This is a genomic window from Kitasatospora sp. NPDC058048 (genome assembly GCF_042885555.1).
Taxonomy (GTDB): Bacteria; Actinomycetota; Actinomycetes; order Streptomycetales; family Streptomycetaceae; genus Kitasatospora; species Kitasatospora lactacystinica.
This window is the reverse complement of record NZ_JBHVRT010000012.1, coordinates 112,387-170,057: the sequence shown is the minus strand read 5'-3', so window position 1 is coordinate 170,057 and position 57,671 is coordinate 112,387. Positions and strand designations below refer to the sequence as shown.

The window sequence follows — 57,671 nt, the reverse complement described above, 5'->3', positions numbered from 1 at the left end:
GCGGGCCGCCGCCGCAGGGCGTCAAAGAAGTGAATCCTGTGAGCCGATAGGAGGCGCCTATCGGAGATTCGACGGATATCCCACTTCGCCGGGTGCCCAGAAAACCTGCCGGACATCCCGAAAGCGCGATCGGGAATTCCGTTCCGATATTCCGCTCCGGCTATTGCATGCCGGCTGTTCCGCCCCGGCTGTTCCGCCCCGGCTCTTGCGTGCCGGCTCTTGCGTGCCGGCTATTGCGTGCCGCCCACCGACAGCACCACCGCGCTGGCCGCGCCGGCCGGCGTCTCGTAGTTCACCGTCTCCCCGGCATGCCGCCCCAGCAGCGCCTTCCCGAGCGGACTGTCGAAGGTCACCAGGGTGAGGTCCCGCTCCTCCGCCAGCTCGGAGATCTCGACCGTCTCCTCCGTGCCGTCGTCGAACCGCACGGTGACCGTCGACCCCACCCCCACCACCCGCGCGGACGGCTCCCCGGCCACCTCGGCCTCCCGCAGCCGCGCCTCCAGCTCGGCGATCCGCCGGTCCAGCCGGGTCACCTCCGACGCCCGCTGCAACTCGTCCGCCGCATCCGCCCGGTCCCCCACCGGCTGCAGCCCGCGCAGCGTCGCGGCCACCTTCCCCCGCTCCTCCCGCAACTGCGCCAGGTCCTCCTGCACCGCACGCAGGCCCTCGGCACTGATCGGTTCCGGCCCACCGCTCATCCCACGCTCCCGGGGCTGCTCGTCACACGCTCGAACACCGGCCGCCTCCCATTACCCCACCGCCCGCGGCCCCGGGCAACTTCCGGGCCGATCGACCACCCGGAGCGATTCGTCGAGGACGCGTCGCCCGGGCGCCGAGGGTCACCGTGCGAGCAGTTGCGCCGGGACGACCGGTTCGAGGAAGACGCTCGGTGTGCCGTGCCAGGACACGCTGAGGGCCTCGCGTGCGCGCGTGCACGCCACGAAGAGCAGGCTCAACTCGCCGCTGAGGTCCTCCTGGTGCTGCAGCGGGTCGGTGTCCACCGGGGTGATCGCGCTGCGCATGGGCACCAGGCCGTCGCTCACGCCCACCACGGCGACGCAGCGGAACTCCAGACCCTTCATCCGGTGCATGGTCCCGACCCGCACACCGGGGGACGGCGCGTTGCCGAGCACGTAGGCGGGCGTCCCGGCCTGCTCCAGGGCCTGGGCGATCTCGCGCCCGAGCTGGGCGGTCCGGGCGGCGACGCCGATGTCCTCCGGGGCGACGCCGGACGCGGTCCACTCCGCGATCCGGGCGGCGAGGTCCTGGATCTCGTCGGCCTTGTCGACGTGGCCGTGCACCTCGGGGTGTGCGCCGTGCAGGGTCGAGTGGTAGCCGACGAGGGAGTCCTCGCCGCCGTCCATGTCGTCGGGCCGCTCGCCGGTGAGCAGGGACGCGGACCAGCTGATGATCTCGTGCGTGGTCCGGTAGTTGACCCGCAGCCGGGAGGACCGTCCGACGACCTGGATCCCGAGCGAGCGCAGCGAGACCTTGTTCCCGTAGATCCGCTGGTGCGGGTCGCCGGCGAGGAACAGGTCGTCCGGTCCGGACGCGACGATCGCGCGGAGGAACCTCCACTGCGCGGGGTGCAGGTCCTGCGCCTCGTCGATCACCACGTGCCGGAACGGGCGGTCGTCCTGTTCGTCGAGCGCCCGCGCGGCCTGCGCGCAGACCTGCAGGAACGTCAACTCCCCGGCCTGTCGCAGCTCGTCCTCGAACGCGGCCACCGCACGCCACACCTGGGCCTTCTGCAGCGGACCGAGGGCGGTACCGCGGCCGGACCGCTGTGCCTTCAGATACTGTTCCGGGCTCTCGATCGCCTGGGCCAGGACGACCTGCCGCCACTCCTGGTCCAGGAAGACGTCGGTGAGGTCGATCCCGAGCCGGCGGACGATCCGGCCCCAGCGGGCGAGGACCGCGCGCTGGTTGAAGACGATCTTCAGTGGGGCGCCGCCCCGCGAGCGGCGGAGCACCTCGTTCGCCAGCGCGTCGACGGTGACCACCCGGACCTTCGCCCTGATCCGCTCGTCCGTGATGAGCAGCGTGAGGCAGCGTTCGAGCTCGCCGGCGAGGTCCTTGGTGAAGGTGGTCAGCAGAATCGATCCGTCAGGTGCGTCCGGCGGCAGCCGGCGCGCCAGGTGATAAGCCCGGTGCAGGGCCACCACCGTCTTCCCGGTCCCGGGGCCGCCGGTCACTCGGGCGGGCCCGTTGTACGACTCCCGGTAGGCGATCCGGTACTGGGCCGGGTGCAGGAAGATCCGCCACACGTCGAACGGGCGCTCCAGGATCTCCCGCAGTTCCTCGGGGCCGGACACCAGGGCGACCCGGCCGCGCGCGTGGGCCATCGCCGAGACCAGCCCGTCCCCGGACTGCGCGGCGTTCACCGGAGCCGCCGCCCGCGCGTACGCCTGGACGATCTCACGGTCGATGTCGGCCGGCTCCATCCCGCTCGCGAGGCCGATCAGAACGTCGAACTGCTGCTCCGGCAGGACCCGGTGGAGCGCCTCCAGATGGGCCTCGTCCGGAAGCAGCCGGATGATCGGCAGGATCTCCTCCTCGATGCCCAGGCTGCGCAGGACCTTGTCGGAGCGGTCGGCGAAGAGCCTCCGGGGCTCGTCGGGGGCCAGGGCCCTCAGCGACTCGGTGGCGCGCTCCAGAGCGACGTCGTTGCGGATCTCGACACCCTGGGTGGCGGCGTTCACCGAAGCCCGGTGCTTGTACGCCCAGTCGTTCGCCTTGTCGTGGGGGAGCACCTTCAGCAGCATGTACCCGTCGCCCCGGTCGGCCTTGAGGACCACCCCGCGCCAGAAGTCGGTGATCCGGATGGTCCGGATCCGGGGGTCCCGCTGGTGGGTGAGCTTCTCCAGATGCGCACCGGTGTGCGTCGCCCCGGTGAACTTCTCGAACACGTCGAAGACCCTGCGCTGCACGGATTTCTCCAGTGCCGCGAACTCCAGCAGAAAGTCCCGGTGCATACCCAGCGTCGCCACCCCGGCCCCCCTCGCGCGCCCCGGCCCGTCCGCGCGGCCGGGCAGTGCGCCTCACTGTACTGGCCCCGGTGATCACTCGCGGCGGGCCGCCCGGCGGCGGGCCGGGTGAGGGTGGCGGTGATCACCTTCGGGGGTGGGGCGGGGGTGAACGTGCAGGTCGGGGGCTCGGGTGGGGAGGGTGGGGGAGGGACCGGCGGTCGGGGCGCGGGCGGGCGAAGCTACCATGTGGGCAACACCCTCAGCTCGAAAGATGGACTTGTGACTGTCAACGACGACGTGTTCACGGACTGGAAGAACCGCGAGGAGATCGCGGAGTCGATGATCCCGATCATCGGGCGGCTGCACCGGGAGAGGGACGTCACCGTTCTGCTCCACAGCCGTTCCCTGGTGAACAAGTCGGTGGTCAGCATCCTCAAGACGCACCGCTTCGCCCGGCAGATAGCCGGCGAGGAGCTCTCGGTCACCGAGACGATGCCGTTCCTGGAGGCACTGACCGCCCTGGACCTCGGCCCCTCGCAGATCGACCTCGGCATGCTCGCCGCGACGTACAAGGCGGACGACCGCGGCCTGTCGGTGGCGGAGTTCACCGCCCAGGCCGTCGTCGGTGCCACCGGCGAGAACAAGCTGGAGCGCCGGTCCGGGCAGGACGTCGTGCTGTACGGGTTCGGCCGCATCGGCCGGCTGGTCGCCCGCCTGCTGGTCGAGAAGGCCTCGGGCAACGGCCTGCGGCTGAAGGCCATCGTCGTGCGCAACAGCGGCGGCGACGACCTGGTCAAGCGCGCCTCGCTGCTGCGCCGTGACTCCATCCACGGCCAGTTCCAGGGCACGATCACCGTCGACGAGGCGAACAACAAGATCATCGCCAACGGCAACGAGATCACGGTGATCTACTCCGACGACCCGACCACGGTCGACTACACGGAGTACGGGATCAAGGACGCGATCCTGATCGACAACACCGGCCGCTGGCGCGACCGCGAGGGCCTGTCGAAGCACCTGCGCCCCGGTATCGCCAAGGTCGTGCTGACTGCGCCGGGCAAGGGCGACGTCCCGAACATCGTGCACGGCGTGAACCACGACACGATCAAGCCGGACGAGCAGATCCTGTCCTGCGCCTCCTGCACCACCAACGCCATCGTCCCGCCGCTGAAGGCGATGGAGGACGAGTACGGCGTGGTCCGCGGCCACGTGGAGACCGTCCACTCGTTCACCAACGACCAGAACCTGCTGGACAACTACCACAAGGCCGACCGCCGCGGCCGCTCGGCGCCGCTGAACATGGTGATCACCGAGACCGGTGCCGCCTCGGCCGTCGCCAAGGCCCTGCCGGACCTCGAGGCGAAGATCACCGGCAGCTCGATCCGCGTCCCGGTGCCGGACGTCTCCATCGCGATCCTCAACCTCCAGCTCAAGCGGGAGACCAACCGCGAGGACGTCCTGGAGTACCTGCGGAACGTCTCGCTGACCTCCCCGCTGAAGCGCCAGATCGACTTCACCGACTCGCCCGACGCCGTCTCCAGCGACTTCATCGGCTCGCGCCACGCGTCGATCGTGGACGCCGGCGCGACCAAGGTCGAGGGCGACAACGCGATCCTCTACCTGTGGTACGACAACGAGTTCGGCTACTCGTGCCAGGTGATCCGGGTCGTCCAGTACATCTCGGGCGTCGAGTACCCGACCTTCCCGGTTCCGGCGGTCTGATCCACCGGTAGGGCAGGACGACGGAGTACGACGGCGGGGCGGTGACCGACAGGTCGCCGCCCCGCCGGGTTCGCCCGACCTGGGTTCAGACGTTCAGCGGTTGAGCATGCACAGGGCCCGGTGGTAGTCGACGTACTTCTCGTCGATCGGGTGGTCAGGGTGCCGGTGAAGTGGGCCCAAGGACCGGTCGCCGTGAGTCTCCCGCACCACACCTTGGACGTCTATGTAGATCTCCAGACCGTCGAAGAGCACGTGGTGATTGGCGCACAGGCACAGCAGGTTGTGCAGTTCGTCGGGGCCGTAATGGGGCTTTCCGAGACCGCGGATGTGGGCTGCCTCGCTGTACGGTTTCCGCTTGTACTGCAGCAAGGTGTCGCAGACCTGGCACCTGTAGCCGTAGAGCTCCTTCACGCGGCTCACGATGGTGGCGTCCCGGACGGGGCGGGAGGAGGTGGTCTCCCGCCGTTGGGTGGCGCCGGCCGCCCGCTCAGGAACGGCGGCCGTCGTCGTGTGCTCGTCCTCCAGGGAGTCCGCGAGGCCGTCCCCCGTGGTGTATCCGGTCATTCCCAGACGGTCGAGCAGCGACTGCAGGTCGATGTCGTGGAGGTAGCGGTTTCGTAGAACCAGCATCGCCTCAAGTCGGGTGACGGGTTCCCGCAGGAGTGCGGCGACCTCAGCGGAAAGGCCGGCCTCCGGCTGCGTGTCGTCGAGGACCCTGACCAGGGGCATGGAACTCGTTTCCTCGTCTAGTCCGCGCACCTCCCAGAGGCCGCTTCCCCGAAGATGCCAGAACGGGTACTCGGGCGTGACCTTGGAACTGGGGAGTCCGTACTCTGACAGCAGCGGTCCGACCTCGGATTGGAACACCGACCAGGGCGCCAATCGTGGCTCATCTGCCGCGATACGGGCGATTGCCCAGAGGAGGGTGAGTGGTTGGTGTCGACTCGGCTGCCCACTGGCGGTGTTGCGATGGGTCCTGAGCGTTTCGAGTCGGGCAAGCAACTCCACCTGGGTCATCCGAGCGGTGCGGGTCGACGAAGGCGGCGTGGTCCCGTGGGGCAGCTGCGGGTGGCGTCCGGCCGGAAGCTGGTGGGCGATGCGTGCGTAGTCATCGGCCGATCGGAGTGTGAGCCCGCGCAGGGGACGCGGAACCTGGAGGTCGGCCAGGATGTCCAGAGCCGGGATCGGTGGGGCGAATTCCTCGAATTCGTCGAGTGCCATGATGTGTGACCAGGTCTTACCGTCCTCATCGCTTCCCCAGACGGCACCGGCTATCACCGGGCTGGTGACGAGCCGAATGACCTTCGCGCGGGCGATGAAGCAGTTTCCCGTGTAGAAGAGGACATGGTCACCGACCCGGCGGTCGCGCAGAGCCCGGGCCTTCTCGTTGTTGACCTGTGAGGTCGGCGTCGAACCCCACAACCGGGCGACCCCGCCCGGGTACAGGCCGTTGAGCACGTCAGCCTCGGAACCGACCGAGTTCTGCAGATCGGAAACTCGGATACCCGCTTGCATGGACTTGGCGAAATTCTGTGGGCCCCCGTCCCTGGTGCCTCGAGGCTGGAGGATCAGCTGTGGCCTCCCGGAGGCATGGACGGCCTCCGCAGCAGCCGGATCGAGGAGGCTGGGTTGGGCAGCCGGACGTGTTCCTGCATGCGTCAGATCGGCAAGGCTCATGCCGAGAGAATAGTGGGAAGATCCGACAATGGCTTGTGAGTTAATCGGTCAAAGGGGGTCAACCTGTGACGAAGCGCTTCAGGCCTGGATGACGTGCAGTCGTACGGATTCGGCGAGCGTCGCAGACGCACCCGGAAAGTCGGCCAGGCGCGCGGCGACCGTGGCCATCGCGAGCCGTTCGGGCAGTGCTGTCGAGAATTTCAACCCCTTGACAGCGCGTCGGTCGACGTCCGGGAAGACGAGGAGGTCGCCCGTACCGGAACGAGCGCTTTGCCACATTGGGGCCGTCAAGTCTTCACGAAGCCGCACGTAGCAGTCCGTTGGGCGTTGAACCGGGTCTGCAATGGACGACAATGTGGCGGCGAGTGTGGCGTTGGCCCGGTAGCCGGCCCACGTCCACCACCGTACATCGTTGCCGGAGCGCGTGATCAGTGTCCCGGCAGGGTGCACGCTGTCGGGGGCCTCCTCCTCGCGTAGTTGCTGGAGACGGGCCTGTGCCCGTCGGGTGAGCGAGACCGGCGGATCGGTGCCCAGCAGGACGTCGCGCATGGAGCGGGTCAGTTCGAAGGACAGCCCGGCGATGCCGTTTCCTGACCACTTGGCGATGCCACCACCGTCAGCGGGTTCGACGAAGGCCCGTCGCCTGGACCAGTCGATGAAGGTGACCTGCCAGCTTCGCCCGCCGAGGAGGAGTCGGCGTGGGCCCGGCCGTTCCTCGGTGAGGACGGAGGGATCGGTTTGTCCGATCTCTGTACGCCCCGACAGCACCGTGAACTGCGGCGGGGCCGTGAACGACGCGGTCAGTTCGATGAAGTGACGGCGGCCGAACCGTTGTTCCGCCTCCGGGCCGATGAAGAGCAGGCCGTTGTCGTCGTCGAGGAAGCCCTCGCTCACCAGGTGCCGCAGGATCGATTCACCGGAGCGGTCGAAGGGCGCCAGGCCGTTCCACTTCTGGCTCCACAGGTGAGTGCCCAGGGTGTGCTCCTGGAGGGTCATGGCAAGAAGCTGTTGGGCGACCAGGTGCCGAGGCTCGGGTGGCGGCGTGACGGCTTCGACCCAGCCGCGCCCCCACAACAGCAGCAAGCCGGCGGCCTGGAGCAGGGTTTCCTCTTCGGTGGCCAGGAACAGGCAGTTGCGCACGCTGCCGGCCCGCCGACCGGTTCGGCCGATCCGCTGGAGGAAGGAGGCGACTGTACGGGGCGCGTCGATCTGGATGACACGGTCCAGATCTCCGACGTCGATGCCGAGCTCGAGGGTGGAGGTGGAGACGATCACGCAGTCGCGGGCCTCGGCGAAGGCCTGCTCGGAGCGAGCCCGCTCCTCGGCCGACAGCGAGGCATGGGAGAGGAAGGTGGTGACCTCACGGGCCCGTAGAGCGGCACCGAGCTGTTCCACCTGCCGGCGGGAGTCGCAGAAGACGAGCCGCTTCTCGCCCCGATGGAGCGACGCGATGAGCTTCGCCGCGTTCTCGAGCGAGCCGACGTAGTCGAGTTCCACCTCGCCGGCCGGCCGGGTATCGGGGGAGATGGTCGTGAGGTCGGGCGCGACGACCTGGCCGGCGCGGCTGTTCGCGCCCGAACCCTGCAGCCAGGTCAGAAGCTGCTGCGGATTGCCCACCGTCGCCGAGAGACCGATGCGCTGGATGGGCCGGCCGGTGATGCGTTCGAGCCTCTCGAGGACGGCGAGGAGGTGCCAGCCGCGATCGTCCCCGGCGAAGGCGTGGACCTCGTCCACTACGACTGCGCGGATGGACGAGAGCAGTTGAGCGTGGTCGGTCTTGACCCCGATGAGCATGGCCTCGAGGGATTCCGGCGTCGTGAGGAGAATGTCGGGCGGATCGGTCCGGATCCGTTTGCGCTGCGACTCGGTGGTGTCGCCGTGCCACAATGCCGCCCGCCGCCCGAGCCACTGTGCGTAGGAATCGACGCGGGTGACCAGGTTGTTGAGCAACGCCTTGAGCGGGCACAGATAGAGCACGGAGATGCCGCTCCACCGGTACTGGGCCATCGCGGAGAGCATGGGGAAACAGGCAGCCTCGGTCTTGCCACCGGCGGTCGGTGCGAGCAGGACTGCGTCGTTGCCGTCCATCAGCGGTGCGATTGCTGCGCGCTGCAGAGGACGGAGGTCGGGCCAGCCCAGGGTGTTCACGATGTGGTGCAGGACCACCGGGTCGAGCCGGTCGAGTGGGTTCGTGGGCTCTGTGGTGCTCGAGTCGGGTTTCTCGGAGCCGGTCATCACAGCTCCAGGTCGATGTCGTCCGCCGATCCGGCGGCGGCCAGGTTTCGCTCCGTGGCGGTGAGTTCCTGGGAAGAGACGGTCAGCCGGTAGTGCTGCCGCGGATCGAAGTCCTCGAACTGGTCGATCCTGTCGAGGACATCGCCTACGAGCTTCTTCAGGAAGAGCCGCGGGGCGACGCCCACCTTGCCGCCCAGTGCGCCGCCGACGGCGTCGGCCAAGTCGGCGATGTAGGCGTCGTCCGCCAGCTTCATGATCCGATCGGAGGAATCGGCACCGTCGGCATAGAGGTCACGGATCGTGGCCCCGAGGTCGACGAGCGAGTCCCGGGTGAACCCGGGAAGCCGGAGTTGTACGGCACGAGGGTTGTCGAACCTCGGGTCGGTGGTGAAGTCGGTTGCGAGGCGCTGGGCGAGCGGGGCGAGTCGCTGAACTCCCTGCTGGCCGTCGTAGAAGGCGGGCGTGCCGGTGATCATCAGGTACAGGCCGGGGAAGCGGCCGGAGTGGACCTCGTCGATCAGCTGGCGCAGCGCGTTGAGCGCCTTGTCCCGCGCGTCCGAGCGGACCCGCTGCAGCGTCTCGACCTCGTCGAGCACGAGCAAGAGCCCGGCATGCCCGGAGTCCCGCAGCACCGTGAGCAGCCCCTGGAGAAAACCCAGCGCGCCGAAGTGGTCGAGGTCGCCTCGCACGCCGGCGGACCGCCGGGCTGCGGCGGCGACATTCGGCTGCCCGCCGAGCCAGGCGAGTACGGCCGCAGCAGTGGTCTCGTCGCCCGCAGCGAGGGCGGCCCGGTAGCCGCGCAGGGCCGCGGCGAACGAGGGAGCGTGCCGGGACACCTCGCTGAGCCGGGCGGCGAGCAGCCGCTCCACCTCCTCGGGAAGTTGATCCTCGGAACACCCGGCGGCCAGGGCGTCCTCCTCCAGCGCGTAGAACCAGGCGTCCACCACGGGACGCAGCGCGCTCGGAGGGAAACTGGCAGTGCCAAGGCGCTCGGTCAGGCGTCGGTAGACGGTCTCCAGCTTGTGGAGCGGCGTCTCGGTCTCGGAGACCTGGATCTCGGCGACGGCGAAGTTCCTGCGCTTGGCGCGCTCACCGAGCCACCTGGTGAAGAACGTCTTGCCCGATCCGTACTCACCACGCACGGCCTTGAACACCGATGCCCCGGAGACGACCGCATTCAGCTCATCGTCAAGGGCGCTTTCGAACCGGCCGAGCCCCGTGGCGAGCAGGTCGAGCCCGTTCTCGGGCACCGCACCGCGGCGCAGCGCGTCGATGACGTCGCGACGGCGGGACGCACTGACGGTCGGGGGACGGGAGGTTCCTTCGGCACTCACGCGGGCCAGTCTCCCATCACCGGGCGACCGTGATCACGTTCGTGCTCGTCCCGCCGCCGGGCCGTGATCTGCCGGTGCTCGATCGAGTCCGTCGTACGGAGGCGCGCCGAGGAGGGAGCACCGCCTCGGCGCGCCGGTTCACCGCAGGTCGAACTGGGCGCGCAGCAGCCCGGTGTCGAGCCGTAGGGTGCGGCCGTCGGGCAGCGTTTCCAGGACCTGGATGCTGTCGTAGTTGAGCAGCTGCCGCAGCACGGCGGAGAAACCGTCCGCGCGGACGGCCAGCAGGCCGATCCGTTGCGCGAGCGCGGTGACCGGCAGCGTGCCGCCGGCGTCCAGCAGCGCCCGCAGGGCCTTCTCGACCTTGGCCAGATCGGGCTTGGTCCTGAGCAGATCCACCTGGTCCTGGAAGATCTGGGAGCCCAGCAGGTTCCCGACCAAGGTGTCCTGAGGGGAGACCAGAGTGGGCGCCAGCAGCGCGTCGCCGTCGTCGACCGTCGGTTTGAGCACGACCTCGAAGAGGGCGTCGTGACCAGGTGCCGCAGGTTTGGCCGGCCGCGGTGCCTTGGCAGGCTTCTTCGGAGGCCCCGCCGGGACCGATCGGGGTTGGGCAGTGCCTGGCAGGAGGTTCCACCAAGCGGGCTCCGGGTTGCCCAGCTCGCGCCATCCCTTCGGCGGGGTTGCCCCGAATGGTAGGAGTGCGAGAACGGGGATGGCCACCTCGGCGAGTGAAGCCCCGCCGTGGTAGCCGGCCTTGAGAGCGGTGTAGCGGGAGTCGGCGTCCCACAGCGCGACGATCTCGCCGTCGGTCTGGGGGGAGACCACCCGTGACCCCGAGAGGGCGATCTCGGCGTCGCCGAGCTCACCCCCGGGGGCACGGTGCCGGGCGGAGACGGCGCCGTCGCGTTCCACCTTGATTCCGCGCCGGTCGACCACGTGTCCGTGGTCGCTGGTGATGATGACCGCCCGCCCCTGCGCGGCGGCGAGTCGCAGGAGATCCTGCAGGCCTCCTATGTCGGAGAGCCGCCACGAGCCGTCGCCGTGCTTCTGCTCCTTGGCGAGCCGGTCGTCGACGGTGTTGAGCACCACGACGACGTGCGTGTCACCGGCCAGCGCCTCGGTGAGCGCGGGACCGAAGATCGCGCCGCCCGTCTCGCTGCGGAGGTCGTCCTTGTGGAAGACCGCCACCTTCTCCCCGCCCCAGAACCGGTGGGTGGGGAGAATCCGCTTCTCGTCGGCCTGCGTGCCCGCCATCAGCCGGGCGGCGAAGAGGGAGGTGCGGGAGACCGCGGTCACGGTCGGCAGGGCGGCCGCCACGGCCCGGCGCTGTGGGGCGCTCGACGGAACCTCGGAGGCCGCGCTCCCCACCGCCCGGGGCGTCACGTCGTACTCGGCCCAGTGCTCGCGCAGCTCTGCGCCGAGTTCGGTCGCTATGGCAGCGCTCATCCCGTCGACGACCACGAGCAGCACGCGGCGCTCGCCGGCCTTCACCACCGGGCCCATAATTCTCGGGAGGAAGGTCTCCACGGTGAGCATGGTGCCGGGATCGGTCCCGGCCGCTGTCCACGTGGCCAGGACCTTGGCGAATCGGTGGTCGATTTCACGGCGTCGGGCCCGGATCGAGGAACAGAGCCGGTCGTAGGCGGTCTTCAGGACGTCGTCGCGGTCGCCGCCCGCCTCGATGTGTTCGAGTGCCAGATCGACCCAGCCGGTCTCGGCGACATGGCGGCTGACACCGGCGGCCACCGTCGGGACCTCGGTCGACGGGTCGGTGGCCAGCCACTGGGCGAGCCGCTGCGCCATGCGGGCCCGCTCGACCCTGGTCCGGGCCGTGTCGCCTGACGCGAGCCGGTGCTCGCCGACCGTCAGCACCGCCCGCGCGAGGCGCGGCAAGTCGCTCGTGCCCAGGGCCCGGCCAACCTCGGCGAAGCGGGCCTCGAGACCGGCCGCCAGGACCGGACTGGCCTCGGCGGCCGGATGCGCACCGAACTGTTCGACCAGCGCGTCCGCCCGGTCCAGCACGGCTCCGGTCAACCGTCGGGCGGAGGCAGCCTCATCGCCGGAACCCGTTCGGCCGGTCAGCAGGAGAACGGAGACGAACTCCTCGCAGCTGCGCCCGAAGGCGGCCACCAACGCGTCCAGGGCCTCGCCGTGGGCCGGCGGCTCCTCGCCGAACCATCGCTCGGCGCGCCCGCGCGCCCGGTAGTCCTCGGCCGTTGCCGAGCCCGCGTCCGCGTGCACCCACAGGGCCGCGCAGACCAGACCGAAGGCGACCGCGTCCGGGCCGTGTTCGGCGGTGACCAGGGCCAGGAGGGCCTTGCCGGTGAGACCGGCCTGATCCTCCTCGGACAGGAACGCGGTCAGCCCTGCCCGCTCGGGCGCGCGCAGGGCCAGGAAGCGGTCCGAACCGCCGGGCGTCAGCGACCAGCGCAGCAGGGCGGGAACGTCGAGGCCGGTGTCCGACGCGGCCTGCTCCGTCCGGTCCGGATCGAAGCGGCCGATGCCGAGTCGCCGCAGCGCGAGGGAGGCAAGGGCCCCGGGGCGGGCCAGCACACCGCCGCCCAGCTGCGGCCAGCCTGCAGGCGGGGTCGCGTCCAGAAGCGACTCGGCGGCCCAGTTGTCCTTGAGCAGCCGGTTGTCGGCGCTGGCGGCACCGAAGGCCTGCCGGACCACGTCCCAGGTGTCGACGGCGTTGACCCGCTGCCGGTACACCCGGGCCAGCAGGTCGGGGCCCAGCTCCGACTCCTCCCGATCCGTCAGGACGACCAGGACCTCGGGGCCCGACGCGTCGGCGGAAAGGTGGGCCAGGACCAGCTCGTACACGGCGAGCGGGGAGGGCGCGGCCGCGACCCGGGCCCGTCGCCCCTCGCCCCAGCCGAGTTCGGGGGCACCGTCCCACTCGGGTGCGGCGCGCAGTAGGACGGCCTTGCGCCGGTTGCTGGTGAATCCTGGTTGCGAGGCCAGGTACTGGGCGACGGTGCCGGCGTTCAGCCGGACCGCGCTGGTGGTGACGACCGGGGTGCTCATTCGACCACCTTCCAGCTGATCTCGACAGTGGTGTTCGGCTCCCTGGCCGCCAGCTCCTCCAGATCGGCACGGAGCTCGGCGATGGCGCGGGCTGCGGTGGTCCGGCTGCCGCCGGAGCGGCGGAGGGGGCGGCGGGTGGTGGGCTCGGTGGGCACGCGGGGATCGCTGGTGCGGGTGTCGAGGTCCGTGTCGTCGGCCCCGGGGACGGGTTCCGGCGGGGTCACCGGGGTGACGGGCGGCTGCGGGGGCTTCGCGGCGGCCTGGCTACGGTCGATGACCTCGACGATGGCGCGCCGGGCGTCCTTGAGGGCCTGAGGCAGGTCGGTCGTAACCTCCCGGGCGAGCCCCCGCAGTTCCTCCAAAACGGCCTGGCCGGCCGGGCCGTAGTTGGGCGCGAGCTTGAGCATGTCCCAGGCGGCGCCGGCCAGCGCGGAGGCGACGGCCTCGGCCTGCTTGATCGACCTGCCGTAGCGCTCCGCCGAGACTGCACCGAGATCGAAGGCAGCGAAAACACCGATGACCTGCTTGGCTGCGCCGGATCCGGCCGCCGGTCCCTTGTCGGCGGCGATGAGCACGTCGAGCAGGTCGAGCGAGCGCCTGGCCAGGGCGAGCCGGCCAGTGCCGTCCGTGTCGTCCAGACCGAGCAGCGCGGCACGCTTGTCGAGCTGCTGGACGAGGCTGGTCGCGTGCGGCTGGTACCTGCGTGCGGCGGCCACGACGTCGGCGGCGAATCGGCTTGCGATTCGGCTGCGGCGCAGGGTCGGCGGCTTGGCGCCGAGGATGTGCTGGTAGCGGCGACCGGCCTCCTCCCAGGCCGCCTCGTCGGGCAGCGGCTGGGTACGCAGGGCATCGCCCGACTTGATAGCCGCCAGTTCGGGGGCAGGATCGAGCAGACCGCCGCCGCGCACCCACACCCTGTCGTCGAGCTCGGCGAACGAGGCGATGACCAGGTTGGCCAGGAACGGGTTCAGGCCCATCGGCTCGGGCCGGTCCAGCCAGTCGGTGAGACGGACGACGCTCAGGTCACCGGTGACGCCGTCGGTCTTGGCCTCCCGGCGAAAGTGGTCGGGCCAGCGGGTGGAGAGCTCGAAGTACGCCTCCTTCTGCTGCCCCAGGCCGAGCTCCCCGGCGATCCGCTTCATCACCGGGCGGTCCTTGGCAGGGATCTCGACGCGACGGTCGCTGGCCTCGCCGGCGGCGCGGATGTGGGCGAATACGGTCTTGGCATCCGTGGGCTTGACGACGGTGCCGGGCAGGTCCCGGTCGAAGACGGGGTGAGCGGGGTACTGGTGAGTGAGCAGCTTGCCCGCCACGTGCCGGGCGGCGTCGTGCAGCGACTGGCCGATCGACGGACGCAGGTCGGGGACGTCCGGCAGCGGCTCGAAGTGGTCGTCGAAGCCGAGTTCGACGTCGGAGCTCTTCTTCTCGGCCAGTCCGTACGCCTGCTTGAGAGCGGCCTTGACGGTCTTGGTCAGCGACTCGCGCTGGCCCTCCAGCAGTGCCTTGGCACGGGCCCGGTTGTCGGCGTTCAGGTGCCCGGCGTACTGGGTGTCGAAGCGACGCTGGTCGCTGAGCGCGTAGTCGATGGTGACCAGACGGCGGAAGTCCTGGAAGCGCGCGGTCGACAGATGGGTGGGGAGCCACGCGACCGTCCGCGGGCGCTGCTCGCCGGACTGAACACGCAGGTCGCGGATCCGATTGGCGTCGTCGACCGGCCCGTACTCGCTCTCGTCGAAGGGCAGGTCGACGACGAAACGCCAGTTGTTCTCGTAGCTGGGGCTGAACTCGTGGTCGGGCATGGTGTCCCGGTCGGCGACGTTGCCGAAGACGACCTCCACCGAGCGGTTCGAGCCGCGCCAAACGAACTTCAGCTCGTCGGCGTCGAGTCGGCCGTCGTGCGTCTCGACGCCGAGCTCCTCGGCGAGGAGGCGGCGGGCGAGGACGCGGCGGTTGCCGGGGTTGTCGTTGACGTTGGCGTTGGCGATGACGGAGTCGACATCCACCCCGGCGAGTTCCAGCCGGACGCCAGCGTTGGCGTCGGTGCCGGTCTCCTTGATCTCGGCGAACCGAGAGGCCCAGTCGGTGACCTTCTTTCTGATGACGCCGACCTCGGCACCCGGAATCGGCGAGATGACCGATCCGTAGTTGAGCGCGCCAAGGCGGCGAACGGTCAGGTCGCGCAGGGCTGGCACGCTAGGCGCAAGCGCGGACAACAGGAGGGTGCACATCAGCCGGTTGTCGCCGATGAAGTTGAGGCAGCGCTGCCGCAATTGGGCATCGGTGACGGTGTTCGGCTGGGTCCGGAAACGCTCTATGTCCTCCTCAGTGATCAGGCTCTCGCCGAGCAGATAGGGGCGGAGCTTGGTGCGGTAGAGCTTGTCGGCGGCCTGGAACTCGGCCTTCAGGCTGTCGACGAACGGCTTGTCGCCGCCGTCCGCGATCACCGGGTAGAGGTCTCCGAGCGGGATCAGCTGCTCAAGGCGGGCGTCGTTCCGGTGATCGGCCAGGAGCTGGCCCATCAGCTTCAGACCAGTGCGAGAGCGCTGGAGAGCAGAAGAGATGTGGACGAGGGTGTCCATGAAGGCGGGGGAGAAGGGGTAGGTGAGGCGGAAAGAAGCCTCGTCCGCCCCAGTGGTGCCCTCTTCTGAACCGAGCAGCACGTCCCAGACCTGGTGGCCGCCGGTGCGCTTGGCCTTGGCGAACGCTGCGTCTAGCTGCTTGCGGGCCTCGTCATCCTTCGGTGTGAGGAGGCGGGCGTGGGCGATCTGCGGGAGGTTGCGGTCCTCAAGGGTGATCTTGTCGAACCGGCCGGAGGCGAGGTTGAGGCTGTCTTGGATAGCGGTCTCGCCGGCGCCGGACACCTCCTCGCCGACCAGTTCGCGCAGGTCACGCTGGCGGGCGATGAACGACACGACGGGGATGGCGCGGCGGGAGTCGGCGCCCTCCACGAAGTTGGTGATCTTGTCGGCCTCGCGGGAGACGAACTTCTGATCGTGGATACGGTTGGCGAGCCAGAGGATCAGCTCGTCCATGAAGAGGATCAGCCCGTCATAGCCGAGCGACTTGGCGTGGGCCGCAATGACGGAGAGGCCGGCGTCGAGGGAGATGAAGCCGAACTCGTCCTCCTTCGCGTTCTGCGCGAACCCCGGGAACCAGCCTGCGATGGCGTCGTGGACGAGCTTGGCGCGTAGCTCGGCGGGAGTGGTGGGGCTGACGATGTTCAGGTTGGTCTCGGAAGCGTCCTGCTGCTCCGCGGCGAGCGCGGCGTTGAGCAGGGCGGGCGTCCAGGCGAACCCCTCGCCCCAGTCGTCGTCCTCGTCGATGTCGGCGCCGTTGTCGCCGGCCAGGCCCGCGATGAACTGCTCGTCGCCGACCTTGGCACGCAGTCGCTGGACGTCTTCGAAGAGCGCGTCCGTGCGGTAGACCTGCGGGGTCGGGGCCTCCGGGTGCAGGGCCTTGACGTGCGAAACGTAGCCGCCGAGGACGCGCTGCTCGAGGGACTTGGCACCGAGCATGTGGTACGGCACGAGTAGGAACTTCTTGCGCTCGGTGCTCAGCCATTCGTGCTTGGCCAGCACGGCGTCGAACCCGGTGCGCGACAGAGCCGCCTGGTTGCCGCGGAGCAGGGCGTGCAGGACGGCCATGAAGTGCGACTTACCGGAACCGAAGGAGCCGTGGAGGTAAGCGGCCTTGGAGGTGTGCCCGTCGAGGGCAGCCTTGATCAGGCCGAGGGCCTCGTCGAAGTTCTCGAGGAGGCGGTCGGTGAGGACGTAGTCCTTGAGCGCGGCTGCGGCGCCTTCGTCGGTGACCGCCTCGGCGAGCTTCAGGACGAAGTCCGAGGTGGAGATGGACGGCTTGATGTCGATGACATCGCGGAGAAGGGGCGGCTGGGCCGGCGTCGGGGCCATGATCTGCTTTCGTCCGTTCCGTCATCGTCGTCCTGCGGTGCGTCGCCGGCATGGGGCTCTGCCGGCCGTTTGCAGCCGCACGGTGCGGTGGTGAGCGGCGGAAGGTTCCCGCCGATCGCGCCAGCGATGACCAGCAATGCTACGTCGGGAGCGCCGCGCGATGCCACCAGATCGCGCAGAGTGACGGGGGCTGGTGACCGCCTGGCGGCGGGCTGGTTTGGTTGCGTGCGGAGCAACTGCGCTTCCTTGCCACAGCGCCGGCGCGGACGGGCTATTCCTGGTCGGGCGGCGGCTCGGCAGGGCGGATGCATATGGAGTGCAGTCGGTTGTTCGGCCGGAAGCCGACCGTCATGCCTGATCGACTCGGAGGTGGTTCCTGCTCGTGCAACAGCCTCCGGCCGGAGGCTGTTGCACGAGCTCCGCGACTGAGGGCTCAGCCCTTGGCGGTGCGACCGCGACGGGCAGGCGCCGGACGCCACGCCCGCAGGTCGTCGTCGGTCAGGCCGCGCTCACCCTGAATCTGCGCGCGGTAGCCGGCGAAGAAGTCGGCAGGGGAACCGCCGTACATCGCGTCGAACTCACCATGCCACTGGCTCAGCCAGGGCTGGAGCTCCAGCAGACCCGCGAGGTAGGGGGTCAACTCCTCGGTGGTGAAGTCGTTGTTGGTGAAGTACGTGGTCAGCGCCTGCGCCTGCTCGCGGTGGTCCCAGCCAGCCCAGCCGAAGAGATCGGGGGTGCCGGAGGTGGTCGTCGCGTAGGAGATGAACCGCTCCTTGGGCACGTCGAGCTTGCCCCGGGCCTTCCAGTAGGAGGGCTTGAGGAAGTCGGCCGACGTGTACTTCGGCGGCACAGGGATAGAGTCCCGGATCTTCTGCTTGGCAGGCTCGTCCGGGGCTGCATCCTCCTCTCGCTGAAGGTCCCATACGTGCTCCCAGTCAGCGCGCTTCTTCAGCCCGGCGGGCTTGTAGCGAAGGGCGGGGAGGAACGGCACGTGCTCGTCGGTGAGGAGATCGGCGACGACGGTGGCAAGTTCCTTGCGCGGTGCGTAGATCTCGGAGACGGAGACGAAGTCCTGGTTATGGGAGAGCGCGTCGGCGAGCTGGGTGAGGGTAAGGATGGTGGGTTGACCGTCCTGGAACCAGTGCTCGTGGCTCTCGATGCGGTTGAGCAGCCAGGCACGGAGAGCCTTTTCCTGGAGGGTGTCCCATCCTTCGGTAGCCCAGCGGCGCTTGTACTCAGGTCGCTCGATCATGCCGATGGCACGGGAGGTTGAGACGGCTTCAATGCGTTTTTGGACGACAGCCTTGTATGCGTCGGGCCAGTGGGCAGGTAGCTCGGTAATTGGGGTAGAGCCATGACGCTTGAACCACTCGTCAGAGGAGTTGCCCTTCTCGATCTGGCGTGCCAGGTCGATTTCAAAAGCTCTCTCACCCAAGGCGAGTTCAGGCAGATCAGTCTCTGGAATGCTCAAGTCTTCTGGGTGCAACTTGTAGAGCGAGTAGACCCGCCAGTCCAACTCCTCCTGCAGGGAAATCATGCGTGCACGGATTGATTCCCAGTCCCCCTTGGCCTTGTTAAATTGATTGGCGGTCGGCAGTGAAGTGCCGGTTGCTGTTAGTGAGGCGGGGCTGGTGGCGGCAAGCTCTTGGGAGAGCGTATCGAGGGCTACTGAGAGGAGAGTCGGGTATGAGGGCGGAAGAGGAAACTCCTGGATTTTTGTTCCAGTGAACTCAAAGAAGCGCTCCCAGTCTTGCGACTTGAAGCCCTCATTTACTCCTTGGCTTCCCTTGTCGTGACTAACCTGCTTAAGCCAGAAGCAGGCAGTGGAACTATTAAGTACCCCAAGAAGTTGAAGGTAATCTTCTTCGCCTGCCCCTTCCTGCAACTTGATTACAGGGGCGTGGCGATTGAAGACCCTGCCGCCGCGGTCTAGCGAGAAGTGGTTATGCGTCGCCACAAACGGGAATGAAATTCCCAGCGGCGTAGCGAAGCGCTCTGGATGCCAACGGCTCCACTCGTACCAGGTCAGTCCGATCTCTGCGTGTGTACCCCCGGGCTCTCGGCGATTCTTGAGTAGTGAATAGGTGAGCCAGAGGCTTGGGGTGACGTCGTCTCCGATTTCTGCTCGCAAGTCATCGCCGTAGGGGAAGATCGACTCAACGTCCGTTGAAATGCTCCAATCGCGCACATTGTCGCCACTGACAAGCGGAACGATGTGTTGCGGCAGGATTCTGCTCCTCTGCCAAGTTCCCGTAGATGCGAAGTAGCTATCATCGGACCCGGTATGCGTGTACCGTCCAATGAGGCGGATCCGAGAGGTCAGCTTGGCGCTGGATGTGTCATTGATAAGGGAGAAAACCTCGGCGCTTCCGCCCCCGGAAAGGCTCCATGGAGACCTGGCTAGACGAGTTCGTGGAATATCTTCGACGCTAATCCACGGAGAATTGGAGCCGGGATTATCAATCTGGCTGATAATTGCCTGCCAGACTAGCCCGTCGGCTGCCCGCAGAGGGGCCTTCGGCTCGCCCTGGATGCCAAGCGCAGATCGGACAGTCTGTGAACGCGCCAATCCAGACCGGTTCCTCCCGATCAGAATCACGGTGGGCGTTCCGTGCCCCGGAATGTATGCGCCTGCGGTATCGATAACCTCCGTGAGTTCAACCTTCTGGCCGAAGAAGTGTTCGATGAGCGGGCGGCCGAACTCGCGCTTCATGAATGAGTTCGAGGTGATCTGGCCAATGAAGCCGCTCTTCTTGCCGGCGGCGTCGGAAGATTTGGCGAGCTGGAAGAATCGCTCGGCAAAGGGGACTGACAATGCGTATTGCCGGGAGCATGATTCATATAGATCCCGATACAGTGTATTGAGCTGCTTATCCTTGACCGTGATATAGGGCGGATTGCCCACCACCACGTGGTAGCGGCCCTCATTCAGCATGCCCGGGTGATCGTGCACGTCCTCGGTCGCATAGTGGAATTCTGCCAGCTCATCGTCTGACTCCTCACCCAGTAGCGTGAGCTCGAGCTGCCGCGCCTTGATGAGGGAGTCGCCGACAGCCAGGTGAATGGGCCAGTCGTACTTCCCGGCTTCGGTCAGCGTCCGTACCTGTGCCGCTGCCATGGCCGCCACTAGCAAGCGGAAACGCGCGATGGCTACCGCGAACGGGTTGATGTCTACGCCGTGCACCGAATCGAGCGCAGCCCGCACGCGCTCGTACCGGTCGCGCCCAGGCTGGCGCTCGGCCCACAACTTCACCAGGCGCCGGAACGCGCCCAGTACGAAGTGGCCCGACCCGCACGTGGGGTCGATCATCTTCAGACCCTCGTACCCGAACTCCCGTACAGCCGGGTCCATCGCTCGGTCGAGGATGAACTCCTCCACGAACTCCGGGGTCTGCAGCAGCGCGTACGTCTTTCGCGCCGCCTCAGACAGGTCCTGGTACAGATCGCCGAGGAAGCGGGTGTCCCACCCCTCTGTCCCGTCCTCGTTCAGCTTGTCCGTGAAGTCATGGACCAGGACACCGGCCTCGTCTCGCTCGCGCCAGAACTCGACCAGCGTCCGCGCACCATCATGAGAGAGCGGAATTTGGAACAGCGGGTTGTGCCGCCGGTCGAACAGCAGCTTACCGGCCTGCCCCGCTCCCAGCTCAGCGAATGCCCGCTCCAGCCACCCGCGATACGTGGGGTCGGCATCCTCATCGACATACGCCGCGTACCGCTCGAGCGCGAGGTCACGCCGCTCGTCAGACGCCCCGGTCAGATACGGCTCCGGGATCAGTTCGTTGTCCTCGCAGAACCGCACGAACACAGTCCCGAGCACCCACGCCACCGCGACCTGCGTGATGCGCTCGTCCAACCACGAGTTCCACGTCGCCGCCGTACGCCCGAGCTTCCGCGCCAGGTCGTACTCGCCGCGCAGCTTGACCCGTACCTCCTCGACCGCCTTGACCTGGCTGTCGAGGTCGGTTTCGACCGCCTTGACCTGCTTGATCAGATCCGCCAACAGGGCCTTGCGGTCGATCACTTCGTCGCCTCTCCACTCTCGCCGGCTCGGTGGGCGTTGTTGACCCACGAATCCGGAAGCTCGATCCATTCTCCCAGACCCGCCTGGTAGGGCACGGCCGTCGTCCCCAGCCGGGGATCACGCGCCGGGTCGCTCTGTGGGCAGAGCAGCCACAGCCCCCGCCCGCCGTTCCGTGAACGCCCCGCGAGCCGGTCCAGCACTGCCATGGCGTCGTACCGGGCGAACACCCCGCCGTCGACGAGCAGCACAGGCCGCCCTGGCCCCTCCGCCGACACCAGCTCGCCGATCCTCGGCTCGACCGCCCCCCACGCCGTCCGCACGTACTCGCCGAACCGCATCGCGGCCGGCGTGCCCGGCTCCGCGCCGTCGGCGCGCAGGATGGTCTCCCAGGTGGGCTTCGGCCGGGGGTCGACAAGCTCATGCAGGGCAGCGATCAGCAGCTCCGCCACCGACACCGCCTCGGCGCCGAACCTGCTCCCGCCACCGTCCCCGGTCAGCTCACTCGCCGCCTCCCGGGCGAGCCCGGTCCGCACGGTCAACGCCCGGAAGCCGTCGCGCCGTGCCGACGAGAGCAGCCGCTCCTCCGCCTGCATGGCCCCTGCCAGCAGCGGGTCGTCGTCGTACCGGGTGATAGCCGAGATACGCGTGGTCCGCCGGCCGGCACCGGACGTGAGGTAGCTGGAGCCACCATCCACCCGCCGCGGCAGGTAGCGCATGGTCCGCGTGCCCTCGCGCAGCGAGAGGACCAGATCGAAGCCGGCGTCCCGCAGTGCCTTCGTCAGCGGACCGCCGGTGGGCAACGAGTGCCCGCCGTTCCCGTCCAGCAGCTCGGGGAACCGGGCCCGGACGCGCTCGTGCACGTCTTCCCAGGTCAGCCCGGGCTGCTGCCCTTCCGGCACACCGGGCGTGATCCGGACCAGCCCGGCCTGGGTGAGCCGAAGAGCCCGGACCAGCAACAAATCGCGCGGGTAGATCTCGAGTCGGGGTGTAGCGGCCGCATTCCGCGACGCCGCCGCGGCCAGCTCCACCGTCCGCCGCTCGTCCCACTCCACCACGCCGTTCGGTGGGGCAACGGCGCCCAGTTCGGCCAGCACGTTAGCCGCCGTCGGCAGGGTGTCGAGCTTGGCGAGCCGGTCGGCGACCTTGCCTAGCCGTTGCGCGTAGTCCAGCAGCCCGGGCGCCGACGGGGTGTCGGGGGAGTCGTCCTCGCTGACCTCCAGCGCCAGCAGCCCGGCGCCCATGCCCTCGTCGGCCGCGTCGCGGTTGGCGACGTGCCTGAACTGGGCTGCCGCCGGGTCGAGCTGTTCGATCTCGAGGACGGCCCGTACAGCAGCGAGGCCCAGAGCCCTGCGATGTCCGCGTTCCTGGAGCCGCGTGCCGCGTCGTACGGCGAGTGCATCGGCGATCTCCGCCACCGAGGCGATTCGACCCAGCGCGTGCAGCAGTTCCAGGATCTCGCCGCGCAGCACCTGGACCGCCGCGTTCTTGCTCCAGCGGGTGCGCTGCGTCTTCAAGATCTGAGGGATGCGGCCCGCGGTGAGGTTGCGAGCCTCTGCGACGTCCTTCTGCTTGGGCCAGACGCCGATGGCCGGGAGAACACCGGCCTGGTCGGGCAGACGCAGCAGCAAGCGGACCGTCTCGACCTCGTTCTCGTTGCTGCCGTCCTTCTTGAGCACCGGCACGAAGATCGTCGCCAGGGTGTCCAGGCTGACCGTCCGCAGGGTTCGCGTGGACAGCCCACCCGCAGCACCGCCCGTCGCCAGCGCGTCGACGGCGGCCTGCTCGACCACCGAGAGCTCCGCCAGCTCCTCCTTCGCGGCCTTGCGGCCTTCCGGAGTGAGCGGGCCGGCCGGTTCCTCGGCAAGATTGCGGCGCCACTCCTTGATGCGGCCGAGGACCTCACCACGGGTCTTGGGGCCGAGGCCCTTTGCGTTGACCAGTTGCCGCTGGCTGAGGTCCAGCAGTTCGCCGACGGTGTTCACCCCGAGGCCGAACACGAAGGACTCTGCAGCCGGGCTCAGTCCGGCCGCAGAGATCGCTGTCTGCCGGTTGGCCTCGGTGGCCAGCTGGTCGCGCAGTCGATCGGCGTGCTCAGGTTCGGCATCGTCGATGACTGGTACGGCAGTCTCGGCAGGCGTCCCGCCCGGCGCCTGATCGGCGGCGGTGTGGCGGGTGCGCCCCGAGCTCGGTTTCACCGTTTCAAGCTGGAGGAAGATCTTCTTCCAGGCGTCCCGCATCGGCTTGAGCTCGGGGAACCGCTGGGACGCGTCCCGGTGCAGCGCTTTGAGGAAGAAGGCCTTGAGCCCTTCGCGGACCGCCGGGTCGAACGCCTCGACGGCGATCGTCGGGTACGGCTCCTTTTCCGGATCGGTCTGGCGTGCGGACACCCGACCACCGCCCCAGACCGGGAGCTCGCCCGAGGCCATCTCGTGCAGGGTCGCCGCTACGGCGTACCGCTCGGCGTGCGCGTCGTAGACCGAGCGCGTGAGCGTCCCGATGAACGGGTCGAGGTAGCCGTCGGTGCCGGCGCTGGTGTCCTGCACCCGGTATCCGGCCAGCGAGAAGTCGATCAGCACCAGCTCGCGGGTCCGGTTGGGGCGGACGCGGATCGCGATGTTGTCCGGCTTGATGTCCCGGTGCCAGACGCCCTCGCCCTCGAGGAAGTCCACTGCGCCGAAGAGGTAGTCGCCGTAGGCTTCCAGCTGGTCGACCAGCAGACGCCCTCGCTCGCGCAATTGCCGGGCAACCGTCTCCTCGCGCCGCCGGGTCCTGACCTCCGAGGTTGTGCCCTCGTCCTCACGTTCGTCTCCGACGTACTCGAGGACGAGTACGGTCCGGCCGCCGATGGAGAGCGGTTCCGGTTCGACCAGTCGGATGATCCGGGAGTCGGGGCGGAGCCGGCCCATGACCTCGGCCTCGTGGGCCAGCACCTCGCCACGGCTGTCACTCAGTGCGACCTTCAGTACGCACAGGGCCTTGGAGCGCCGGGCCTGTGGGTCGGCCTGAAGGTCCCGGACGAGGAAGGCCCGGCTGGTGGATCCGGTGCCCAGCCGCCGACGGACGTCCCAGCGGCTGGCCAGGACGTCGCCCGCCACCGCGTCCAGCGGATCCTTCTCCGGCCGCTCGGCGGGTTCGGTTACCGCGACGGCCTCCACGGCCGGCGCCGTCAGGGAGTCCTCGACGAACTCCAGCATCTCCAGGAACTCGTCGACCGAGGCGAGCCGCTGCTCGGGTTTGTAGGCGGTCGCGGCCTGGACCAGGTCGTCGATGTCCTCCGAGAGGCCGTCGACGACCGCGCTCGGTCGTAGGCCCTCGCCGGCCTCCAGTCGGGCGACCAGCTCGGCCTGGCTCGCGGCTGGGGGCTGCAGGGTCGCCAGTAGGTAGGTGAGTACCCCGAGGCCGTAGACGTCGAGCATGATCGGGTCGGGGCTGAGGGCCGTGAGCTCGGGGGCGAGGTAGGGGTCGGCGGCCTCGGCCACGTGCGCTCCTGCCTGTGAGAGCGCCGTCGGGGCCAGCCGGGGGCTGCCCTCCGCGCTGTCACCGGAGGACCGCTGGACCGCGACCTGCCAATCGGAGATCTGTAGCCGTGGGTTGAGCCAGCCCGACTCCTCGCCGTCCGAGCCCGCGGTGCGGCCGCGCCCGCGCGGGACGACGTGGATGGCCCTGGCTGCGAGGGTGCGGTGGTAGATCCGGTTGCTGTGCCCGGAGCGCATGGTCTCGGCGAGCTGGCGCACCAGCGACATCCTGGTCAGGATGTCGAGCTTGGCCCCGTACTGCACCAGGTACTCGTCGAGCCGAAGGGTCCGCGGGTCGTAATCGAAGATCAGCGCGGGGCCCGCCGAATGCCCGGACGAATCGTACTGGCGCAGCTGTACTACACCTGGGTGCCGGAAGCGCCGCAGCACGGCGGCCTCGCGCAGGGCAGCGCGTTCGACCGAGGCCCGGAGGCCGGAGTCGGAGCCTCGTTCACGCAGGTAGATCCGGACCCGGGCGGCTTCCGGGAGCTCGCTGTGGCGGGCCAGATAGTCGGCCCAGGTGGGGCCGGAATCGAAGGACTTGCGGTTCAGCAGATACGGGCCGACCTTGTACTCGGCGTCGCTCCGCGCGATGCCGACCTTCTCCAGGGCAGCCTTGATCTCGCGGGAGGCGATGGCGTCGACCCGCCGCCGTTCGTCTCGGGGAGGCTGCTGAAGCATGTCGACCACCTGGTCGACGGTGTAGACACCGTGTTGGTCGGAGGGCGCCAGTCGCTGCCGCAGCGAGGCATCGGTGAAGCAGACCACCTCCGAGACCCAGACCCGCCGGCCGTTCTGGGTGAGCAGTCCGGCCAGCTCCTTGGCCTTCTTGTTCGCCAGATGGAGAGGGTTCCCATGGGGAACCTGGCGCCCGCTGGGCTGGGTCTGCAGCCAGGTGCCGTTACGGGACTCGATCGAGCCGTGCCAGTCCTTCAGCTCGATCAGGTAGACCCCACCCGGGGCCACGACCAGTAGGTCCACCTCGCGGACGTGCCCGGTGTTGGCGGTGAAGGTGAAATTGGACCACGCCCGCCACGGATCGGCGTTCGGCAGTTTCTCCCGGATCGCTTCCAGGCCGCGGCGCTCGTGCTGGAACTCCGAGTCGGTGACCGTTACCCACCGGCCGTCCCGCATGCGCCCTCACCGCTTCTTTTCGCATTGTGCTTCGTTGCTGCTCAGCAGCCGGATCACCCGGACGATGGTAGCGGGTGACGGTAGTCCGTGTAGGACTCGTACGGAAGACGAGCGGGGCTGGGAGGGGACGCGAGACGGCCCCGGCGCCGCTGCCTGCGAGGTCAGGAGACGAAGTCGCGGAGCAGCTTGGTGAACGAGGTGAGTTCGGTGAGCATGTCGCCGGGCAGCGGCTTCTCGCTGAAGTGGGCGATTCGGTTGCGGATGTCCTTCACCCGCTTCAGGTGGTGGACGAACTGTGTCCTGTCCATCGCCGTCCAGCCGAGGGTGACCCAGTTCACGTCCGCGCTCGCCGCCATCGACTGCTTCGTCTGGGTGCCGTCGAGGAGCTTGATGTAGTCGCCGAACATCAGGTCCGTGATCAGCCCGGACCGCTCGTCGACCTTCTTGTTGGTCTGGACAGCCTTGATCGCCTCTTGCTCGAGCGCTGCACCCAGGCCACGGCGGAGCAGGGATTCGATCTCCCCGATGAGGAAAAAGGGGCGCGCTGCCCCCTCGAAGCGCTCGGTGACGTCCTTCGCGGTCACGATGCCGGAAAGGCAACCGTCCTCGCCGCGGACCAGGACATAGCCGTGCTCTTTGATTGCGGGGAGGCACCCGAAGAACTCCTGGCGTACGTCTACGACCGGTGGGGAGTCCTTCTGCATGGCGTTCTCGAGTGTGGGTGTTCTGCCGGTCTCGTACATCTTTGCCACCGAGTGCCAGGTGACCACGCCGTGCAGGGTGGCCATGCCCGTGGTGACCGGGACCTGGGAGTACCCGTGAGTGCGCATCAGGTAGGTCGCCTGGGCGGGCGAGGCGCTCAGTCCCACGCTGGCGACCCCGTTGCGAGCGCAGGCCAGATCCCCGATGTGCAGGCGCTGTGGCAGGGCTTGCGAGGGCAACGGCTCGTGTGCGTCGTCGGCCTCGGGGTCGACATCGTTGACGACGACCGCGGCCAGTTCGACGACGTCGACGTCGCCGCGGTGGTGGCAGATGGCGAAGTCCGGGATGGTGGCCAGGCCGACATCGGCCAGGGATTGCGAGATCAGGTGCACGCTCTGGTGGTTACGGACACGTACACCGAACAGGTCCAGGACGTGCTGGACGGGAATCCGCACGCCCTTGAGCGACAGAAGGTCCTGCGGGGAGGGCTTGGCGGGCATCACTCGCCGCCGTCCGCAGCGCCACGCAGTGCGGTCCGCTTGCCCATGGCGCCCTGGACCAGCTCCACCAGCTGCTTGGAGCGGTCGAGGTAGAAGCGCTCGTAGTCATTGGCGTGCAGGGCATCGGGATCGATGAGGTGGGTTGCGATGACGTCGTCGAACCACTCGGGCCGCATGTCCGAGGCCGTGACCAGTGACGGAAGGTAGGTTGCCGGCGGTCCGGACATGTTCCGGGAAGCGCGGTACGACAGAGGCGTCTTGTTCACGATGGAGCCCGCCGGGAATTTCTGTCCGAATTCCTTCTCGGTCCACGCCTTCGGGAAGATCTGCCGGACGCCCACCCAGTGTTCATCCATGAGGGCGGGACTGATCGGTGCGCCGGTGTAGTGCCAGTCCACCGCGCCCTGCTTGATGAGGAGGGCGTAGATCCCCTTGTAGGCCGCACTGTGTCGGGTGGTGAGCGTGTCCAGACGATCGGGGAAGAAGTAGGCGTCGTTGACCGTGTCCGGAACGTCGCCGGTGCGGCGGATCCACCCGACGAGCTGCTCCACGTCCTTGGTGAAGCGCGTTTCGGTCGAGCCTCCGTACATCTCCCCGAGGACGCCGCACCAGTACCACTGAGTGATCATTTCCTCGGCGGTGAGACCGTCGGTCTCCTCCCCGAGGATCGCGCGGACGGCGGCCAGCGGAACGAGTTGCGTCCGGTAGGGAAGATCGGCCGCACGAACGATGCACTGCTGCTGGAGGAAGTCACCGACCCAGGCGAACGCCTCGGCCAACTTCGGTGCCAGACGGTCGAAGTCGGCGAGCGGAAGGTCCAGGAGGTCACGGCGCTTGCACGACACCGCAGCCCCCGGACGTGCCAGCTTGCGCTCCCACGTCCGGACCAGTGCGACGGCCTGCAGGAAGTCACTGCTGCTCAGGCCATCTTCGACGCCCTGGTCCAGACGGCCGAACACCGGGAACCGGGCGGCCAGTTCCTGCTTGATCTTCTGCCAGACGACAGGGAGCTGGTAGTAGTCGCCGGACTCGGCCGTGAAGCTGCGGTCCCCCGCATAGGTGGCGGTCAACAGCTCGAAGACGTTCAGCGGTACGCCCCCGGTGTTGACGCGTTCGAACACGGCACAGACGGCGTCCATCGAGGTGGACGCGGATAGCCGGATCATGGGGACCTGGAACGACCGGATCTTCTCGAGGACGCGCTCCTCGAACTCCGACCAGAGGTCCCAGTTCCGTTCATCCGCCTTGACGAACGTCCTCTTCCAGGCGTTCACCCGCTGGATGTCGAAGACGAAGTGGAGTGGGAACAGGCCCGCCGCGCACTCGCCCTCGACGGTGGTGAGATCGAGCGAAGCGCCACGGGCGAACTCGGCCCGCAGGAGCTTGTTCTCCGGGACGGACACGATAGCCTCGTCGCGGTCAGCGGAGGCGCCGACAGCCTTGGCGATGCTGACGTAGTACCAACGATCGATCGACTTGCCGCGGGTGTCGACCGTCTTCACCGGCGCATCGAGGTACAGAGCCTGGAACAGGGAGGTCAGACGCTGTTGCCCGTCCAGGAGCAGGAGCTGAGGGGGCCGGTCCTGCTCGGAGCCCGCGCCTGTGAGGGTCCGCGCGCGGAACGGTGAGGCTCCACCGGTTTCCAGCGTCATCACCACGCCGAGTGGGTAGTCGAGCGTCACCGTCGCGATGATCGCCCGAATCCGGTCGTCGTCCCACTTCCACTCGCGTTGGAAGTCCGGGAGTTGCAGTGTTCCGGACGCGACGTCCGCGAGGACGTCCCTGAGCTTCGGACTGTCGAGCGCCACGCGGTCTTTCCCCACCTTGAACCAGAGCATATGCCGAGGCTGATTTGACCAACTCGATACCTGCGCAGTCAACCGGTTCTCGAGATATCCGGTCGATGGAGGGAAACGCTGCTGGTGAACTGGCCAGCTGACCTGTTCGAGGCTCCGCCACCTGCCGGAGTCAGTTCCGTCGTGGTTCAGTCGCCGTCCGGGGTGAAGCGGCAGTAGGGGCGGTCGCTATCTTGAGGGATCACTGACAGGTCTAGGGAGGGCGACGGGGATGAGTGGTCGGCGGGTGCTTGCCGCGGTGGCGGCGGCGGGGGTGCTGACGGGCGTGCTGGCCGGGTGCTCCTCCGGGGCGTCGAAGGGGGTCGGTGGGGCGGCGGCCGCGGGTTCGTCCGCGTCGGGTCCGGCGGCGGCGTCGACGGGTACGGCCGGGGCGTCCGCGTCCGCGGCTGCGCCCGCTCCCGCACCGAGCGGGTCGGACGCCGGGGCGCCCGGGGCGGGTTCGGCGCCTGCCTCCGCACCGGCCCCGGCCGCGGTGGAGGTGCCGCGCGGGGACCTGGAGGTGGCGCTGCTGGACGACAAGGTGGTCGGGCAGGTGCTGCCGGACGCCAAGGCGATGGTCGGCTGGGAGGAGGAGAAGCGGAAGGTCGACACGGCCGACCACAAGGTCACCTGCACCGGTGCCGCCGCTGCCTCCTGCGCCGGAAAGCCGCTCAGCGGGTCGGTCCGGTTCTCCTCGGGGGACGTGGTGGTCCGCTTCTTGGTGGACACCCTGCCCAGCCGGGACGCGGCGGCGCAGCGGCTGAAGGAGAGCTACGCCTCGTACGCCGCCGGGCCGTTCAAGAAGATCGACACCCCGGTGCTGGGCAGCGAGAGCCAGACCTTCCAGGGGCCGCTGGCCGAGGGCGAGGGCGTCGGCATCGTGGTGCGCTCGGGCACCGTGGTGGCGAGCGTGACCAGCGAGGGCGGTCCGGTGGACGTGGCCGCGACCCGGAAGTTCGCGGTGATGCTGGTCAAGCGGATCGAGCAGGCCCAGGCCGGGAAGGCACCGGACGCCGGGCCGGGCGTGGGCTGAGGGACCCCTCCCCGCACGGGCGGGGCGCTGGGCTGGGCAAACGGATGTCGGTCGACCGTGATATGTACCTATCTCGTGGCCATAGTGCGGCCATGCGAAAGATACTGATGACGTTCGAGGGGGCCAGACATGCCGCTGTTCCGACGCCGCTCCGGCGGGGAGGGCGCGGAGGACCGGGCCGAGCGGCGCGGGTTCGGGTTCGGGTTCGGCCGACGGGGAGCCGGATCGGCCGCGCCGGCCGGTGCTGCCGAGCCGCGGCTCGACCCGGCGTACGGGGACGAGTCGGTGCGTCTGGCGCTCCGCCAGGCCGCCGACGGGGACTGGGCCGCGCTGCGCCCCGCGCTCGCCGCCGCCGAGGGCGAGGACCTGACCTTCCTGGTCGGGGCGATAGCCGACGTGCCCCGGGTCGAGCAGTGGACGTCCCGCGCGCTGGCCGACACCCCGGACGACACGCTGCTGCTGTTGCTGTCCGGTGCCCGGCACATCGACTGGGGCTGGGAGGCCCGGACGGGTGCCCGGGCCAAGGACGTCACCGAGGAGCGGTGGAAGGTGTTCCACGAGCGGCTGGAGGTCGCCGAGGAGCAACTGCTGGAGGTCGCCGAGCGCGAGCCGTCCTGGCACGCCCCCTGGCGGTTCCTGCAGACCAGCGCCCTCGGGGCCTCGCTCGGCCCGGAGGTCGCCACCAGCCGCTTCGAGGCCGCGGTGCGCCGGGCGCCCGGGAACTCCGCCTCGCACTGGGTCAGGCTGCAGCAGCTGAGCGCCAAGTGGGGCGGTTCGCACGAGGAGATGCACGAGTTCGCCCGCTCCGTGATGCTCGCCGCCCCGGAGGGCAGCCGCCTCGGTGAGCTGGTCGCGGTCGCGCACCTGGAGCACTGGCTGGCCCTCCCGGACGGCGAGGACGGCGCCTACCTGACCAGTCCGGCCGTGGTGGCCGGGCTGCAGGAGGCGGCCTTCCGGTCCGTCCTGCACCCGGCCTTCGTGCCGGCGCGCGGCTGGCAGGGCGCCTTCAACACCTTCGCGATGGCCTTCTCCCTCGCCGACCAGCCGAAGACCGCGCGCCTGCTGTTCGAGGCGCTGGACGGCTTCGTGACCGAATCGCCCTGGCACTACCTGTCGGGCAATCCGGTCAAGGCCTTCCGCGCCCACCGCGACCGCTGCACCTCGTACTGGCGCTGAGGCGTGCCGGCGCCGCCCGGCGCCGACCGGTGCCGGTGCCGGTACCGACCCGCACCCGCACCCGCACCCACACCCCACCACCGTCATCCACCCCGCGATCGAAAGAGCCTCCGGTGTCCCCTACCGACAACCCGACGAGTGCGCACACCTTCCAGGTGGACCTGCGCGGTCTGGTGGACCTGCTCTCCCACCACCTCTACTCCAGCCCGCGGGTCTACCTGCGCGAGCTGCTGCAGAACGCGGTGGACGCGATCTCCGCCCGCCGCGCCCTCGACCCGGAGGCTCCGGCCAGGATCACCGTCCGCGCCGACGACGAGCTGTCCGTCACCGACACCGGCGTCGGCCTGACGGAGAAGGACGTCCACACCTTCCTCGCCACGATCGGCCGCAGCTCCAAGCGCGACGCCGACGGCCGGTTCGACGGCGCCGGGCTGGCCAAGGCCCGCGGCGATTTCATCGGCCAGTTCGGCATCGGCCTGCTCGCCTGCTTCGTGGTCGCCGACGAGATCACCGTGGTCACCCGCTCCGCCGCCGCCCCGGACGCCCCGGTGATCGAGTGGCGCGGCAGCTCCGACGGCAGCTACACCATCCGCACGCTGCCCGCCTCGGCCAAGCCCGAGCCGGGCACCACCGTCACGCTGGCCCCGCGCGCCGACGCCGCCGAGTGGACCCGCCCCGGCCGGGTCCTCACCCTCGCCCGGGACTTCGGCAGCCTGCTGCGCCACGACGTCACGGTGATCGACGCCGCCGGCACCGAGCACCGGGTCAACCGCACCCCGCCGTGGGCCGAGCGCCACGCCTCCCCGCTGGCCAGGCGCGACGCGCTCACCGAGTACTGCCGCGCCGCCTTCGACTTCACCCCGCTCGACACCATCGAGCTGGACCTGCCGCTGGTCGGCCTGCGCGGCGTCGCGTACGTGCTGCCGGACGCCGCCCCGCCCTCGCGCCGCAACGGCCACCGGGTGCACCTCAAGGGCATGCTGCTCTCCGACCAGGCCGACGAACTGCTGCCGGACTGGGCCTTCTTCGTCCGCTGCGTCGTCGACACCGACGGGCTGCGCCCGACCGCCTCCCGCGAGGGCCTGTACGCCGACGAGACGCTGGCCGCCGTCCGGGACGCGCTCGGCGCCCGGATCCGCGACTGGCTGACCGGCCTGTCCGCGAGCGACCCGGCGCTGCTGCACCGCTTCCTGTCCGTCCACCACCTGGCCGTCAAGGAACTCGCCCGCTACGACGACGAGTTGCTGCGGATGATGCTGCCCTGGCTGCCGTTCGAGACCACCGACGGCAACGTCACCCTGGACGAGTTCGCCCGCAGCCACCCGACGGTGCTGGTGACCCGTACGGTCGAGGAGTTCCGCCAGGTCGCCCCGATCGCCGCCGCGGCCGGGCTCGGCGTGGTCAACGGCGGCTACACCTACGACCACGACCTGGTCCACCGGCTGCCCGAGATCCGGCCCGGCGTCTCGGTCTCCGACCTCGACCCGGGCACCGTCACCGCGCACCTGGACACCGTGGACCCGGCCGTCGAGCTGGCCGCCAACGCCTTCCTGGCGATCGCCCGCGAGGTCGTCGGCCGGTTCGACTGCGACGTCGCGCTGCGCAGTTTCCACCCGACCAACGCGCCCGCCCTGCTGCTCGACAACCGGGAGGCCCGGCACGAGCGCACCAGGGCCCAGCTCGCCGACGAGGCCGACGGGCTGTGGGCGGACATCCTCGGCTCGCTGCGCGCCGAGGTGCCCCGCGCCCAACTGGTGCTCAACCACCTCAACCCGCTGGTGCGCCGCGCCGCCACAGTCACCAGCCGCGAGCTGGCCGTCACCGCCGTCGAGGCGCTGTACGGGCAGGCCGTGCTGATGACCCGCCGCCCGCTCAAGGCCAGCGAGTCCGCCCTGCTCAACCGCTCGTTCATCAGCCTGCTGGACCACGCCATGCTCGGCCACGAGGCGGCGGGCACCCCCGAAGGCGACAAGGAGGCGTGATGCTGGACACCCCCGACGCGGTGATGGCCGCGCTGCGCGAGAACGACGCCCGCCCGTACGGCCGGACCAGGACCGTCACGGCCGAGGAACTCGTCGACGCCGCCGAGCAGTTCGAGGACACCGGGATCCGCTCGATGGCCCTGCTGGAACTGATGGAGGCCTACGAGTACGACGGCGAGCGCAGCAAGAGCCCGGTCGTCTTCGCCCGCATCCTCAAGCTCTGGGACACCGACCCGGACGGCTTCGGCGAATGGGCCCGGCGCCAGGTGCTCTGGCGCTTCAAGTGGGTCGCCGACGCGCTCAAGGACACCCCGGACGTCCCGCTCGCGGCGGTCCGGCGCTGGCACACCGAGCTGCGCGACCGCTACCGCACGGCCGGCCACGACCTCCAGCCGTACTACGCCCAGCGCTACCACCTGGCCGTGCAGACCGGCATCGACGTGCAGGACGCCTACGAGCTGTGGGCGGCCCGCCCGCGCTCCGAGCTGAGCGACTGCCACGCCTGCGAGACCCGCGCCCGCGCCCGGCACTTCATCGCCGCCGGGGACGACGCCCGGGCGCTGGAGGTGATCGCCCCGGTGCTGGACGGCCGCAGCGGCTGCGAGCAGGAGCCCTACCTCAGCCAGGCCACCGCCCTGCTCGCGCAGCTGCGCCGGGGCCGGTTGGACGAGGCCCGCTCCGGCCACCTCTCCGGCTACCGCTACGCCCGGGGCAAGGCCTCGATGCTGAACGCCGTCGGCCTGCACATCGAGTTCTGCGCGCTGTCCGGCAACGAGCCGCGCGGCCTGGAGCTGCTCGCCGAGAACCGGGACCTGTTCGCGGTCACCGGCGAACCCGCCGCCCGGCTGGGCTTCCTGACCGGCGTCGAGGTGCTGGTCGCCCTGCTCGCCCGGGCCGGCCACGGCGAACTCGCGGTCAGCGGCCCGGCGGGCGCCACCTGGACGGTGGACTCCCTGCTGGCCCACGTTCGCACCGAGGCCGACGCGCTGGCCGCACGCTTCGACGCCCGCAACGGCACCGGCGCGGTCGGCGCCGAGCGGCGCGCCCGGCTGGCCGTCGAGCCGCTGCTCGCCGAGCCGCTGGCACTGGGTGTGCGGGCCGTGGCCGCGCCGGGGCTGTCCGACGCCCCGGCCGTCGCGCCCGCGCCGCGCCGGACGGTCGAGCCGGAGCCGGAGGACTTCACCGCCCTGGTGCTGCGGGCCCGCGAGCTGGAGGTGCTCGGCCACCCGGACGCCGACCGGCTCTGGAAGCGGGCCGCCGAACGCGCTGGGGCCGCGGACTTCGTCCACCCGCGGAGCGCCGAGCTGGGCGGCCCCGAGCGGCTGCGCGCCGAACTCGCCGAGCAGCGCGCCCACGAGGCGCTCCAGCGGGACGCGTACGCCGAGGGCAAGGCCGGGCTGCTGGCCGCCGCCGAGCTGTTCGAGGAGGCGGGACTGGCCGGGTCGGCGCTGATGTGCCGTGCCCGGACCCTCATCGCGGACCTGGACGACGAGAGCGACGGCGGCGCGGGTCGCAGCGCGGACGCGGACGCGGATGCGGACAGCGGGCACAGCGGCCGGCGGGCCGACTGGGCGGCGCTCGACGCGGCGCTGGCGCGGGCCGAGGAGCTGCGCGCCGGCGGCGAACTGACCGACGACGACTACCTGATCGTGCTGCAGACCCGCGCCTACGCCGCCCACCACGACCTGGTCGAGACGCTGCCCGAGCCCGCCGACGAGGTGGCCGAACGCTTCGAGGCGGTGGTCGGGGCCTACCGGCGCACGGCCGTGGAGCTCGGCTCCGAGCGGCGGGCCGCCACCTCCCGGCAGTACACCGCCGACGCCGCCGCCCGGAAGGGCCTGCTGGCCGAGTCGGAGGCCGAACTGCGCGAAGTGCTGGCCCAGTTGGACGCCGCCGAGCTGCCCTGGCACACCCCGAGGGTGCTCGGCCTGCTGGGCCAGGTGCTGCTGCAGGGCCGCGAGCCGGGCCAGGCGGTCGAGGTGTTCCACCGGGCGCTGGCCGAGGCCGTGCGCTGGGGCGACGACTCCTACCCGTACGCGCCGACGTACATGATGCTCGGCCACGGCTGCCTCCAGACGGGGGACCTCGGCGGCGCCGTCCGCGCGCTGTCGGAGGCGGCCGCGCGCTACGACCGCAAGGGCGCCGAGGCGGTCGAGGAGGCCGCCCGGGTGCGCATGCAGCTGGCCGACGTGCTGCGCGACACCGGGCGGGCGGCGGACGCGGTGGCCGTGCTGGAGTCGGTGCTGCTGGACGCGTCGGCGGCCCGGCTGGACGTGCGGATGCTCGCCCAGGCCCGGCTGGACCTCGCCCGGGGGCTGTCCGAGCTGGAGGAGCACCGGGACGCCGCCGAGGAGTACCTGCGGCTGGCCGACCTGGTGGCCGGCTGGGAGGACCAGGAGACCCACACCATGGTCGCCTGCGAGGCGACCCTGGCGCTCGCCCGGGCGGAGCGCCGGGACGCCGCCGAGGCGGCGCTGGCCCGCGCCCGCGAGGCGCACGGCAAGGCCCCGCAGGTGGACCAGCTGGCGGCCACCCTGCGGGAGCTGGCCCGGATGACGATGCGGGAGCAGGGCGCGGAGGGGCTGGCGGCGGCGCTCGCCCTGCTGGCCGAGGCGGACGCGGTCGGAGAGGCGGCCGAACTGGCCGGCGAGGAGTACAACTCCTGGTACCTGCGCGGTGGTTCGCACTACGAGCGGGCGCGCTCGCTGGCCGTCGCGGGGCGGTACGAGGAGGCGCTGGCCGAGGCCGAGCGGGCCGTCCCGGAGTACGAGGCGGGCGGCGAGCTGGCCGAGTCGCCGCGGGCGGAGTCGGTCCGGCTGGCCGCGCTGATCGAGGGCAGCGATCTCGGTCGCACCGAGGCAGCGGTGGCCCGGCTGACCGCCGGCATCGCGCGCTGCGAGGCGGCCGGGCTGCCGGAGGCGGCGGAGGTGCTGGTGGAGCTGCGGGAGCGGTTCGCCGGGGAGTGACCTGCGCTGTGCCCGTGACTTGCGTGTGCCCGTGACTTGCGCGGTGCCCGTGACCTGCGCGGTGCCCCGCCGAGGCCCCGCATCCCGCTGAGGCCCGTGCCCCTCCGGTGACGGCGGGGCACGGGCCTCAGCGGGATGCGGCCTCCGCGCCGCACCGGGGTGGTTCGCTCAGCAGGGCCCGTCGTCGGCCCAGACGCCCCACTGGCCGGCGGCGCTCGGCACTTCGTTCAGCGTCCACCACTTGGCGTGGTAGTTGTGCCCGTTGTACGAGACCTTGGCGCCGCCGGTGTACGTGGTGCTCGCGCTCCACGCCGGGGCGGTGCAACTGCCGGGGGTGGTCGGAGGAGTCGTGGGCGGGGTGGTCGGCGGCGTCGTGGGTGGCGTGGTGGGCGGGGTCGCCCCGGCGAACTTCACCGTGTACTTGGTGAAGTCCCAGTCGTTCTGCGCCACGCTGGAGCAGGAGCCGGACAGCCCCGGGTCGACATTGCCCGCGCACTGGCGGTCCCGGTTGACCGACCAGTAGGTGTACCGGGCCAGGCCGTGCGCGGTGGCGAAGTCCAGCACGGTCTGGAAGTCGGACTGGTGGAAGTACTCGGCGGCGTCGGTGCGGCCGTTCATCATCGACACGCCCTCGTGAGCGTACGCGGTGGCCTCGTTCCAGCCGAAGGTGCTCTGCAGGATCTGGTTGAACTTCACCAGCGCGTCGGTCTGCGCCGCGGCGCCGCTGAAGCCGCCGTCGAACGGCATGATCGAGTAGTTGTCCGGCGTGAAGCCCTGCGACTTGGCCTCGTTGAGCATCTGGGTGCCGAACCAGCCGGTGCCCGCGTTGGTGCCCGCGGTGGTGATCGAGACGTACAGGCCGGGGTTGTTCTGCTGGAGGATCCGGGCCGCGCCGATCTCGTTGTGGATGGCCGCGGTGTTCTCGTACTCCGGCTCCTCCAGGTCGAAGTCGATCGCCTTGAGGCCGTACTTGGTGATCACCTTCTGGTAGCCGGCGGCGGTCGCCTCGGGGGTGCCGCAGACCTGGCCCAGCTTGGTGCCGCCGTACCCGCCGACCGACACCGAGACGTCCCCGCCCTTGCCGCGCACGGTCTGGATGACGCTCGGCATGGTGGTGTCGGTGTCGATCGAGGAGGTGCCGCCCCAGGCGGGCGAACAGCTGTTGCCCTGGGCCAGGATGAACGCCAGCTGGAAGGCCTTCTGGCCGGTGGCGTCCATGACGGCGGTGGCGTCCGGCGGGCTGTTGTCCTCGGGCATCAGGTACGGCGCCGAGGCGTACCAGTTGCTGCCGAGCCCTCCGGCGGCGGTGGTGCCGGTGGTGTCCGCGGAGGCGGAGCCGGTGCCGGCCAGGGCGGCGACGCCGCCGGCGACCAGGCCGAGCGCGGCGGCCAGGGCGAGCGCGGCGCGGCGCCCGGGGGCGGGGCGACGGGCGGGGCGAGGTGCGGTGTGCCGGTGGGAATGCGAGGGAAGAGCGCGTTCCATCGGAAGCCTTTCCAGGAAACGGCAGTGGGGGAGGCCGGCCTGGTCGCGCCGGGTGTGGGGGTGGCGCGGCGGCCGAACGGACCGTCGGCAGTGGGTGGTTGCCGAAGGTCCTCACTGGTATAGACCTGTGGGGAAGGGGGGTCAACCCCAAAAGGGTCAAGCCCGACTGCGCCGGTGGCGGGCGTACGTCCACCGTCCCGAGCGCCGGTTGTGGGAGGACTGCGCGGAGCGCGACCTGTACTGGTTCTGCTGCGGTTGCCCGTGGGACGACCGGGACCTGCTGGAGGCGGTGATGCTCGCGCTGTCGCCCCAGCACGCCCGTCAACTGCGCGCCGTCGTCGCCCGGTTCGTCGCCCGGTGGGACCAGCCCGGACCGCCCTGGCTGCCGCCGGACGGATGGAGCTGAGCGCCCGGCGCCGGGGGCTCAGGCCCCGACGGCGGTGTCCGCGCCCACCCCCGCCAGCAGTCCGCTGACCGCGGGGGCCCACGGGCGGCCGGTCGGCCCGGTCAGCGACAGCGTCCGGTGGACGGCGGGCCGGATCGGGACCAGCACGCAGTCGGCCGGGAGCATGGTCAGTGCCAGTGCGGGCATCACCGAGACCCCGACGCCCGCGTGCACCATGCCGATCAGGGTGTTCAGGTCGCGGATGCGGTGCCGGGGCGTGAAGCGGGTACCGGCCCGCCGGTAGGCCTCGCGGATGTGGCGCTCGCAGCCGCCCTCCGAGAGCAGGAAGTCGTCGTCCTCCAACTCGGCCACGTGGACGGTCGGCTGGTCGGCGAGCGGATGGTCGCGGCGCAGCAGTGCGTGCATCGAGTCGGCGCCGAGTGCGACCGCCCCGGGCGGCAGCGGACCGGCGTCCACCAGCACGGCGGCGTCGACCGTGCCCGCCTCCAGCCAGGCCGCCAGCTCCTCGTCCTCGCCCTCGAAGACCCGGACGGTCAGCTGCGGGTGGGCCGCCCGCCAGTCCTTCAGCAGTCCGGGCAGCAGTGCCTGGCAGACGGTGGTGGGCGCCGCCAGCCGTACGGTGCCGGTCAGGCCGCCGCGGTGCCGGGTGGCGATCGTGCGGACGGCGGCGGCCGAGGCTACGGCCGTCCGGGCGTGCGGGAGGATCTGCTCGCCGAGCGGGGTGGGGCGGCACGGGCTGCCGCGCCGCAGCACGGGCGCGCCGAGGTTGCGCTCCAGCGCGGCGACGGCGTGCGAGACGGCGGACTGGCTGATGCCCAGCTCGTCGGCGGCCGCGCCGAAGCCGCCGGTGTCGGCGACCGCGACCAGTGCCCTGAGCTGGGCCAGGTTGACGTCCGAGGTCATGAGACTTCCTCATCGCGGGTGCGCTGCCACTTGTTGGACTCATGGTCCGGTGCCGGGCCACGCTCTGTCCAGCTGATGGCACGGCCACAGTCACAGGCACGGTCGCGGACACGGACAAGGAGGTGGTGGGGGTGCGGCGCTGGCTGCCGGGCTTCGTGGCCCTGTCGGCGATCTGGGGCGCGAGCTTCGCCCTGATCAAGGTCGCGGTCGACGCGGGGGTGCCGCCGCTCTGGGTGGCGCTGTGGCGCTGCCTGCTGGGCGCGGCCGCGCTGTGGGCGATTCTCGTGGTGCGCGGCGAGCGGGCCCCGCGCGACCGGGTGCTGTGGGGCCACTCGGCGGTGGTGGCGGTGCTGCTCAACGCGGTGCCGTTCACCCTCTTCCCGTTCGGCGAGACCAGGGTCAGCTCGGTGCTCGCCGGAGTGATGAACGCGGCCACCCCGCTGTTCACCCTGCTGTTCGCGGTGCTGGCCGTCCCCGGGGAGCGCCGCCCGGGCGCCCGCCGACTGGCCGGCCTCGGGCTCGGCTTCCTCGGCGTGCTCACCGTGCTCGGGGTCTGGCGCGGCCTCGGCACCGGGGCGACCGCCGGCGCGCTGGCCTGCCTGGCCGCTGCCTGCTGCTACGGCGCCGGCTTCGCCTATCTGCGCCGCTTCCTGTCCGGCCGCCCGGAGTCGGTGACCACCCTCTCCGCGCTCCAGATCGCCTGCGCCGCCGCCGAGTTGGCGCTGGTGGCGCCGCTCGCCGCAGGCGCTCCGCACTGGCCCGGGGCGGGCCCGGCGCTCGCCCTGCTGGTGCTCGGCGTGGCCGGCACCGGCCTGGCGTACCTGCTCAACCTGGCCCTGGTCCGCGGCGCGGGGGCGACGGTGGCCTCCGCCGTCACGTACGTGATGCCGCTCTGGTCGACGGCGCTGGGCGCGGCGTTCCTGCACGAGCCGGTGGGCTGGAGCGCGCTGGTCGGCGGCGCGCTGGTGATCGCTGCCGTCGCGCTGGCCCGGCCGCGCCCGGCCCCGGTGGCGGCCGAGGGCGGGGCCCCGGCGGAGGACCCGAAGTGCCGTCAGCCGGTCGGTTAGGGTGGACCGGGTGAGCGAGGTCAGCGAAGGCGGGGACGGGGGCGGCGAAGGGGGCCGCGGGGCGGATCCGCAGCCGACGGCCGTGGGCGAGGCACTGCGGGCGCACCCGCTGCGCTTCCCGTTCACCCGCTGGGTGCCGCGCTGCTGGGCGTACCTGCTGGGCAGTGCGCTGCTCGGGCCGGTGCTGCTGGCGGTCCTCGTGGTGCTGCTGGTGCTCGGCCTGGGCCTGGGGGCGATCGGCGTCGGGATCCCGCTGCTGGTCGCCCTGGTGCTCGCCGGCATTCCGACCGCCACCGCGGCCCGGTGGCGGCTGCGGCTGGTGGAGCCGGTCCCGCTGCCCGACCCGCACCGCAGCCTGCCCGGGGCGGGCCGCAGGGCCCGCATCCGCACCCGGCTGCGCGAGCGGGCCACCTGGCGCGAACTCGCCCATGCCGCACTCGCCTCGACGGTGCTGGCCACCGCCGCGCTCGGCTTCACCGCGCTGCTGGTGCTCTCCGGCCTGTACGTGCTCTCCCCGCTGGTGGTCTGGGCGCTCGCGCCGGAGACCGTGATGCTGATCCCCGGGCGCGCCGTCCCCGGGCCGCTCGCCGCCCTGCCGTTCACCGCCGCCGGACTGGCCGGCCTGCTGCTCTGCGCGTACGCCGGGGCGCTGCTGACCGCCGCCGAGGTCGCGCTGGCCCGCTTCCTGCTCGCCCCCCGGGAGGACGACCTCGGTCGCCAGGTGCTCGAACTCACCCGTTCCCGGGCCAGGTTGGCCGACGCCTTCGAGGCGGAGCGGCGCCGGATCGAGCGCGACCTGCACGACGGGGCGCAGCAGCAGCTGGTCGCGCTCAGCATGACCCTCGGGCTCGCCGAGTACGAGCTGCGCGACCGGCAGGGCCGGGCGGCGGACCTCGTCACCCGGGCGCGCGGCGAGGCCCGGCAGGCGTTGGAGCAGCTGCGCGGACTGGTGCGCGGCATCCACCCGCAGGTGCTCACCGACCACGGGCTCGCCGCCGCCGTCGCCGAGGTCGCGCTGCGTCACCCGATCCCGGTGGCCGCCGACATCGAGCTCCCGGAGCGGCTGCACCCGGCCGTGGAGACCACCGCCTACTTCACCGTCACCGAGGCGCTCACCAACGCCGCCAAGCACAGCGGTGCCACCGCGATCACCGTCCGCGGGCGGGTCGCGGGGGGCCGGCTGGTCGTCCAGGTGACCGACGACGGGCGCGGCGGGGCGGACCCGGCCGCCGGGGCCGGACTGGCGGGACTCGCCGACCGGGTGGCACTGCTGAGAGGACGGCTGATGGTGACGAGCCCGACGGGCGGCCCGACGACGCTGCGGCTGGAGGTCCCGTGCTCCGGGTCGTGATCGCCGAGGACGCGGTGCTGCTGCGCGCCGGACTGGTCGAACTCCTCGCCCTGGGCGGCCACCGGGTGACCGCCGCCGTCGGCGACGCCGAGGCGCTGGCCGCGGCCGTCGACGCCGAACGGCCGGACATCGTGGTCACCGACGTCCGGATGCCCCCCGACCACACCGACGAGGGCCTGCGCGCCGCCCTCACCCTGCGCGAGCGCCACCCCGGCCTGCCCGTCCTGGTCCTGTCCCAGTACGTGGCCACCCCGTACGCGACCCGGCTGCTGGCCGCCGCCGGTGCTCAACCGGCAGGTCTGGGCTACCTGTTGAAGGACCGGGTCGGTGACGTCGCGGACTTCCTGGACGCGCTGCGGCGGGTCGCGGACGGGGAGACGGTGATCGACCCCGACGTGGTCCGGGTGCTGCTGCGCGGCCGGTCGGGCGACCGCCCGCTGGCCCGCCTCACCCCGCGCGAGCGCGAGGTGCTCGCGCTGCTGGCCGAGGGCCTCAACAACCAGGCCGTGGCGGCCCGGTTGAGCATCACCGAGGCCTCGGTGGTGAAGCACTGCGGGAACATCTTCATGAAGCTGGACCTGGACCCGACCGAGGGCAACCGGCGGGTGCTCGCCGTGCTGGCGCACCTGCGCGGCGAGTGACCGGAGCGCGCGCCGGACGGCAATTCACCCACTTGTCACAGGGGTTGTGCGGCCGGAACGATGGCGTCATGGAGAGGACACGGGAACCGCAGAGCGCAATCGTCAACCGGCTGCTCAAGGGCGAGGCGACCAGGGAGGACACCACGACGGCGCAGACCAACTTCCTGCTGTGGCTGCGGCAGGAGTGGGCCGGGGACGGCGACCGGGCGCTGGCGGCCTGCCAGGACACGCTGACGGCGGCCGGGGGCGAGGAGTGGCAGGCCATGCCGGAGCGTGATCTGTCCGCCCACGTCTGGCTGTTCAGCTTCTCCTGCCCGAGCCGCGACGACCTGCCGGGCCAGGCGAGGAACTGGGTGACGGCGGTTCGCGCCAACGGCGGGGCGCCCGCCATCGCCCGACTGGTCAGGCACCTGCGGGGGCAGGCGGAGTGACCGGTCCGGCCGGAGCCTCCTGGGCGGATGGAAGCCCGGGAACGGCCGGAGCGACTGGAGGGACCAGGGCGGCCGGGGGACGGGGAACGGCCGGAACAGCCGGAACGGCCTGAACAGCCGGAGCGGCCGGGGCGTCCGGGCCCGGCAGCGGTGAAGCGGGGTCCAGCAACTTCGTGAGCCGCCGCGCCGAGGCCTCCCAGGTCCAGTGCTGCTCGACCCAGCGCCGCCCCGCCGCCCCCATCCGGGCCCGCTCGGCGGGCGGGGCCAGCAGGAGGCGGGTCAGGGCGGCGGCCACCTCGGCGGGATCGCGACCATCGACGACCATGCCGGTGACGCCGTCCAGGACGGTGTCCGGGGCGCCGCCGGAGCGGCCGGCCACCACCGGGAGGCCGGCCGCGGCCGCCTCCAGGAAGACGATCCCCAGGCCCTCGGCCTCCAGGCCCAGCCGCCGGGTGCGGCACGGCATCGCGAAGACGTCCGCGCCGGCGTAGTGGACGGCCGTCCCGGCGTGGTCCAGGCCGCCGGTGAACACCACGCTGCCCGGCTCGGTCAGCCGGCCGGCCAGGCCCCGCAGCCGGTCCTCGTCCGGGCCCCGGCCGACCAGCACCAGCGTGGTCCCGGGCACGGCCCGGCGGATCGCGGGCAGCGCGCGGATCAGCGTGTCCTGCCCCTTGCGCGGGACGAGCCGCGCCACGCAGAGGACCACCGGGGCGGCGGCCGGCACCCCGGTGGTGCCGGCCGGCCGGAAGACCGACGGGTCGACCCCCGGTACCAGGCGTACCAGCCGGGCGTCCGGCCCGAGCGCGGGGGCGATCCGGGCGCGGGTGTAGGCCCCGAGGAAGGTCACCGCGTCCGTGCTGCGGCCGATCCGGCGCAGCAGGCCGCGGGCGCCCGGGGTGCGGGCCCACCAGATCTCGTGTCCGTGCGTGGTGGCGACCGTGCGGCGGATGCCGGGCGCCAGCCGCCGCAGGCCGGGCGTCATCGCGGCGAGCGGGGCGGCGGCGCCGAACCAGACCCGGTCGCAGCCGTGCGCGCGGGCTATCGCGGCGGCCCGGCGGGTGGCCCGCGGGGTCGGCAGCAGGGTGCGGGCGCGGTCGCGGATCACCGGATAGGGGAGAGCGGCGTCGTGGCGCTCCGCGCCGGGTTCGGCCGAGGTGTAGACCACGACGTCGTGGTCGGGGACGCGGTCGGCCATGGCCCGGACGAAGGTTTCGATGCCGCCCTGGCGCGGTGGGAAGTCATTGGTGACGACGAGGGTGGTGCCCATGGCAGGCCTTTCGGAACGGAGAGTGGAACGGAGACCGGAACGGCGACTGGAACGGAGGACGAGCGGGAGAGCAGAACGAGGACGAGCGGCAGCGCGAGGTAGCCGAACCGCCCGGCGGGTGCCAGCAGGAAGGCCGCGGTCAGCCCGAGGGCCAGCCGGTGCGCCGCCGCGGCCGCGGTGCGGGGCGGTCGGAGGAGCAAGGAAGCCCCGACGGCGAGCCCGGCGAGCAGCAGCAGGCCGACGGCGGCGTACCAGCCGGGCGGGCCGAGATCGGCGAGCAGCCGTCCGGGCAGCGGGCTGGCGGCCGGGGTGGGCAGCCGGCCGCGCCCGGTGGGGAAGGCGAACACCTGCTCCACCAGCGGCCCGGGCGCGCGCAGCGCCACCGGCAGCACGGCCACCGCCGCCACGCCCACCGCGACGGCCGCCCCGCGCAGCGCCGCCCGCCGTCCGGCCGTGGCCGCCAGCAGGGCCGTCACCACGGCGAGCGCGGGCCAGGCCGTCCACTTCAGCGAGCAGGCGGCGGCCAGTGCCAACCCGGCCGCCACCGGCCGCCGTTCGGCGGCGCGGACCAGGGCGAGCCAGCAGAGGCCGATGAGCGGCAGGTCGACCCCGCTGACGCAGAGCGGCAGCGAGACCACCGGTGAGGCGGTGAGCGCGGCGGCGCCGAGCCGGCGCCCGGCGGGCACCGTCCGCAGCACGCAGACCAGGAACACCGCCGCACACCAGAGCCGGGCGTCGCCCAGCGGTGACCCGCCCAGCGGCGAGTCGTCCAGCACCGCCCGGGGCAGGCCCAGCAGGGCCATGCCGGGAAGGTACGGGGTGTACTGCGCGACGGACGCCGGCTCGGCCAGGTACGGCGTGCCGGTGTGCAGCAGCAGCGACCCGGAGCGCTCGATCACCCCGACCTCGCTCTGCCCCCGCCCGGCCGGCACCAGCACGAGCAGCGGCACCAGTACCGCCCCGACGGCGGCGACCGCCACCGACACCTCACGCCCGTACCGCCGCACCAGCGCCACGGCGAGTGCCGCCGACAGGTACCCGCAGGCCGCGAAGGTCCCCCAACTCCGGTGCGGCCCGAGCCCGGACAGCACCGGAAACGCCCCCGCCCACCCGGCCGCCACCAGCCATCCGCCGCACCACCACCACGCCCGTTTCGTCACCTCTTCATTGCATCGCCGCAGCTCGGCGGGGTCATCACGGCCAAGTCGAGTCCTGTGGTCGGGTTTTCCCCACCTCCGCCAGGACGGCGACGGCTGCGGCCACGGTGGCGAGGGCCGGGGAGGGCCGGGGAGGGCCGCGGAGGGGCCTCGGGGCGCGGCGGGGACGGGCCCGCTCCCTGCGCTGACGTTCGGTGGCCGGTGGATTACTGATCGTCCCCGGCCCACCGCTATCCTCGCCCTGTGGTGAGGTCGTGGGATGCGGCGGTGGAGCGGGCACAGGACCGGCTGGCGGCGGGGCCGCGGCTGCGGGCGGCCGGTCCGGGGGAGGAACGGCGGTTCGCCCTCTGGGACTTGGCGTCCCTGGTGGAGGGCGAACTGGGCGAGCTGGTGGACCCGGACGGGCTCGCGCCGCCGGCGGAGCGCGGGTGGCGGGAGCGGCTGGGTGAGAGCGGGCGGGAGTGGCCGGGCGGGGAGCTGTACCGGCGGCGCTACTGGATCCGGGACGACGCGGGCGCGGTGGTGGGTACCGTCGCGGTGGACAACTGGACCAAGGGTCCGAGCCAGCTCGCCGTCTCCTCCCTCTATGTGACGCCGGCCGCGCGCGGCCGGGGCCTGGCCGCCGCCGCGCTGGACGAGGTGTACGCGGCGGCCACCGCCGAGGGCCTGCCGGGGTTCCGGCTGGAGGCGCACTGGACCTGGCAGCCGGCGGTCCGCTACTACCTGCGCCGGGGGCTGTGGGTGGTGGGCTGGAAGCATTCGCTGTCCTTCGCCCGGATGCCCCAGCTTCCCGTGCACCGGGTGCGGGAGGAGGACGGCCGGCTGCTCCTGCTGGTCGCCGACCGGCTGCGCGGCTGGGTGCCGATACTGGCCGCCGGGCAGGAGGGCCGCTGGCTGCGGCTGGACGAGACGGCGGACTACCGGGGCTGCGACGGCTGGGTGCACGAGTACGCCCGCTCCACGCTGGCCCTGTGCCTGGCGCTGGCCGGCCGCCCGCTGGTGCGCGGCCCGCAGTGGTGGGCGGAGGCGTGGCGCTGGTCGGACACGGGGGAGCCGGAGGGGCTGGCGTACCGGATCGAGGAGTTCGAGCGGGCGGCCCGGAAAGCGGGCCGGCCGATGGTGAGCCCGTACCGCCCGGCGTCGCCGCCGCAGTCCGGGCTGCCGCGCTCCGAGCTGTCGCGCTCCGAGCTGTCGCGCTCCGAGCCGCCTCGGTCCGGGCCGTCGCGCTCCGAGTCGCCTCGGTCGGGGCCGCCTCGGCCGGGGCTGCCGGAGCAGGCTCCGCCGGCATTCCCGCAGCTGGCAGACTCGGGGGATGGCTGAGATCGAGATCGACGGCGCCCCTGCCGACCCGGCGCGGCTGGCCGCGCTGGGGCTGCTCAACTACGGGCACTTCACCACCCTGCGGGCGGAGGAGGGCCGGGTGCGCGGTCTGGCGTTGCACCTGGACCGGTTGGTCCGGGACTGCCGGGTGCTGTTCGGCGCCGAGCTGGACCGGGCGGCGGTGCGGGAGCGGATCGGCGCGGTGCTGCCCGCCGACGGCGCGCCGGTGACCGTCCGGGTCACCGTGTACGACCCGGAGCTCGGCCTGGAGCGCCCCGCGGCCCCGGCCGCACCCGCCCTGCTGGTGACCACCCGCCCGGCCACCGCGGCCGCGCCCGCCCCGCTGCGGGTCCGCACCGCCGCGTACCGGCGGGAGCTGCCGGAGGTGAAGCACGTCGGCCTGTTCGGCTTGGTGCACCACCGCCGCTTGGCCCAACTGGCGGGCTTCGACGACGTGTTGCTGGTCGACGAGGACGGCCTGGTGGTCGAGGGCGCGACCTGGAACGTGGGTTTCCTCGCCGAGGAGAAGCTGGTCTGGCCGCAGGGGCCGAGCCTGCCGGGCGTGACCGAGGCCCTGCTGTCCGGCGCGTACCGGGGTCCGCAGTCCCGCGAGCCGCTGGCCGCCGACGGGCTGGACCGCTTCACCGCCGCCTTCGCGGTGAACGCGGGTGTCGGGGTGTGCCCGCTGGCGGCCGTGGACGGCACCGCCTTCGACCCCGCCCACCCGGTGCTCGCCGAGCTGCGCGCCGTCTACCTGGGGGTTCCCGCCGAACCGGTGGGGGGATAACCCCACCTCCGGTCCGCCGGTGGCCTGCATGGTTCGCGGAGTCCGTTCTCCCTAGGTTGGAGCACGTTGACGACGAGCGACGCTACGACGCGGAACCGAAGGAAGGCCCACCCATGGCACGCCGCCAAGACCGCCGCAGGACCGACGAGTTCGGGACGGACCAGTACGGCACCGATGGGTACGCCCCCGCCGCCCACGCAGCCCCCGCCGCCCCCGGGTACGGCACCCCCTACGGCACCGCCCCGCAGGCGGCCCCCGCGATCGAGCTGCGCGGGGTGCGCCGCACCTACGGGCGCGGCGAGGCGACGGTGCAGGCGCTGCGCGGGATCGACCTGGCGCTGGCCCACGGCAGCTTCACCGCGGTGATGGGCCCGTCCGGCTCCGGCAAGTCCACCTTCCTGCAGTGCGCGGCGGGCCTGGACCGCCCGGACTCCGGGCAGGTCCGGCTCGGCGGCGAGGACATCACCGCGCTGAGCGAGAACCGGCTCACCAAGCTGCGCCGCAGCCGGATCGGCTTCGTCTTCCAGTCCTTCAACCTGCTGCCCTCGCTGACCGTCGAGCAGAACGTGCTGCTCCCGCAGCGGCTCGCCGGGGAGCGCCAGGACCGCGCCCGGGCGCGGGAGCTGCTGGGCCGGGTGGGTCTCGGCGAGCACGCCCGGCGCCGGCCCGGCCAGCTCTCCGGCGGCCAGCAGCAGCGGGTGGCGATCGCCCGCGCGCTGATCACCCGCCCGGACGTGGTGTTCGCCGACGAGCCGACCGGCGCCCTGGACACCCGGACCGCGCACGAGGTGCTCGCGCTGCTGCGCCAGGCCGTGGACTCGCTCGGCGCGACCGTGGTGATGGTGACCCACGACCCGGTGGCCGCCTCCTTCGCCGACCGGGTGCTGTTCCTGGCCGGCGGCGAGATCGTGGACGACCTGCCGCACCCGAGCCCGCAGACCGTCGCGGACCGGATGGTCGCGCTGACCGCCCGCCCGGTGGGAGTGGCGGCGTGACGAACGGACTCGCGCGCTCCTCGGTGCGCTTTCGGCCCGCGTCCTTCGCGGGCACCCTGGTCGCCCTGCTGCTGGGCGCCGTCGTGGTGGTGGCCTGCGGCGTGCTGCTGCAGACCGGTCTGACCGCGAGCCTGAAGCCCGCCCGGTACGCGGACGCCCCGGTGGTGGTCGCGGCCGAGCAGGCGGTGAAGATCCAGAAGAAGGTCGGCAAGGACACCGAGACGGTGGAGCAGGCCACCCCGGAGCGGGCCCGGACGGACGCCGCGCTGGTCGGCCGGCTGGCCGCGCTGCCCGGGGTCGCGGCCGCCCGCCCGGACACCGCCTTCCCGCTGCCCGCCACCGGCCCGGCGCCGGCCCTGACCGGCCGGGGCTTCGCCGCGCTCGGCATCGCCGGACCGGGCGACACCCTGGTCGAGGGCCGCGCGCCCGGCGCGAACGAGGTGGTGCTGGACGCCGACACGGCGCGCGCCGCCCACCTCGCCCCCGGCGCGCGCCTCACGCTCACCGCGCCCGGCGGCACCGCGGACTACCGGGTCTCCGGCCTGGCCGCCGCCCAGCAGGCCGGGCCCACCGCCTGGTTCGCCGACGCCACCGCCGACCGCCTCTCCGGCCACCCCGGCCGGATCGACGCCGTCGCGGTCCAGCCCCGCGCGGGCGTGAGCACCGCCGCGCTCGCCGCACAGGTCCGCCAGGCCGTCGGCGGCGACGCCAGGACCTTCACCGGCGACGACCGGGGCGCCGTCGAGCACCCCGCCCTCGGCGGCGCCCGCAGCCTGCTGATGGCCCTCGGCGGCACCTTCGGCGGCTACGCCACCATGACCGCGGTCTTCGTGGTGATGAGCACCGTCGCCCTCGCCACCGGCCAGCGCGCCCGCGAGTTCGCCCTGCTGCGCGCCGTCGGCGCCACCCCGCGCCAGATCCGCCGCACCATCGCCGCCGAGGCGATGCTGGTCGCGCCGCTCGCCGCGGCGCTCGGCATCCTGCCCGGACTCGCCCTCGCCCGCTGGTGGTTCGGCCAGCTGGTCGAGCGCGGCGCCGTCCCCGCGGACGTCCGCCTGGACATCGGCCCGCTGCCGATGCTCGTCGCCGTCCTCGCCTGCACCCTCGCCGCGCTGACCGCCGGCTTCCTGGCCTCCCGCCGGCCGTCCCGGATGCGGGCCGCCCAGGCGCTCGGCGAGGCCTCCGTCGAACCGCCCCACCCGGGCCGGGTGCGCACCGTCCTCGGGCTGGTCTTCGCCGCCGGCGGCGCCGCGGCCGCCGCCGTCGCCAACTCCCTGGACGGCGTCCAGGCCGCCCAGACCGCGCTCGGCGTGGTGATGTGCCTGATGATGGCCGTCGCCCTGCTCGGCCCCTGGCTGGCCCGGGCCGCCGCCGTGATCCTCGGCGCCCCGCTGCGGGCCGGCGGCGCCCCCGGCTCGCTGGCCGCCGACAACACCCGCGCCAACGCCCGCCGGCTGGCCTCCGCGATCACCCCGATCGTCCTGGTCACCGCCTTCTGCGGCACCCTGCTGATCCTGCAGAGCACCGTGCGCCACACCGCCGGCGAGAACGTCCGGGCCGGCGTCACCGCCGACCACGTGGTCGGCGCCACCGGCCCCGGCCTGCCCGCCGGGACGGCCGAGCGGGCGGCCCGGGTGCCCGGCGTGGACACCGCCGTCGGCGTGCTGCGCACCGGCGTCGTCTACGAGAACGGCGGCCAGCTGGGCTCCGCCCCCGTGCTCGGCGTCGACGGCGACCCGGCGCGGCTGCCGAAGGTGCTCGACCTGGGCGTGCGCAGCGGCACGCTCGCCGACCTCGGCCGGGCCCCCGACACCATCGCGCTGAGCGCCACCCTGGCCGACGCGCTCGGCGCCGGGGTCGGCGACCGGGTCCCGCTCCGGCTCGGCGACGGCACCGCCGTCCGGCCCGCCGTGGTCGCGGTGTACGACCGCGGGCTCGGCGTCGGCCAGGCGCTGCTGCCCCGGGCCGCGGTGGCCGCGCACGTCACCGCCGGGTACGACAGCCAGGTGCTGGTCGCCGACGCGCCGGGCGCCGACCCCGCGGCGGTGGCCGCCGGGCTGGGCACGCTGGCCGGGGCCGCGGTGACCGACCGGGCCGGGTTCGTCGCCCAGTCCGACAAGGACCTGGAGCTCAACGGCTGGGCCAACACCGTGATGGCCGCCGTGCTCGGCGGGTTCGCCGCCGTCAGCGCCGCCAACACCCTGGTGATGACGGTGCTGGACCGGCGCCGCGAGGTCGCGCTGCTGCGCCTGGCCGGCACCACCCGGCGCCAGGTGCGCGGCATGATGCGCTGGGAGGCGCTGCTGGTGGCCTCGACCGGGCTGGCGGTCGGCGCGGCCATCGCCGGGATCACCCTGGTGCCGGTCGCCCGGGGCGTGGCCGGCTCCGCCCCGTACGTGCCGCCGATGCTTGTCCTGCCGCTGGCCGCCGGAGCGGTGCTGCTCTGCCTCGCGGCGACCGGGATGCCGGTCCGGGCACTGCTGCGGACCCGGCCGGCGGCGCTGGGCGCGGTGCGCCAGTAGCGGGCCGGGGCGGGGCCGCGGGGGAAGGGGGTGCCCTTGAGGACGACTCAAGGGCACCCCCTTCCTTCGGGTGGGAACGACGGCCCGAGCGGGGGGGTCCATGGGAACCGCATGACCTTCCAATGACCTTGACAAGGGCTGATCGTGAGGTTGCATCAGCTACGCTCGCGCCCGCCCCGCCAGACCGTCGACGCAGAGAGTAGCCCGACATGAGCAGTCCCCCCGCGGCCCCCGCGCCCCGCTGGCCGCTGATCCTGCTGCGCGCCTCCACCACCCTGCTGGCCCTGCTGTCACTGCTCCAGGTCATGCTGGCCGGCAGCTTCCTGAACGGCACCTACGACTCCCTGAAGGACCACGAGGGCAACGCGATGATGCTGGCCACCGTGGTGGTGATCCAGCTCGCGGTGGCCGTCGCCGTCCGGTGGCCCGGCCGGGGCCCGCTCTGGCCGCTGTGGACCACCCTCCTGCTCACCGCCGCCGTCGTCGGCCAGATCACGGCCGGCTACGCCCGGGCGCTCGGCGTGCACGTCACGCTCGGCGTCCTGCTGGTCAGCGGCGTGCTGTTCGGCCTGGTCGGCGCCTGGCGGCTGCCGCTGCCCGCCAGGCACGCCCCGGGCGTCGGCGGCCCCGACGGCACCGGACGGCTGCCGCGCCCCGGCGGACCGCTGGAGGTGTCCCGGTGAACCGGCGCCGGTTCCTGGGCGTCGGCGCCTCCGTCCTCGGCGCGGGCGCGCTGGCCGCCGTCGCCGTCCCCTCCGCCGCCCGGCTGCTCGCCGAGGGCCGCCCCGGGCAGCTGCTGAGCAGCGAACTCGACCTGCCGGAGGCCTTCCGGGCCGCGCTGCCGGTGCCGCCCGTGCTGCAGCCGGTGCGCAGCGACGCGACGGGCGACTACTACGAGATCACCCAGCAGGTCGCCCGGCTGGAGATCCTGCCCGGGGTACGGACCGAGGCCTGGACGTACGGGGGCGGCTTCCCCGGGCCGACCGTGGTCACCCGCGCCGGGCGGGCGGCGGTGGTCAAGCACCGCAACGAGCTGCCGGTGCCCTCGGTGACCCACCTGCACGGCGGACACACCCCGGCGGACAGCGACGGCTACCCGGTCGACCTGCTGCTGCCGGTCGGGTCCTCGGCGGACGCCACATCCGGTACGGCCGGAATGGCGGGCATGCCCGGTATGGCGGGGATGGCTGGCATGGCGGGGATGTCCGGGACGGACCACCCGGCGGCCCGCACCGCCGTCGGCGAGCGCACGTACACCTATCCCGGCAAGCAGCGCGCCGCCACCCTCTGGTACCACGACCACCGGATGGGCTTCACCGGTCCCGGCGTCTGGCGCGGACTGGCCGGCTTCCACCTCGTGCACGACGACGAGGAGGCCGCGCTGCCGCTGCCGCGCGGCGAACGGGACCTGCCGCTGATGATCGCCGACCGCGCCTTCGCCGCCGACGGCTCCTTCCGCTACCCCGCCGTCGACCCGAAGCTCGCCGAGCCGGGCGTCACCGACGCCTACGCCAACGGCGTGCTCGGCGACGTCATTCTGGTCAACGGCGCGCCCTGGCCCCGGCTGGACGTCGACCGGGCGCACTACCGGCTGCGGCTGCTCAACGCCTCCAACGCCCGGCTCTACCGGCTCGAACTCGACCCGCAGCCCGAGGGCGGCGGCGCCCTGGTCCAGATCGGCTCCGACGGCGGCCTGCTCGCCGCCCCGGTCCGGCACGACGGCATCGAGATCGCCCCCGCCGAACGCTTCGACGTCGTGGTCGACTTCTCCCGCTACGCGCCCGGCACCAGGGTCCGGCTGGTCAACCGCTTCGGCAGCGGCCGGACGGCCGAGGTGATGCGCTTCGACGTCACCGCGAAGCAGCCGGCCGACGACGCGACGGTGCCCGACCGGCTCGCCACCGTCGAGGCCCTGGACGCCTCCGCGGCCGTCACCACCCGCGACTTCACCTTCCGGCGCAGCCGCGGCGACGGCTGGACCATCAACGGCCGCCCGTACACCCCCGGCCGGAGCATCGCCACGCCCGCCCTCGGCGCGGTAGAGCTCTGGCGCTTCTCCACCGACCTGCACCACCCGGTCCACGTCCACCTGGACCACTTCCAGGTGATCGGCCGCAACGGCGCGGACCCGGGCCCGTACGACGCCGGATGGAAGGACACCGTGGACCTGCGTCCGGCCGAGGCGGTGGAGGTGCTCGTGCGCTTCACCGACTACGCGGGGGCGTACATGCTGCACTGCCACAACCTGGAGCACGAGGACATGGCGATGATGGCGGACTTCACGGTGCGCTGAGGAGCGGGCCACCCGGACGGCGCAGTGCCGGGGGGCGTGCGCTGCGCCCTCCGGCACTCCTGCCCTAGCGTCGCGGGAAGAGGACCCGCCGACGGACGGAGCCGCCGCCATGACCACCCCCGCCGAACGCCGCCGCCGCGGCCGGGCCGCCCGGGAGCGGATCTCCCGCTCCGCCCACGGCCGGTGGATCCCCGCCGCCGACCGGCCCGACCCGCTCGACGTGCTGGAACGGCAGTGCGAGGACCGGATCGCCCGGCTGCTGCCGATCCGCCGCGGCCGGATGGCGGCGAGCCCCTTCGCCTACCTGCGCGGCGCCGCCGCCGTGCTGGCGGCCGACCTCGGAGCCCTCCCCGAGACCGGCCTCACCGTCCAACTCTGCGGCGACGCCCACCTGTTGAACTTCGACCTGTACGCCTCGCCGGAACGCGCACTGCTCTTCGACGTCAACGACTTCGACGAGACCCACCCCGGCCCCTTCGAATGGGACGTCAAACGGCTCGCCGCCAGCGTCGCCGTCGCCGCCCGCGACAACGGCCAGGACGAGCGGCGGGCGCGCCGGGCCGCGCTCACCGCCGTCCAGGGGTACGCGGACGCCATGCGGCGACTGGCCGGGAAGGGCGAACTCGACGTCTGGTACGCCCGCGTGGACACCGCCGACCTCCCGGCGCTGCTGGGCAGGCCGGGACAGCGCAAGCAGCTGGAGTCCGGCCTCGCCCGCGCCCGCAGCCGCACCAGCCTGCAGGCCTTCGGCAAACTCACCGAGGACCGGGACGGGCGGCGCCGGATCATCAGCGCACCACCGCTGATCGAACCGCTGAAACGGAACGAACTGCGCGCCGTCGGCCAGGTGTTCAGCGACTACCGGTCGACCCTCCCGGAGTCCCGCCGGGTACTGCTGGACCGCTTCCGCTTCGTCGACGCGGCGACCAAGGTGGTCGGCGTGGGCAGCGTCGGCACTCGCTGCTACATCCTGCTGCTGGAAGGCCGGGACGGCCGCGACCCGCTGTTCCTCCAGCTCAAGGAGGCCGGCCGGTCGGTGCTGGAGGAACACCTGCCGCCGCTGCGGGTGGACGCCGAGGTCTCCGCCCACCACGGCGGCCGCCGGGTCGTCACCGGGCAGCACCTGATGCAGGCCGCCAGCGACATCTTCCTCGGCTGGACCACCGGCCCCGGCGGGCGCCACTACTACGGCCGCCAACTGCGCGACATGAAGGGCTCGACGGAGATCGCCGACCTCACCCCCTCCGGCCTGCGCGCCTACGCCGAGCTCTGCGGCCGCACCCTCGCCCGCGCCCACGCCCGCACCGGCGACCGCCTGGCCATCGCCGGCTACCTCGGCAGCGCGGACACCTTCGCCGAGGCCGTCGCCGACTTCGCGCTCCGCTACGCGGACCGCACGAAGGCCGACCACGGCGAACTGGTGGCGGCGATCGCGGACGGGCGGCTGGCGGCGGTGTCCGGGGTGTGAGCCAGGTGCCTTGGGGCGGGTCTTCGAACTCCTCGACTCCCGGCTCAACCGACCCTCCGACGCGCTGCCGCCGCCACCAGCAGCGCGGCGGCGACCAGCAGGCCGCCCGTGTAGAACGGGCCCAGCCGGCCGGCCGCCGTGCCGAGGGAGGCGGCGGCCAGCAGCGGGCCGGCGGTGGCGCCGAGGTTGAGGGCGGCGGTCGCACAGGCGCCGGCCAGGGAGGGGGCCCGGGCTGCCTCGTACATCACCCGGGTGATCAGCGTGCCGCCGACCGCGAAGGACAGCGCGCCCAGCAGGAACACCAGCGGCAGCAGCGCGCCCGGCGCGTCCGCCACAACGGCGAGCGCGGGCCAGCCCGCCAGCAGCAGCGTGCCGCCGACCGCGAGGACCGGACCGGGATGCCGGTCCGCGAGCCGCCCCGCGACGGTGACCCCGGTGAACGAGCCGGCGCCGAACAGGACCAGCGCGACCGGCACCCACAGTTCGCCCAACCCGGCGGCTCCGGTCACCACGGGGGCGAGGAAGGTGAACCCGCCGAAGGTCGCCGCGTTCACCAGTCCGGCGAGCAGCATCGCGCGGAGCAGCCGGGGGCGACGCAGCTCGGCGAGTTCCGCCCGCAGGGCCGTCTTCGCGGACCGGTCGGCCCGAGCGGCGACGGCCGGCAGACCCCTGGCGATGCCGACGGCAGCCGGCAGGCAGAGCAGCGCGACCGCCCAGAACGCGGCCCGCCAGCCGAACACCGCGCCCAGCACCGCCCCGCCCGGGACACCGGCCACCGTCGCCACCGTCGTCCCCGACAGCAGCACGGCGAGCGCCCGCCCCTTGCGGTCCGCCGGGACCAGCGCGGCGGCGGTGGTCAGCGCCACGGCCAGGAACCCGGCGTTGGCGAGCGCGGCCACCACCCGGGTGGCCAGCAGCACCGGGAAGCTCGCGGTGACCGCCCCGACCGCGTGCGCCGCCGCGAAGGCCAGGACGAACCCGAGCAGGCTGCCGCGCCCGGGCCGGCTGCGGACGAGTACGGCCGTCAGCGGCGCACCGACCGCCATCCCGACCGCGAAGGCCGAGGTCAGCGCGCCGGCCGTGCCGACGGTGACGCCGAGGTCGGCGGCGAGTCCGGGCAGCAGCCCGGCGAGCATGAACTCCGAAGTGCCCATGGCGAACACGGCCAGGGCGAGCAGATAGAGCGGAAGGGGCATCGAGAGGCTCCGAAGCGGGGCGATGGGAACGAGAAGGACGGACGTCTCGTCACCGCACGCTCAACCCCCGGGCGGCGCGGATGTGGCGCTCGCTCGGACCTCGGTGGTTCAGTGCTTCCGGGTTTCAGGGGGCTGACGGCGCGTGACCGAAAGCCCCCACCCTGGATGCCTCAGGGCTCGACATACCCGGCACGCTACCCGACCCTCCGCCGTCGAAGCACCCGGTTTCCAGGTGGACGGGCCCGGTCCGCGGTCGTCGGGACACGGTCGGCGGGGTGGTGACGGCGGTCGGGGTTCCTCGGGCTGCTGTTCGCGGTGGGGGCGTCCGTCCAGGTTCCCGGCCGGCGGCCACGATGTGCGGCTCGACCACCGCCAGGGGGAACAGGGCACCGGACAACCTGTCGGCCGGGCCGGGATGGCCACCTCTAGGATGTCCGGAAACCGAAGAGGGGGTTCGATGACGAACCGTGGGAGAGCCGGCGGCATCGTGGCCGCCACCGCGCTGCTGCTGCCGCCGGCGCTGTGGGCGGTGGGGCGCATGGAGTCGGGCGACGGCGGGCGGGCGGTGCTGGCCGACGTCCTCAACCGGCCGTGGGCGATGCTCGGTCTGGCCGCCGTCCTGCTGCTGGCGGCGGTCGTGGTCCGCGGCCGGTGGGACGTCGTCGGCGGGCTGGCGACGGCGTTCGCGGTGTTCGGGCTGCTGCTGACGGGTGGCGGCCACGTCCTCCAGATGTTCGGCCCGAAGGTCCACGGGGTGAGCCGCACCGCCTCCCCGGAGCGGGCGGACCACGTTCTGACGGTGGCCCACCACGACGATCCGGACGGCTACAACGGCCGCTACTTCGTCCGGCTGGAGACCGGCACCGGCCTGTCGACCCGCCGCTGGGACGTCCTCGCCCTCCACACGGGCGGTTTCCGCGGCCAGGGGGAGTTCATCTCGGCGGAGTGGGCCGGATCCGGCCGGGTCCGTGTCACCACCGACGCCGGCTACCGCGTCTTCACCGTCGACCCGGGCTCCGGCGAACCGAGCCTCACGGAGAGTGTCGGCGAGCTGAAGTCCCTCGTCCAGAGGGCCTGAGCCCGGACGACGGGACGTTCGCCGCCGAGGAGCCGGTGCTGCGGGTGCTGTGCCCGTGGCAGTCCCTGCCGCGTGCTGCTGGAGACGGCGGCCGTGGCGGCGGCCGTGGCCTTCGTGGTCGGCCGGGGGGCGGGCGCACCGGGTCTGAACTGCGGGATCGTCCGCGGGGATTGTCAGTGGGGTGTGCAAGGGTGACGTCATGCTGGCGATCGCGGTGCAGACGAACGAGACGCGGCACCTGAGGGTGTCGGCGGACGAACTGGCGGGGATGGTCCGGCGCATCGGTGCGCCGGACGACCGCTTCCTCGTCGTGGAGCGGATACCGGACCTGCCGGACGTGTACGTGCAGGTGTGGCACGCCGAAGGGGAGGAGTACACGCTGGAGCACCGGGACGGCTCCGCCGAGCGGCACTTCGAGGTGCGGCTGGACGGGCCCGAGCCGGTGGTCGAGGCGATGACGGGCTGGGCGCGCGGTGCGGCGGGCTGGGACGAGGGCCTGGACTGGCGGCCGCTCGACCTGGGCCCGGCGCCGGAGCCGGTGCCGCCGATCGACCTGGAGGCGGGCGAGCGGAGGGAGTTGGAGGAGCGGCTGCGGTTGACGCTGGCCTGCGGCTACACCGACCGTGCCGGGCTCGCCGAACAGGCCGAGGAGTACCTGGTCGCGGGCGACCGCCGCCCGCTCTCGCGCCCGCAGGCCGAGCAACTCGCCGACCGGCTCTGGCTGGAGCGGGTCGGCGAGCAGAGCGGCTGGATCGGCGAGACCGACCCGGAGCGCCTGACCAGGGCCTTCGCCGCCCTGGAGGCGGGCGGCCTCACGGCCCGGGAGGACTTCGGCTGCTGCCGCTCCTGCGCGGACGCCGAGATCGCCGCGGCCGGCGCCCCCGAAGCGCGCGGCTTCGTCTGCTTCCACGCCCAGTGCACCGAGTCCGCCGCCGCCGGCCACGGCCTGTCCCTGCTGTACGGCGGCTTCGACGGCTCCCCGGCGACCACGGTCGCGGTCGGGAAGGAGGTGGTCGCCGCCCTGACGGAGGCCGGCCTGCCGACGGTCTGGGACGGCGACCCGTCCCACGCGATCGAGATACGCCCGCTGCTGTGGCGCCGCCGCCTGGGCGGGTGAGACCGGGGGTGGGGCAGCCGGTTGGTGGTGCGGCAGCCGGTGGGTGGTCAGGTGCACCGGCGGGTGGTCAGGTGCGCCTGCGGGTCCAGCGCCAGTAGTTGGTGAGGCCGAGGCCGGCGCCGAGGAGGACGGCGCCGACGGGGACGAGGGGGAGCCACAGGGTGGCGACGGCCGCGTACTCGACGACCAGGCCGAGGGGGAGCAGCCAGCGGAACCAGGGCTCGCCGGGGAAGCGGCGGGCGTCCCAGACGGCGACGGCGAGCATGGCCGCGGCGACCAGGACGCCGAGGACGGGGATGCCGTGGGGTGTCACGGTGAGTGCCAGGTGCATGTCCGTCAGCCCTCCCGTCGGTGACCGGTGCCGCGGTCCGGCCCGTGGGACCGGACCGCGGCATCAGCTTCTCACGGCACCAGCACCCGCAGGGCGTCCTTGGCGACCGCGACGTCCACCGGGAGC

The 57,671-nt window shown here is 72.1% G+C and carries 36 protein-coding genes and 1 pseudogene (1 of these 37 running past the window's edge); 19 read left to right on the top strand and 18 right to left on the bottom strand.

Annotated features, from left to right (window positions below; all coding sequences use genetic code 11):
- Positions 1–230 precede the first annotated feature (230 nt).
- The gene (locus tag ACFVVA_RS16075) at positions 231–698 is read right to left on the bottom strand and encodes a GreA/GreB family elongation factor (protein WP_387689896.1); all 468 of its coding nucleotides are present in this window, start codon (positions 696–698) and stop codon (positions 231–233) included.
- Positions 699–839: 141 nt separating this feature from the next.
- Positions 840–2,990, bottom strand: a complete 2,151-nt coding sequence (locus tag ACFVVA_RS16070; RefSeq protein WP_387689894.1) for a UvrD-helicase domain-containing protein — start codon at positions 2,988–2,990, stop codon at positions 840–842.
- A gap of 258 nt (positions 2,991–3,248) precedes the next feature.
- Here ACFVVA_RS16070 and ACFVVA_RS16065 point away from each other — a divergent pair, with 258 nt between their 5' ends.
- Positions 3,249–4,691: a glyceraldehyde-3-phosphate dehydrogenase gene (locus ACFVVA_RS16065; RefSeq protein WP_387689892.1), complete on the top strand. Its 1,443-nt coding sequence runs from the start codon at positions 3,249–3,251 to the stop codon at positions 4,689–4,691.
- 93 nt (positions 4,692–4,784) lie between these two features.
- Here the strand turns inward: ACFVVA_RS16065 and ACFVVA_RS16060 are convergent, their stop codons facing one another.
- The 9 genes from ACFVVA_RS16060 to ACFVVA_RS16020 form a co-directional block, all read right to left on the bottom strand.
- The gene (locus ACFVVA_RS16060) at positions 4,785–6,368 is read right to left on the bottom strand and encodes an HNH endonuclease (protein WP_387689890.1); all 1,584 of its coding nucleotides are present in this window, start codon (positions 6,366–6,368) and stop codon (positions 4,785–4,787) included.
- A 78-nt stretch (positions 6,369–6,446) separates the two neighbouring features.
- On the bottom strand, positions 6,447–8,603 hold the full coding sequence (locus tag ACFVVA_RS16055) for a DEAD/DEAH box helicase (protein WP_387689888.1): 2,157 nt from the start codon (positions 8,601–8,603) through the stop codon (positions 6,447–6,449).
- On the bottom strand, positions 8,603–9,937 hold the full coding sequence (brxD, locus tag ACFVVA_RS16050; protein WP_387689886.1) for a BREX system ATP-binding protein BrxD: 1,335 nt from the start codon (positions 9,935–9,937) through the stop codon (positions 8,603–8,605). Before brxD ends, ACFVVA_RS16055 begins: the two co-directional genes overlap by 1 nt.
- A 138-nt stretch (positions 9,938–10,075) precedes the next feature.
- The gene (gene pglZ / locus ACFVVA_RS16045; protein WP_387689884.1) at positions 10,076–12,961 is read right to left on the bottom strand and encodes a BREX-2 system phosphatase PglZ; all 2,886 of its coding nucleotides are present in this window, start codon (positions 12,959–12,961) and stop codon (positions 10,076–10,078) included.
- Positions 12,958–16,869, bottom strand: a complete 3,912-nt coding sequence (locus ACFVVA_RS16040; protein WP_387689882.1) for a phage resistance protein — start codon at positions 16,867–16,869, stop codon at positions 12,958–12,960. The genes pglZ and ACFVVA_RS16040 overlap by 4 nt, the downstream gene beginning before the upstream one ends.
- A gap of 433 nt (positions 16,870–17,302) precedes the next feature.
- On the bottom strand, positions 17,303–20,890 hold the full coding sequence (pglX, locus tag ACFVVA_RS16035; RefSeq protein WP_387689881.1) for a BREX-2 system adenine-specific DNA-methyltransferase PglX: 3,588 nt from the start codon (positions 20,888–20,890) through the stop codon (positions 17,303–17,305).
- Positions 20,887–25,539 carry a BREX system serine/threonine kinase PglW gene (gene pglW, locus ACFVVA_RS16030; RefSeq protein ID WP_387689880.1) on the bottom strand — a complete coding sequence of 1,551 codons (4,653 nt, stop codon included), beginning with the start codon at positions 25,537–25,539 and terminating at the stop codon, positions 20,887–20,889. The genes pglX and pglW overlap by 4 nt, the downstream gene beginning before the upstream one ends.
- A gap of 161 nt (positions 25,540–25,700) precedes the next feature.
- Complete coding sequence (locus tag ACFVVA_RS16025) at positions 25,701–26,741, bottom strand: CBS domain-containing protein (protein WP_387689878.1); 1,041 nt, start codon at positions 26,739–26,741, stop codon at positions 25,701–25,703.
- Positions 26,741–28,579 (bottom strand): DUF262 domain-containing protein, encoded by a 1,839-nt coding sequence (locus ACFVVA_RS16020; RefSeq protein WP_387689876.1) that lies wholly within the window; start codon positions 28,577–28,579, stop codon positions 26,741–26,743. Before ACFVVA_RS16020 ends, ACFVVA_RS16025 begins: the two co-directional genes overlap by 1 nt.
- A 496-nt stretch (positions 28,580–29,075) precedes the next feature.
- Between ACFVVA_RS16020 and ACFVVA_RS16015 the strand changes: the two genes are divergently transcribed.
- The 4 genes from ACFVVA_RS16015 (at position 29,076) to ACFVVA_RS16000 (ending at position 35,733) form a co-directional block, all read left to right on the top strand.
- A complete protein-coding gene (locus tag ACFVVA_RS16015) occupies positions 29,076–29,609 on the top strand; it encodes a hypothetical protein (protein WP_387689874.1) in 534 nt (177 codons plus the stop codon).
- Positions 29,610–29,738: 129 nt separating this feature from the next.
- Complete coding sequence (locus tag ACFVVA_RS16010) at positions 29,739–30,785, top strand: hypothetical protein (protein WP_387689873.1); 1,047 nt, start codon at positions 29,739–29,741, stop codon at positions 30,783–30,785.
- Between the two features lie 113 nt (positions 30,786–30,898).
- Complete coding sequence (locus ACFVVA_RS16005; protein WP_387689871.1) at positions 30,899–32,767, top strand: HSP90 family protein; 1,869 nt, start codon at positions 30,899–30,901, stop codon at positions 32,765–32,767.
- Positions 32,767–35,733 (top strand): hypothetical protein, encoded by a 2,967-nt coding sequence (locus tag ACFVVA_RS16000; protein WP_387689869.1) that lies wholly within the window; start codon positions 32,767–32,769, stop codon positions 35,731–35,733. Before ACFVVA_RS16005 ends, ACFVVA_RS16000 begins: the two co-directional genes overlap by 1 nt.
- Positions 35,734–35,901: 168 nt before the next feature.
- Here the strand turns inward: ACFVVA_RS16000 and ACFVVA_RS15995 are convergent, their stop codons facing one another.
- Positions 35,902–37,215 (bottom strand): chitinase, encoded by a 1,314-nt coding sequence (locus tag ACFVVA_RS15995; RefSeq protein ID WP_387689867.1) that lies wholly within the window; start codon positions 37,213–37,215, stop codon positions 35,902–35,904.
- Positions 37,216–37,423: 208 nt separating this feature from the next.
- Between ACFVVA_RS15995 and ACFVVA_RS15990 the strand changes: the two genes are divergently transcribed.
- Positions 37,424–37,621, top strand: coding sequence for a hypothetical protein (locus tag ACFVVA_RS15990; RefSeq protein WP_387689865.1), 198 nt, complete (start codon positions 37,424–37,426; stop codon positions 37,619–37,621).
- Between the two features lie 18 nt (positions 37,622–37,639).
- Here ACFVVA_RS15990 and ACFVVA_RS15985 read toward each other — a convergent pair whose 3' ends face one another.
- Positions 37,640–38,524 carry a LysR family transcriptional regulator gene (locus tag ACFVVA_RS15985; protein WP_387689863.1) on the bottom strand — a complete coding sequence of 295 codons (885 nt, stop codon included), beginning with the start codon at positions 38,522–38,524 and terminating at the stop codon, positions 37,640–37,642.
- 131 nt (positions 38,525–38,655) lie between these two features.
- Here ACFVVA_RS15985 and ACFVVA_RS15980 point away from each other — a divergent pair, with 131 nt between their 5' ends.
- From ACFVVA_RS15980 to ACFVVA_RS15965, 4 genes are all read left to right on the top strand, one after another.
- A complete protein-coding gene (locus ACFVVA_RS15980; RefSeq protein ID WP_387689861.1) occupies positions 38,656–39,591 on the top strand; it encodes a DMT family transporter in 936 nt (311 codons plus the stop codon).
- A gap of 94 nt (positions 39,592–39,685) precedes the next feature.
- Positions 39,686–40,942 (top strand): sensor histidine kinase, encoded by a 1,257-nt coding sequence (locus ACFVVA_RS15975; protein ID WP_387689947.1) that lies wholly within the window; start codon positions 39,686–39,688, stop codon positions 40,940–40,942.
- Positions 40,927–41,583 (top strand): response regulator, encoded by a 657-nt coding sequence (locus ACFVVA_RS15970; protein ID WP_387689859.1) that lies wholly within the window; start codon positions 40,927–40,929, stop codon positions 41,581–41,583. Before ACFVVA_RS15975 ends, ACFVVA_RS15970 begins: the two co-directional genes overlap by 16 nt.
- Before the next feature lie 68 nt (positions 41,584–41,651).
- The gene (locus ACFVVA_RS15965; protein ID WP_387689857.1) at positions 41,652–42,014 is read left to right on the top strand and encodes a hypothetical protein; all 363 of its coding nucleotides are present in this window, start codon (positions 41,652–41,654) and stop codon (positions 42,012–42,014) included.
- A gap of 157 nt (positions 42,015–42,171) precedes the next feature.
- Here the strand turns inward: ACFVVA_RS15965 and ACFVVA_RS15960 are convergent.
- Positions 42,172–43,209: pseudogene (locus tag ACFVVA_RS15960) on the bottom strand (glycosyltransferase family 4 protein); the annotation flags it as partial.
- On the bottom strand, positions 43,116–44,441 hold the full coding sequence (locus ACFVVA_RS15955; RefSeq protein ID WP_387689856.1) for a glycosyltransferase 87 family protein: 1,326 nt from the start codon (positions 44,439–44,441) through the stop codon (positions 43,116–43,118). The gene ACFVVA_RS15955 and the pseudogene ACFVVA_RS15960, both read right to left, overlap by 94 nt.
- Positions 44,442–44,681: 240 nt before the next feature.
- On the opposite strand from ACFVVA_RS15955, the gene ACFVVA_RS15950 reads away from it, so the two are divergent.
- The 7 genes from ACFVVA_RS15950 to ACFVVA_RS15920 all read left to right on the top strand — a co-directional run bounded on the left by ACFVVA_RS15950 (position 44,682) and on the right by ACFVVA_RS15920 (position 53,823).
- Positions 44,682–45,758, top strand: coding sequence for a GNAT family N-acetyltransferase (locus tag ACFVVA_RS15950; RefSeq protein ID WP_387689854.1), 1,077 nt, complete (start codon positions 44,682–44,684; stop codon positions 45,756–45,758).
- Positions 45,751–46,545 carry an aminotransferase class IV gene (locus ACFVVA_RS15945; RefSeq protein WP_387689852.1) on the top strand — a complete coding sequence of 265 codons (795 nt, stop codon included), beginning with the start codon at positions 45,751–45,753 and terminating at the stop codon, positions 46,543–46,545. Before ACFVVA_RS15950 ends, ACFVVA_RS15945 begins: the two co-directional genes overlap by 8 nt.
- 113 nt (positions 46,546–46,658) lie before the next feature.
- Positions 46,659–47,540: an ABC transporter ATP-binding protein gene (locus ACFVVA_RS15940; protein ID WP_387689851.1), complete on the top strand. Its 882-nt coding sequence runs from the start codon at positions 46,659–46,661 to the stop codon at positions 47,538–47,540.
- Positions 47,537–50,062, top strand: coding sequence for an FtsX-like permease family protein (locus ACFVVA_RS15935; RefSeq protein WP_387689849.1), 2,526 nt, complete (start codon positions 47,537–47,539; stop codon positions 50,060–50,062). The genes ACFVVA_RS15940 and ACFVVA_RS15935 overlap by 4 nt, the downstream gene beginning before the upstream one ends.
- Before the next feature lie 209 nt (positions 50,063–50,271).
- Positions 50,272–50,745, top strand: coding sequence for a hypothetical protein (locus tag ACFVVA_RS15930; protein ID WP_387689847.1), 474 nt, complete (start codon positions 50,272–50,274; stop codon positions 50,743–50,745).
- On the top strand, positions 50,742–52,355 hold the full coding sequence (locus tag ACFVVA_RS15925; protein ID WP_387689845.1) for a multicopper oxidase family protein: 1,614 nt from the start codon (positions 50,742–50,744) through the stop codon (positions 52,353–52,355). The genes ACFVVA_RS15930 and ACFVVA_RS15925 overlap by 4 nt, the downstream gene beginning before the upstream one ends.
- A 109-nt stretch (positions 52,356–52,464) precedes the next feature.
- Entirely contained in the window at positions 52,465–53,823 is a 1,359-nt protein-coding gene (locus ACFVVA_RS15920; protein ID WP_387689843.1) for a DUF2252 domain-containing protein, read from the top strand.
- A 44-nt stretch (positions 53,824–53,867) separates the two neighbouring features.
- On the opposite strand, the gene ACFVVA_RS15915 is transcribed toward ACFVVA_RS15920, so the two are convergent.
- Entirely contained in the window at positions 53,868–55,019 is a 1,152-nt protein-coding gene (locus ACFVVA_RS15915; protein ID WP_387689841.1) for a Cmx/CmrA family chloramphenicol efflux MFS transporter, read from the bottom strand.
- 457 nt (positions 55,020–55,476) lie between these two features.
- On the opposite strand from ACFVVA_RS15915, the gene ACFVVA_RS15910 reads away from it, so the two are divergent.
- Positions 55,477–56,097, top strand: coding sequence for a hypothetical protein (locus ACFVVA_RS15910; protein ID WP_387689839.1), 621 nt, complete (start codon positions 55,477–55,479; stop codon positions 56,095–56,097).
- A 199-nt stretch (positions 56,098–56,296) separates the two neighbouring features.
- Positions 56,297–57,214: a DUF6891 domain-containing protein gene (locus ACFVVA_RS15905; RefSeq protein ID WP_387689837.1), complete on the top strand. Its 918-nt coding sequence runs from the start codon at positions 56,297–56,299 to the stop codon at positions 57,212–57,214.
- A 67-nt stretch (positions 57,215–57,281) separates the two neighbouring features.
- On the opposite strand, the gene ACFVVA_RS15900 is transcribed toward ACFVVA_RS15905, so the two are convergent.
- Entirely contained in the window at positions 57,282–57,545 is a 264-nt protein-coding gene (locus tag ACFVVA_RS15900; protein ID WP_387689835.1) for a hypothetical protein, read from the bottom strand.
- Between the two features lie 71 nt (positions 57,546–57,616).
- A protein-coding gene (locus ACFVVA_RS15895; RefSeq protein WP_387689833.1) for a diacylglycerol kinase crosses the window boundary here: on the bottom strand, positions 57,617–57,671 show its 3' end. The gene runs 854 nt beyond the window's last position; 55 of the gene's 909 nt are visible here — the last part of the coding sequence; the start codon falls outside the window, past its right edge; its stop codon occupies positions 57,617–57,619.

What these genes read in the sequence shown, in the direction of transcription:
- ACFVVA_RS16075 (WP_387689896.1), bottom strand. Translation starts at nt 698, where the DNA reads ATGAGCGGTGGGCCGGAACCGATCAGTGCCGAGGGCCTGCGTGCGGTG.
- ACFVVA_RS16060 (WP_387689890.1), bottom strand. Translation starts at nt 6,368, where the DNA reads ATGAGCCTTGCCGATCTGACGCATGCAGGAACACGTCCGGCTGCCCAA.
- ACFVVA_RS16055 (WP_387689888.1), bottom strand. Translation starts at nt 8,603, where the DNA reads ATGACCGGCTCCGAGAAACCCGACTCGAGCACCACAGAGCCCACGAAC.
- pglZ (WP_387689884.1), bottom strand. Translation starts at nt 12,961, where the DNA reads ATGAGCACCCCGGTCGTCACCACCAGCGCGGTCCGGCTGAACGCCGGC.
- ACFVVA_RS16040 (WP_387689882.1), bottom strand. Translation starts at nt 16,869, where the DNA reads ATGGCCCCGACGCCGGCCCAGCCGCCCCTTCTCCGCGATGTCATCGAC.
- pglW (WP_387689880.1), bottom strand. Translation starts at nt 25,539, where the DNA reads ATGCGGGACGGCCGGTGGGTAACGGTCACCGACTCGGAGTTCCAGCAC.
- ACFVVA_RS16025 (WP_387689878.1), bottom strand. Translation starts at nt 26,741, where the DNA reads ATGCCCGCCAAGCCCTCCCCGCAGGACCTTCTGTCGCTCAAGGGCGTG.
- ACFVVA_RS16020 (WP_387689876.1), bottom strand. Translation starts at nt 28,579, where the DNA reads ATGCTCTGGTTCAAGGTGGGGAAAGACCGCGTGGCGCTCGACAGTCCG.
- ACFVVA_RS16010 (WP_387689873.1), top strand. Translation starts at nt 29,739, where the DNA reads ATGCCGCTGTTCCGACGCCGCTCCGGCGGGGAGGGCGCGGAGGACCGG.
- ACFVVA_RS16000 (WP_387689869.1), top strand. Translation starts at nt 32,767, where the DNA reads ATGCTGGACACCCCCGACGCGGTGATGGCCGCGCTGCGCGAGAACGAC.
- ACFVVA_RS15995 (WP_387689867.1), bottom strand. Translation starts at nt 37,215, where the DNA reads ATGGAACGCGCTCTTCCCTCGCATTCCCACCGGCACACCGCACCTCGC.
- ACFVVA_RS15985 (WP_387689863.1), bottom strand. Translation starts at nt 38,524, where the DNA reads ATGACCTCGGACGTCAACCTGGCCCAGCTCAGGGCACTGGTCGCGGTC.
- ACFVVA_RS15965 (WP_387689857.1), top strand. Translation starts at nt 41,652, where the DNA reads ATGGAGAGGACACGGGAACCGCAGAGCGCAATCGTCAACCGGCTGCTC.
- ACFVVA_RS15945 (WP_387689852.1), top strand. Translation starts at nt 45,751, where the DNA reads ATGGCTGAGATCGAGATCGACGGCGCCCCTGCCGACCCGGCGCGGCTG.
- ACFVVA_RS15940 (WP_387689851.1), top strand. Translation starts at nt 46,659, where the DNA reads ATGGCACGCCGCCAAGACCGCCGCAGGACCGACGAGTTCGGGACGGAC.
- ACFVVA_RS15930 (WP_387689847.1), top strand. Translation starts at nt 50,272, where the DNA reads ATGAGCAGTCCCCCCGCGGCCCCCGCGCCCCGCTGGCCGCTGATCCTG.
- ACFVVA_RS15920 (WP_387689843.1), top strand. Translation starts at nt 52,465, where the DNA reads ATGACCACCCCCGCCGAACGCCGCCGCCGCGGCCGGGCCGCCCGGGAG.
- ACFVVA_RS15915 (WP_387689841.1), bottom strand. Translation starts at nt 55,019, where the DNA reads ATGCCCCTTCCGCTCTATCTGCTCGCCCTGGCCGTGTTCGCCATGGGC.
- ACFVVA_RS15910 (WP_387689839.1), top strand. Translation starts at nt 55,477, where the DNA reads ATGACGAACCGTGGGAGAGCCGGCGGCATCGTGGCCGCCACCGCGCTG.
- ACFVVA_RS15905 (WP_387689837.1), top strand. Translation starts at nt 56,297, where the DNA reads ATGCTGGCGATCGCGGTGCAGACGAACGAGACGCGGCACCTGAGGGTG.
- ACFVVA_RS15900 (WP_387689835.1), bottom strand. Translation starts at nt 57,545, where the DNA reads ATGCACCTGGCACTCACCGTGACACCCCACGGCATCCCCGTCCTCGGC.